36 protein-coding genes and 5 pseudogenes (1 of these 41 only partly in view) are annotated in these 57671 nt (G+C 63.2%); 20 read left to right on the top strand and 21 right to left on the bottom strand.

Annotation, left to right across the window (positions count from 1 at the left end; genetic code table 11):
- A protein-coding gene (locus tag LGM71_RS23610) for a M20 aminoacylase family protein (protein ID WP_226116647.1) crosses the window boundary here: on the top strand, nt 1-665 show its 3' portion. 523 nt of this gene lie to the left of the window's left edge; only the last 665 of its 1188 coding nucleotides appear in the window; the start codon falls outside the window, past its left edge; the stop codon is at nt 663-665.
- A gap of 76 nt (nt 666-741) precedes the next feature.
- Here the strand turns inward: LGM71_RS23610 and LGM71_RS23605 are convergent, their stop codons facing one another.
- The gene (locus tag LGM71_RS23605; RefSeq protein WP_226116644.1) at nt 742-858 is read right to left on the bottom strand and encodes a LamG domain-containing protein; all 117 of its coding nucleotides are present in this window, start codon (nt 856-858) and stop codon (nt 742-744) included.
- A gap of 174 nt (nt 859-1032) precedes the next feature.
- The gene (locus LGM71_RS23600; protein ID WP_226116642.1) at nt 1033-2151 is read right to left on the bottom strand and encodes a helix-turn-helix transcriptional regulator; all 1119 of its coding nucleotides are present in this window, start codon (nt 2149-2151) and stop codon (nt 1033-1035) included.
- A gap of 233 nt (nt 2152-2384) precedes the next feature.
- Between LGM71_RS23600 and LGM71_RS23595 the strand changes: the two genes are divergently transcribed.
- The 3 genes from LGM71_RS23595 (at nt 2385) to LGM71_RS23585 (ending at nt 8556) form a co-directional block, all read left to right on the top strand.
- Entirely contained in the window at nt 2385-4463 is a 2079-nt protein-coding gene (locus LGM71_RS23595; protein WP_226116640.1) for a hypothetical protein, read from the top strand.
- 691 nt (nt 4464-5154) lie between these two features.
- Nucleotides 5155-7287 carry a polysaccharide deacetylase family protein gene (locus LGM71_RS23590; RefSeq protein WP_226116638.1) on the top strand — a complete coding sequence of 711 codons (2133 nt, stop codon included), beginning with the start codon at nt 5155-5157 and terminating at the stop codon, nt 7285-7287.
- A gap of 33 nt (nt 7288-7320) precedes the next feature.
- A complete protein-coding gene (locus LGM71_RS23585) occupies nt 7321-8556 on the top strand; it encodes a S53 family peptidase (protein ID WP_174909565.1) in 1236 nt (411 codons plus the stop codon).
- A gap of 103 nt (nt 8557-8659) precedes the next feature.
- Here LGM71_RS23585 and LGM71_RS23580 read toward each other — a convergent pair whose 3' ends face one another.
- Complete coding sequence (locus LGM71_RS23580) at nt 8660-8935, bottom strand: hypothetical protein (protein WP_226116637.1); 276 nt, start codon at nt 8933-8935, stop codon at nt 8660-8662.
- 631 nt (nt 8936-9566) lie between these two features.
- Nucleotides 9567-9713, bottom strand: a complete 147-nt coding sequence (locus LGM71_RS23575) for a DUF3096 domain-containing protein (protein WP_124627542.1) — start codon at nt 9711-9713, stop codon at nt 9567-9569.
- A 230-nt stretch (nt 9714-9943) separates the two neighbouring features.
- Between LGM71_RS23575 and LGM71_RS23570 the strand changes: the two genes are divergently transcribed.
- A complete protein-coding gene (locus LGM71_RS23570; protein WP_124627544.1) occupies nt 9944-10120 on the top strand; it encodes a CsbD family protein in 177 nt (58 codons plus the stop codon).
- 904 nt (nt 10121-11024) lie between these two features.
- Here the strand turns inward: LGM71_RS23570 and LGM71_RS23560 are convergent.
- Both LGM71_RS23560 and LGM71_RS23555 read right to left on the bottom strand, forming a co-directional pair.
- Nucleotides 11025-11276, bottom strand: a complete 252-nt coding sequence (locus LGM71_RS23560; RefSeq protein ID WP_226116634.1) for a hypothetical protein — start codon at nt 11274-11276, stop codon at nt 11025-11027.
- Nucleotides 11277-11781: 505 nt separating this feature from the next.
- Nucleotides 11782-13416 (bottom strand): hypothetical protein, encoded by a 1635-nt coding sequence (locus LGM71_RS23555; RefSeq protein ID WP_226116633.1) that lies wholly within the window; start codon nt 13414-13416, stop codon nt 11782-11784.
- Between the two features lie 1079 nt (nt 13417-14495).
- Between LGM71_RS23555 and LGM71_RS23550 the strand changes: the two genes are divergently transcribed.
- From LGM71_RS23550 to LGM71_RS23535, 4 genes are all read left to right on the top strand, one after another.
- Nucleotides 14496-15149: a common pilus major fimbrillin subunit EcpA gene (locus LGM71_RS23550; RefSeq protein ID WP_059599572.1), complete on the top strand. Its 654-nt coding sequence runs from the start codon at nt 14496-14498 to the stop codon at nt 15147-15149.
- Between the two features lie 113 nt (nt 15150-15262).
- A complete protein-coding gene (locus tag LGM71_RS23545; protein WP_226116632.1) occupies nt 15263-15970 on the top strand; it encodes a fimbria/pilus periplasmic chaperone in 708 nt (235 codons plus the stop codon).
- A 52-nt stretch (nt 15971-16022) separates the two neighbouring features.
- Nucleotides 16023-18698 (top strand): TcfC E-set like domain-containing protein, encoded by a 2676-nt coding sequence (locus LGM71_RS23540; protein WP_226116631.1) that lies wholly within the window; start codon nt 16023-16025, stop codon nt 18696-18698.
- A gap of 224 nt (nt 18699-18922) precedes the next feature.
- A complete protein-coding gene (locus LGM71_RS23535) occupies nt 18923-19507 on the top strand; it encodes a hypothetical protein (protein WP_226116629.1) in 585 nt (194 codons plus the stop codon).
- A 477-nt stretch (nt 19508-19984) separates the two neighbouring features.
- On the opposite strand, the gene LGM71_RS23530 is transcribed toward LGM71_RS23535, so the two are convergent.
- Nucleotides 19985-20254 carry a hypothetical protein gene (locus LGM71_RS23530; protein ID WP_226116627.1) on the bottom strand — a complete coding sequence of 90 codons (270 nt, stop codon included), beginning with the start codon at nt 20252-20254 and terminating at the stop codon, nt 19985-19987.
- 37 nt (nt 20255-20291) lie between these two features.
- Here LGM71_RS23530 and LGM71_RS23525 point away from each other — a divergent pair, with 37 nt between their 5' ends.
- Nucleotides 20292-22448 carry an ATP-binding protein gene (locus LGM71_RS23525; protein ID WP_226116625.1) on the top strand — a complete coding sequence of 719 codons (2157 nt, stop codon included), beginning with the start codon at nt 20292-20294 and terminating at the stop codon, nt 22446-22448.
- Nucleotides 22449-22450: 2 nt separating this feature from the next.
- Here LGM71_RS23525 and LGM71_RS23520 read toward each other — a convergent pair whose 3' ends face one another.
- Nucleotides 22451-24874, bottom strand: coding sequence for an ATP-binding protein (locus LGM71_RS23520; RefSeq protein ID WP_226116623.1), 2424 nt, complete (start codon nt 24872-24874; stop codon nt 22451-22453).
- Between the two features lie 349 nt (nt 24875-25223).
- On the opposite strand from LGM71_RS23520, the gene LGM71_RS23515 reads away from it, so the two are divergent.
- Both LGM71_RS23515 and LGM71_RS23510 read left to right on the top strand, forming a co-directional pair.
- A complete protein-coding gene (locus LGM71_RS23515; RefSeq protein ID WP_319000400.1) occupies nt 25224-25901 on the top strand; it encodes a response regulator transcription factor in 678 nt (225 codons plus the stop codon).
- Between the two features lie 208 nt (nt 25902-26109).
- A pseudogene (locus tag LGM71_RS23510) lies at nt 26110-27002 on the top strand (transposase).
- A 177-nt stretch (nt 27003-27179) separates the two neighbouring features.
- On the opposite strand, the gene LGM71_RS23505 reads toward LGM71_RS23510, so the two are convergent.
- Entirely contained in the window at nt 27180-29525 is a 2346-nt protein-coding gene (locus LGM71_RS23505) for a sensor histidine kinase (RefSeq protein ID WP_226117056.1), read from the bottom strand.
- Nucleotides 29518-30351, bottom strand: coding sequence for a response regulator (locus LGM71_RS23500; RefSeq protein ID WP_124906360.1), 834 nt, complete (start codon nt 30349-30351; stop codon nt 29518-29520). The genes LGM71_RS23505 and LGM71_RS23500 overlap by 8 nt, the downstream gene beginning before the upstream one ends.
- Nucleotides 30352-31830: 1479 nt before the next feature.
- Here LGM71_RS23500 and LGM71_RS23495 point away from each other — a divergent pair.
- From LGM71_RS23495 to LGM71_RS23485, 3 genes and pseudogenes are all read left to right on the top strand, one after another.
- Entirely contained in the window at nt 31831-36144 is a 4314-nt protein-coding gene (locus tag LGM71_RS23495; RefSeq protein ID WP_226116622.1) for a YadA-like family protein, read from the top strand.
- A gap of 122 nt (nt 36145-36266) precedes the next feature.
- Nucleotides 36267-36929, top strand: coding sequence for an OmpA family protein (locus LGM71_RS23490; protein ID WP_124629150.1), 663 nt, complete (start codon nt 36267-36269; stop codon nt 36927-36929).
- Nucleotides 36930-37183: 254 nt separating this feature from the next.
- Nucleotides 37184-37636 (top strand): annotated as a pseudogene (locus LGM71_RS23485) (ATP-binding cassette domain-containing protein); the annotation flags it as partial.
- Here the strand turns inward: LGM71_RS23485 and LGM71_RS23480 are convergent.
- Nucleotides 37632-38213: pseudogene (locus LGM71_RS23480) on the bottom strand (autotransporter-associated beta strand repeat-containing protein); the annotation flags it as partial. The pseudogenes LGM71_RS23485 and LGM71_RS23480 overlap by 5 nt on opposite strands.
- 112 nt (nt 38214-38325) lie before the next feature.
- Entirely contained in the window at nt 38326-38691 is a 366-nt protein-coding gene (locus LGM71_RS23475) for a hypothetical protein (RefSeq protein ID WP_226116621.1), read from the bottom strand.
- Nucleotides 38692-39214: 523 nt separating this feature from the next.
- On the opposite strand from LGM71_RS23475, the gene LGM71_RS23470 reads away from it, so the two are divergent.
- Complete coding sequence (locus tag LGM71_RS23470) at nt 39215-41389, top strand: TonB-dependent siderophore receptor (protein WP_226116620.1); 2175 nt, start codon at nt 39215-39217, stop codon at nt 41387-41389.
- 29 nt (nt 41390-41418) lie between these two features.
- Here LGM71_RS23470 and LGM71_RS23465 read toward each other — a convergent pair whose 3' ends face one another.
- Nucleotides 41419-42225, bottom strand: coding sequence for a response regulator (locus LGM71_RS23465; RefSeq protein WP_059605273.1), 807 nt, complete (start codon nt 42223-42225; stop codon nt 41419-41421).
- A 1035-nt stretch (nt 42226-43260) separates the two neighbouring features.
- Here LGM71_RS23465 and LGM71_RS33200 point away from each other — a divergent pair.
- From LGM71_RS33200 to LGM71_RS23450, 4 genes and pseudogenes are all read left to right on the top strand, one after another.
- Entirely contained in the window at nt 43261-43386 is a 126-nt protein-coding gene (locus tag LGM71_RS33200) for a hypothetical protein (protein ID WP_264160588.1), read from the top strand.
- A 41-nt stretch (nt 43387-43427) separates the two neighbouring features.
- Nucleotides 43428-47021, top strand: a complete 3594-nt coding sequence (locus LGM71_RS23460) for a YadA family autotransporter adhesin (RefSeq protein WP_226116619.1) — start codon at nt 43428-43430, stop codon at nt 47019-47021.
- Nucleotides 47022-47450: 429 nt separating this feature from the next.
- Nucleotides 47451-47684, top strand: a pseudogene (locus tag LGM71_RS23455) (IS6 family transposase); the annotation flags it as partial.
- A gap of 327 nt (nt 47685-48011) precedes the next feature.
- Nucleotides 48012-48236, top strand: a pseudogene (locus LGM71_RS23450) (zinc-binding alcohol dehydrogenase family protein); the annotation flags it as partial.
- A 5-nt stretch (nt 48237-48241) separates the two neighbouring features.
- Here LGM71_RS23450 and LGM71_RS23445 read toward each other — a convergent pair.
- The 8 genes from LGM71_RS23445 to dapA all read right to left on the bottom strand — a co-directional run bounded on the left by LGM71_RS23445 (nt 48242) and on the right by dapA (nt 56996).
- Nucleotides 48242-48946, bottom strand: coding sequence for an SDR family NAD(P)-dependent oxidoreductase (locus tag LGM71_RS23445; RefSeq protein ID WP_226116618.1), 705 nt, complete (start codon nt 48944-48946; stop codon nt 48242-48244).
- Between the two features lie 22 nt (nt 48947-48968).
- On the bottom strand, nt 48969-49763 hold the full coding sequence (locus LGM71_RS23440; protein WP_124906004.1) for a DeoR/GlpR family DNA-binding transcription regulator: 795 nt from the start codon (nt 49761-49763) through the stop codon (nt 48969-48971).
- 104 nt (nt 49764-49867) lie between these two features.
- Nucleotides 49868-51055, bottom strand: a complete 1188-nt coding sequence (locus LGM71_RS23435; protein WP_151047957.1) for a sialidase family protein — start codon at nt 51053-51055, stop codon at nt 49868-49870.
- A gap of 23 nt (nt 51056-51078) precedes the next feature.
- Entirely contained in the window at nt 51079-52497 is a 1419-nt protein-coding gene (locus LGM71_RS23430; RefSeq protein WP_226116617.1) for a sodium:solute symporter family protein, read from the bottom strand.
- A 110-nt stretch (nt 52498-52607) separates the two neighbouring features.
- Nucleotides 52608-53633, bottom strand: a complete 1026-nt coding sequence (pdxA, locus tag LGM71_RS23425) for a 4-hydroxythreonine-4-phosphate dehydrogenase PdxA (protein WP_226116616.1) — start codon at nt 53631-53633, stop codon at nt 52608-52610.
- A gap of 11 nt (nt 53634-53644) precedes the next feature.
- Entirely contained in the window at nt 53645-54922 is a 1278-nt protein-coding gene (locus LGM71_RS23420; RefSeq protein WP_226117054.1) for a four-carbon acid sugar kinase family protein, read from the bottom strand.
- Nucleotides 54919-56085: an iron-containing alcohol dehydrogenase gene (locus tag LGM71_RS23415; protein WP_226116615.1), complete on the bottom strand. Its 1167-nt coding sequence runs from the start codon at nt 56083-56085 to the stop codon at nt 54919-54921. Before LGM71_RS23415 ends, LGM71_RS23420 begins: the two co-directional genes overlap by 4 nt.
- Nucleotides 56086-56099: 14 nt before the next feature.
- Nucleotides 56100-56996: a 4-hydroxy-tetrahydrodipicolinate synthase gene (dapA, locus tag LGM71_RS23410; protein ID WP_124629173.1), complete on the bottom strand. Its 897-nt coding sequence runs from the start codon at nt 56994-56996 to the stop codon at nt 56100-56102.
- Nucleotides 56997-57671: the final 675 nt, after the last annotated feature.

The following is a 57671-nucleotide window of genomic DNA, read 5'->3' as shown; positions in this document are numbered from 1 at the left end:
ATTTCGGGTTGCGCACGGGCCCCATCATGGCCGCGGGCTGCCGGTTCAGGATCACGGTGACCGGCAAGGGCGCGCATGCGGCGCAGCCGCACCTGGGCATCGATCCCGTCCCGCTCGCCTGTTCGATGGTGCTGCAGTGTCAGACCATCGCCGCGCGCCACAAGGATCCCGTGGATCCCGCGGTCATTTCCGTCTGCATGTTCCATGCGGGAACGACGGACAACGTCATTCCGGACACCGCCGAGCTGCGGGGGACGATTCGCACGCTGTCGTCGGCATTGCAGCAACAGTTGCAGCGCGACGTCCGGCTCATGTGCGAGGCGCTCGCCCGCGCTCATGGCGCGCAAGCCGACGTCGAGTTCTTTCAGTACTATCCGGCGACGGTCAACACGCCGGCCGAGACCGCGCTCTGCGAAGCGGTGATTCGCGACACCTTCGGCGACGCACGCGTTGACGCCAACGTGCCGCCGAACATGACGTCCGAAGATTTCGGCTTCATGCTCGAGGAGCGCCCCGGCGCTTATGTGCTGATCGGCAACGCGCCGGCCGGAACGGCTGCGCCGGCGCTGCATCACCCGAAATACGATTTCAACGACGACATCATTCCGGCCGGGGTACGGTATTGGGTCGCGTTGGCGCAGCATTACTTCAGGCGATCGCCGTGAGTGCGTGCGCGATGTCCGAGCAGCGGGCAGTGGAGGCGCAGCCCGCCGCGACACGCATTCGGAGCCCCGGCACGCATCACGCGCCCTGAGCGAGCGCCCTCACCTGAGCGGCCGACATCGCGCCGCGATGGATGCGGAATTCGTCGATCACGCCGTTGAAGAACGGGTCGCAATGCACTATCAGCTGCATCACTGGCGGCTTGCGTCGAATGTTGCGAACCTGTTGGCCCGCTGCTACGTCAGCGGCCGCAAATCGTGCGCAGTATGCGTGTTCTGCAACGAGCGAACGGTGCTGGCGAGCGCGAAATACAACCGGCAGCTGCGGCTGCCGTGTTTCGATACGGCGGTGGTTGCCGATTTCGAGAGATCACGCATCGCGCGCGTGCTGCGGGAGCACCCAGAGCATCCGGCCAACCGCCTCGGCCTGATTCCGCGAATGCGTCTTCTCGTAGATCGCGCGCAACTGGGTGCGAACGGTCGAAAGCGACACGCCAGCAATGGCCGCGCATTCCTCCGGCGTCTTGCCGCCGACCAGTGCTTCGGCGACAGCGGCTTCGGCGCTCGTCAAGCCGAATGCCTGCCGAAGTTGCTGAGCGACGACGAGCGGAGCGGCGCTGCGGCGCCTGGCGGTGATCAGTATCGCAGCGTCGCCGAGTGCGCCATCGCGTGCTTGTCCGGATAACGAAGCGATTCCGATAAAGATTTCGTGCGCGGCGCTCACGGTGCCGGCCAGCGCAAGGTTCTCGCTTTTGCGGGTCTTCGCGACACGTGCCACGGCCGCCTTGAGTGCATCGTTCTGCGGTGCGCTCGCCGCGCTCAGATGCCCGTGCTCGAGCTTGAGGCAAGTGGTGGCGCGCAACATCGACTCTGCCGCCCGGTTGACGAATATGACGCGCGAATGCCGGTCGAGCGTGAAGACGGACAAGCCCAGTTCCTCCATCAGTTCGCGGCCGAGCGCAGCGTCCCGACGCAGCACGCTTGCATCCTGCCAGAGGTTGATCGCGCGTTGCAGATGCCCGGCCATGCCCGTCAGGTTCGCGCGTTCCTCTGACGAATAGGGCGGTCGGCCGTGCGCTCTCAGCAAGCCGAGCAGGATGTCGTCGCTGCCCGGGCGCGCGAAGCGCATTCCCATCAGGTAGCGAATGCCCGACGGAATCTGATAGTCCTGAAAGAATTCGCTGCGCTCGACATCGCGTTCGGTCAGATGATCCTGGCAGCAAACGAATTCGCCGAGCGGTGCATTCTCGACGAAGCCGCGGCGCGGATCGAGCGCGCCGTAATACTGGTCGTAGAGTGCTACGATCGTGTCGAATTCCGCACGCGGCGAATAGATCGAGAATTTCGGTGCATTGCGCGCGGCGTCCCAACTGAACATATGAAAGACGTTTGCGCCGAGCGATTCGGATACCCGATGGAAGACTTCGAGAAAACCATCCGGGCATAGGGCGGCCTCGTAGAGGTCCCCGATGAGCTGGTCCCGTTGCATGTTCCACCCCGCCGCGTAATGATTTTGTATGCGGATTTTGTCTGACGATATTGATTCGAATACCGAATTTGTTTCAGGCTAACACAGGCTGTTTGCCTTCCGTACCGCATTGTTTCTGGATTTTCATTCACTTGAATGATGATCGCAAAAATCGCCTTTGCGAGAATTCCGGTCAGCGTGCATGCGCGTTGCGTATCGCACCTGACAACCAGAAGACTCGCGGGGGAAAAACAATGAAACTCAAACCTGTCGTGTGGGGTATCGCAGCGCTCGTGGTGTCTGCTTGTGGAGGCGGCGGTTCATCTTCGTCCCCATCCGAACCGGCTGCACAGACGGTCAGCGGCGTCGCGGCCGCCGGCGCGGCCATGCAGGCCGCGGCGGTCAAACTGATGGATGCGACCGGCAAATCGGTCGACTGTCCCGCCGACGCCACGACCGGCGCGTTTCATTGCGCCGTGACCGGACTGACCGCGCCTTTCGCGTTGTCCGCTTACGGCAACGTCGCGGATTCTCAGGCCACGCTGATCGCACTCAGTGCCGCGGGCGGCACGCAGACGATCAACATCACGCCGATCACGAATGCGATCGCCGCCACGATCATCGGCGACAACCCGACGAAGCTGCTGGCCGACACCGGATTGCTGCAGAGCAAGGTCACCGCCCAGGCGGTGGCCAGCACGGTGCAGGCCTATTCGTCGGCACTGGCCGACCTGCTGACCGCAACCGGCAATACGGGCGTCGACCTGATTTCCGGCCCGCTGACGGCCGGCGGGCCGGGCCTCGACCGGCTGCTCGACCAGGTGAAGATCAACGTGTTGCCGGACGGCGGCGTTCAGATCAGCTCGGTGGCGGGCGTGTCCAGCGATACGCCGGTGCAGCTTCAGCTCGCGCCCGGTGTCGCGCCGCAGCCTAGCGACAAGGCCAGCCTGCCGGCCGCCGCGACCATCAACGGCACGGTGGTGTTGAACCTGCCGAGCGCGAGCGACCTGGCGGGATTGCAGAGTGCGCTCAATCAGTGTTTCGCCGGTTCGACCGGCGCGGCGCGCGCGGGCGGCAACGTATCGGCGTGCGGCCGGATCTTTGTCGACGGCGTCGCGCCTGGCGCGCTGAACGCAGGCGTGCCCGCTGCCTATCTCAACAACGGCATGTCGGCCGACCAGGAATTCGGCGCGCATGCCGGCGGCGCGCCGGGCATCGTGGCCGACGATGCGATGAACAATACCAGCTTCAGCTTGCCGGAAGTCATCCGCGTTATCGCCAGCGACACGATGTGGGTCAAGCTCGCGTGGACGCGCACCGACGGCATTCGCGACGGCATGCAGCAGCATGTGCAACTCGCGGTGCAGGCGAGCAGCCTCGCGAGCGGCGATACCGGCTGGCGCGTGGTCGGCAATCAGCGAGCCGTGCTGAGCAAGGTGAACGCGAATGCGCAGAAATGGGACTGGCTGAATCCGGCCAATCCGTCGACGGGGACCAATGCGTTCGTCGATTCGCTCAACCTGCAGGTCGGCACCGTCGATGCATCGGGCACCGCGGTGGATTTCGCGATCGTCAATGGCCCGGGATTGCGAAACGGCCTGTTCCTCCAGCCGTCGAGCGGTACGTGCGACACGCTGAACATCCGCGCGCAGATCGCGAGCGGGCAGACGCCGGCCCAGCTCGCCGCGCTGACGAAGAATGCGCAGTGCCGCAACAATTTCCGCCTGGCCGGCGTCGCGCAGGACCCGGCCAGCCAGAGCCTGTTCACGTGGCCCGGCGATGCGCCGCGCAACAACACCGCGTGGGCGAAGCCGCAACTGAGCGCCGCCGAGCTGGCCGACATCAAGCCCTTCAGTGCCTATACGATTGACGTCTACCAGAACGGCGACACGTCGGCGCCGGCCAGGCACTATACGGTCAGGCTGCGTACACCTTCGCCGTTGCCCGACGCGCTGCGCCAGTATGCGTGGCACGATCTGGCGCAGTCCACGCGCGATAGCCTGACGCCCGGCACCGCCAGCACGTTCGCGGGCGGCGCGACATTCCCGCTGAGCTGGACGTCGAAGGCAGGGCTGCCGTTCGTCAAGCGCGGCAACGTGCAGATTCGCGCGACCGTGTCGGGGCAGCCCGCGCCGACGTTCGTCAACGGTTCGGCACAGGCGTCGCCGGTTCTGCCGGGAGCGGCGGTGACTCTCAACGTGCCGGGCGACCAGGGCGTCGCGTTCCCGTCGGTGGCCGGTTGGACGGGCAGCACCGACTTCTCGTTCGTGAACCTGAGCTGGTCCGACACGGCCGACACGCTCTTTACCGAGTCCTTCGAGTACGACCGGTGACCTAGGCCGGGCAGATATGCCCGGTGAGAATGGGGCTGGCGGGGTGATTTTTTATCCCGCCGGCCCTTTTTGCGTCATGGCGTGGCGAGACGATGCGCGCCATGTCCTGAACGGCCTTCGAGCATGAATATTTTTATTGTCAATTCATCAGGCATGACTCGGGAGACGGCCACGCAGTCCACACGCGTGCAGCGCCGGCGTTACTCGGCAGAATCATTCTCCGTCGATTCCCGGCGCTTGCGGATGCCCAGCAAAGGGCGTTGGCGATCCCGAGACCCAGGCGCCGCCCCGCCAGACAACCTCACATCGTCCATCGCGACGCTTCCCGTCGGCTCGTCACATCGCGCCACCAGGCCCGCCGTATCGAAGCTGTAACGTTTTCGGTGCGATTTTCCCTGTTCCGCGCGCTTTCCATGGCAGGTGGCTGTCGCGGCTGCGTGGTTGCGAGACTGGCACGTTGTTAGCTTCATGGATTGCGGTGGGAACGATAGTTGCCGCGCGTTCGTGATCGTCCGACGAATCGATGCACTTGCATGACCGGACGTGTCCGCAACGCGGCACGTTCGCTCTCCCCCCTCAGCCGATGGCGCCACACGGCCCGGCCGCCGCCCGCTCGATCACGATGGGCGGAACGCGTCGGCCGCAACGTGTCGGGCATCGGCAGTTATCCCCCCTCCGACGGGAGAGCATAATGTTGGCCAACTCAATTCGGGCCCTACGAGCCTTTCTGATCGTCTTTTCCGTTTGCCTGTTGACGTTCGCAGCCGGGCCGGCGAACGCACTGTCGAATCAGTTGCTGTTGCTGCTGCCGGACAACTTTACGCTGCCGGACCCGCGTGTGTCCGCGTGGCTCGATTCGGCGGCGGAGGAGGGGTTGCAGATTTCGCTCATCAGCGACACGCAATTCAAGCAGGGCGGCACGTCGCTGCAGCAGTATCAGGGGCTCATCCTGCCGGACCAGGTGCATACGGTCGCCGACGATACGCTCGTGACCGCCATCCAGAACTACGCGCTGAACGGCGGGCGCGTGATGCTCGTCTATGATTTCGGTGTGCTGAACGCAACTGGATTCTATCCGGCCGGGCAATCGCGATTCAGCTCGATGGCCGGCGTCAACTACGTGCTCTACGATACGCTCGGCGGAAGCATGATCGGCCTCGGCCCTGTGACCGGGATGGGCAGCACGTTGCGCGCCCTTCAGATTCCGCCCGGGAAGTCGATGACATGGTCCGGCTCGACGACGACCGCGACGGCGTTGGCCGCAACCACGTCAACTTCTTCGACCGGCTCGACGACGAATCAGCTGCTCTTCCTGCAGCCGAGCACGTCGAACCCGGGCGGGCTTGCCGGGTACAACCATCAGGCGTATTTCACGTACAAGATGGATAACGGCCGCATGACCAGCGTGCCGCTGAATCTCGGGCGCGTGTCGACGGGTGGCAAGGTCAGATCCGGATCGTATTCGCCGACATCGACGACGCTGTCATCGGTATCCACGGCGGTGAGTGGCGCGACGTCGCTCGCGACTGCGACACCGTCGGCGACGACGGACGTGCTCGAAGGAATTTCCGGCTACGTATACGGCTTCCTCACATATCCGAGCTACGTCACACAGGGCACGTATACAGGCACGACGCTGCTGACGTCGCCGAACTTCGGCCTCGTCTCGGGCTATCAGGCGTATGGAAACGGCGGCGTGATGTTCGTCAACCTGCCGCTCGCGTATCTCGACGGACAAACCGACAGCATGCCGATTCACGGCTTTCTGCGTTACTTCACGACGAACATCCTGTCGATGCCGCACCTGTCGCTGCAGCCGCGCGCGCAGGCCGGGATGGTCCTGAACTGGCACTTCTGCGCGGAAGACCAGATCCAGCCGGCGCAGTACCTGAAGAACTACGGTGTCTGGAACAGCGGCCCGTACTCGATCGTGATGACCGCCGGCCCGGACGACGTGACGATCGGCGACGGTCTCGGGATCAACCTGACGAACAATACGCAGGCGAAGCAACTTGTCGCGTTCCTGCTCAAGCGCGGGCACAAAGTCGGCAGCCACGGCGGCTGGGCGCACGACTACTGGGGGGCGAACGCCAGCGAAACGAACGCGAGCACGTTCACGCAATATCTGGTGCTGAACCACAATGCGGTCCAGTCGGTGACGGGCAAGCCGGACGTCGAATGGGCGGCGCCGGAAGGCAACACGCCGACATGGGCGGTGACCTGGCTCGAGTCGAACGGCTATTCCGGTTACTACTTCACCGGCCATACCGGCAATGCACAAACGCGGGCGTATCGCAACGGTTCGCTGCTGAATCCGGGCATCTGGGCGTTTCCGGTGATGCCGTTCGGCAAGTACGCGACGTTCGAGGAGTTCCAGGAGTTCGCGGTACCGACGACAGACGTTCAGAACTGGTATCTGTCGCTGATGGACTTCGTCGTTGCGAACCGCACGAGCCGGTTGATCTACATGCACCCGCTGGGCGCGTCATGGTATCCGAACGTCGTTACGACGTTTCTCAGCTACGCGGCGTCGCTCGCGACGACGGGCCAGTTCAAGTGGTTCACGATGGACCAGCTCACGCAATTCGACCGGCGCCGTCTGCTGGTGAACTGGACGGCGACAGATACCGGTACCAGCTGGACATTCAGTGCAACGCATCCGACGAACCTCCAGGACATGACCTGGCTGTTGCCGAAGCGCACGTACCAGATGCCGAGCGTGAAAAGCGGAAGCGCGACGGTCGTCAGTACCGATCAGAACAACTGGCTGGTCATCGCGGGCACGGGAAAATCGCTGTCGTTCACGAGCGCGAAGGTGCAGTGACGCACCTCAGCTCGTTTGCCAAGGGGGAACACCATGAACCGAGCCTCGTTTGCGCGTGGGCTGTGCATGTTGGTCGTATCGGCGAGCGTCGCGCTTGTGACCGGCGTGGCGTTCGCGCAATCCTCGTCGCGAGCGCTGCATGGGTTTGCGAGGCCGCCGCTCCATCTGCACGGATCCGCGAAACGGAATCCGGTCGGCCTGTCGCCGCAGCAGATCCGCCATTTCTACGGGTTCGATCTATTGCCGGCGCGCGGCTATGGCGGCGACGATCAGGTCATCGCGATTGTCGATGCCTATGACAATCCGAACGTCGAGGCTGATCTGCGATTGTTCAGCAGCACGTTCGGTTTGCCGCCGTGCGCGTCCCCGCGCTGCTTCACGAAGGTGTACGCGACGCCGGACAAGCGGCCGCCGCCGCCCGATGCGCTGTGGGCGCTCGAAAGTTCGCTGGACGTGCAGTGGGCACACGCGATCGCACCGAATGCGCGGATCGTGCTGGTCGAAGCCGCATCGAGTTCGCTGGACGACCTGATGAGCGCGATCGCGCTCGCGACGAGTCCGGCACCGGGCGGGGTCGGCGCCAAGGTCGTGTCGATGAGCTGGGGGAGCGCCGAATTTCTGGCCGAAACGCAATACGACGGGCAATTCGCCAGCGCGAACGGCGTGTCGTTCGTCGCTGCGTCCGGCGACGGCGGCAATGGCGTCGACTACCCGGCCGCGTCGCCGTACGTGCTGAGCGTCGGCGGCACGTCGATCGCGACCGACGCAAGTGGCGCTTATGCCGGCGAAACGGCGTGGGCCGGCAGCGGCGGCGGACAGAGCGCCGTCGAGTCGGAACCGACGTATCAGTCGAACTTCGGGACGCCATCGGACAGCCTCGGGCTGCGCGGCGTGCCCGACGTCGCTTACGACGGCGACCCGGCGTCCGGCTTCGCGGTCTACGATTCGTACGGCTATGCGGGGCAGCGCGGCTGGTTCGTCGTCGGCGGCACGAGCGCGGGCGCACCGCAATGGTCCGCTTTGGTCGCGATCGTCAACAGCTTGCGCATCGCGCGCGGCAAGACGACGCTGAACGCGGTGAATGCGATCCAGAGCGTGCTGTACGGTCTCGCGTCGAGCGCTTACGCGGCGAACTTCCGCGACATTGTCAGCGGATCGAACGGCACATGCGGCACGCTTTGTACCGCAGCGGTCGGATACGACTACGTGACCGGCCTCGGGCGCCCGATGGCCGCCAATCTGATCCAGGCACTGATGGCCGCACCTTGACGTGGATATGTTGGCGGCTCGAGAAAATCAGGCGGGTCCGCGCGCCACATACGAGAATGTTGGTCGGTAGGCGTGTCACCTCGTATCTGGCGGCGGGTCTGCGCTATTCACGATATTCGTGTCCGTGCATGCGCTCGCGCTCGTCCTCACGCCACGGATCATGTTCACGCGGATGACGATGCATCCACTCGTCGTGCTCCCAGTAGCGGTGGCCGTGCATGCCGATTGTGATCGACACACCCGGCGCCGGAGCGGGCTCTTCGTACCTCGGTTGCGGTGCAACGTAGACTTGCGCGAAGGCCGTGGTGGCCGCGACGAGTGCGCTGCCTGCCACGAGTGTCGCCAGAATTCTGCGGTTTGAAATTGTCTTGGGCTTCATCGTGCTTTCCTCCATTCAGTACCTGACAACGAGCATGAATCGTTCTCGTACGAAGCGGCAGGCGCTTCGCTCGCTATTTCAACGACGCGTTCCGCATCTCTTCGCAGCAATGCCGATCCGATGGCCGAACCCACGATGTCACTATCGCCTCAGGCCGGATATGCAATCGCTTCGAGGCACGGCGTGTGAATAATGTGAAGGAATGCAGAGCATGATGGCGCAACGCGAAAGCGCACGCGGACAAGGTCCACAATGCAATCGGGATTTGCGTTCAGATCAAACAAAGCAACACTTACATTGAATTGAAATGAAGTGGAGGGAACCGACCCATTCCCGCAGTGCCGATGTCGGGTCGAATACCGCTTCGCATCCGAAGGAAGGGCCCCTGCTCTGCCTTGCGAGAGGGTGCGCACTGTTGGCATCACTGTTCTCCGCCCGGTGGCCAGTGCAGGGGCGGCGAGTCATTTCATCGACGAAGACGCACGATGTCGTTGTTCGATCATTCGCTCACATGCAGCGGGTATATGTGTTGCTCATTGCGCTGGCGGTGTTCGCCGGCACCGGACCCCCGCATGGCACCACGATGTAACTGATGCGCGTTCGTAACAGGCTATCTCGTGGTCATATCAATTCAATGGAGACGTCCTCCGAACAGACCGAGCAGCCCGATGATGATCAAGTAGAGCGCAACGATGTAATTCAGGAGGCGGGGTACCACGAGGATGAGAATGCCGGCGATCAGCGAAACCAGCGGGCCGGCGCTAGTGAGCGTGTTCATGCTTCCTCCGCAAGATTGAGAACGAGTGGCCACCGCCTGCCTTGCCTCCGGCACCCGGTACAGAGACGCGAGCCTGGCGAGCGTCAAGCTTGCGGCCGTCAACTCATTGTCCACAAGCGCGAACGCTTCGACCGGCGCAATCGCCGTACCTGCAGCGACGTCTCATCGCGATTGGGATCGGCGTGCCGGACCGCAGTTCGAGCATTCGTCAAATTTCAAGGAGCAATGTCATGAACAAAGATCAGGTAAAAGGCCGCCTTACGGAAGCAAAGGGCAAGCTGAAGGAAATGGTTGGCAAGGTCGTGGGAAATCGAACAAGCAGATTGACGGGCAAGGCCGAACAGATCGTCGGCAAGACACAAGCATCATTCGGCGACGCAAAGGAGCGATTCAAGAAGCGGCATTAGAGCCTGACGTGGAAGACACCGAACTGGCTTCTCGTCAGACCGAAGCGGACGGTGTGCATTGGAGTCGCTCTTCTGTGGCTTCGCGAAACGTGCGTTGAAAGCGGCCACGACGGGAAGCGTGTAAACATCGGCGTCTGCTGCCGTGTTGGTCCATCACAATCGCAACGCCTTGAGCGGCCGATCGCGCATCGTCATCGTTATCCGGTCCGTTGTTGCCATCGCAGCCTTTGGCGCCGGACACCCACGCCTGTACTGCTTACACGGCCCGAAAGCGGAAATTTCAATCTGGATGCTACACACCAAAAAACGTTGAATAGCATCATGTAGAGCATGATTTGATATCCGAATTGAGTGACTCGCCGAGAAGAGACCCAACTTGAATCAGCACTGGTCACCAGGTCATCACCACGGTCGCCGTGCACGCTGCTGGAGCGGTCGTATTAGCTAAAGCTGCTTTTCGGGCGGCGCCGTACCGTTGTGACGAACACGAGTGCACCGATCGCGCCGAAGTATCGTGATCGAAAGAGTGGTGCACCATGCAATGGGCATGGCAGGAAGCCTCAATGGATTGAGGAAGTGAAGGGCCGCGATCGTTTTTTGAGCAAGCACTGAGTCGAACTGACGGTCTAGCACAAAGCCACTAACGGTAACCAACGGGAAATTGGGCGCTGTGTCGCGAGCGGACGGGCTTCCTTCAAGTGTGACGGCGTCGAAGTGTGGAACTGCCTGCTGTTGCGCACTTCGACGTTCAGAGTGCGTGGAGAAATCCGCAGATGAGCGAACTTGTTCAGATTGCGCCCGGCGTTGCGTTCTGTAAGCGCTGGGCCCTTGATCGAGGGCCTGCCTGCTTTCACGTGCGGACGGCGCGCGTTTCCTGACACCGCGCGCCTACGCCTACGGCAAATTAGTGATATTGGTACGGGATGTGGTTTTCAGCCGCTCCGCCAATGGTGTGCGTCAACTGGCAACGGGACATCAAATACTGGCGCTTCTCCCGGAGCTTCTGCGCCTTGATCCTGTCGCCATACCGGCTCGCGGCTTCGGCTTTGACTTCAAGTTTTCGCAGCTTCTTTTGATAGCCGTAGCTATTGCATTGGCCTGCGAAGGCGGGCAGGGCGAGCGCCATCAAGAGAAGAGTCAGGGTTATTTTTTTCATTGTTCAGAACGATCCCAAAAAATCTGAGTGAATGATTTGCAGGGAAGGAATCGCGTTATCAGGACGACGCCTCCCACGCGAACCTATCGTCGCGAAATCGACTCATCGGAACAATCAGATACGTCTGAAAGAAAGTCAAAGATGGACAAGGACAGTCTCGAGTGCTGGTGTAAGCGCGCGACGAGTCCTGATTTTTCACGAAAAGAACGACTGCACTCGATTAGACGGATTCCAATCCGACAAAGTCTTGTCGTGTGGCACCAAATCAGGACTTCTACAAAAATCCTACGCAGAATCTAATTCCGAGGTGCCACCGACGGCGATCGGGTGTGGGGATCGAAAGCCGCTTAAGCGGCTGCAGTCCCGTATGTCGATCGCCGCTGGGAGCCTGAGACAGTCGCAGACGGAACCGGCGCTCACGATGCTGGCGAAGCGGTGCGGTATCGAAGGCTGTATTCGCCGAATGTCTAATGTCAGCGCGGAGCACCGCCAAGGCCGCAGTCGCTTAGAGCCAGTCAGCGCGTACGCGGACTTCGCCGCTGGCCGAAACGGTACCAAACCAGGGCGCGCCTGACGTGTCGGTCGCTAGTTGCTTTGGATCGAGCGGGAAGCGCAGGTCCATATCGAGGGCCCCCTCGTACGCGAATGCGCCGCCGAGGGTCTCGCGCCACCTTAGCGTGGCGACGTCATACACGGTGCCGGCGCAATTGTCCGGGCGATCGTCGAGCCCAGTGCCGTCATAAAAGCGGACGATTGACGGCACTGCAACCACTGTTGCACCACTCTTGTCGACGAATTTGCAACGTAGCCCGTCGGCGGTTTGCACACTGGGCGCGAGCACGTCTACCGACACCTTGGTCGCCTTCGACGCGCCATACTGGCGGATTGTGAGCGGCACGACGATCTCCGCATCCTGGCCGATCGAACCGGAATATTTGCCCATCGCGGCGGGGTCGCGCTCGTCGATCGCGACGCCGAATGTGAGACGTTTCAGTTCCGTATCTTCGAAAAAAGACACCTGCATGTCGACGGCCGTTCCACCCGTAGATTGCACGATCGCGCCGATGGTTTCGCCGAGCGGCTTCGCTTCGGCGTCGCCCAGCAGCGAATCCAGCAGATTCGACGTGACCACCAGTTTCGTTGTGCCTAAGGCAGTTGCAGAGACCTTCGACAACTTCTGCCCGCCAGCCGTCTTGAACCATACATCGGATTGCTGAGAAGGCGGTACGATGAACGAAATGTTATCCATCGTGGCCGTGGAGTTGGCGGATATCGGGCATTCCATGTTGCCGTCCGTGATACGGCATACGGGCGGAACGGATACGAGCATTTTTCCGTTCGACACGCTGATGGTGCCGCTGATCGGTGACAGCGTGAGCGTCCGGGAGGCGGTTGGCGTCACCGTCGTTCTGTAAAGGAACTGGCTGGAGTATCCGCAAAGGCCCATGTTCGAGAAGTTTCCATTCAACCACCAATCCGAAAGCTGCTGACCGCGGTCTCCAAGTATGATAGAGGAGTAAAACATATGCGCACCGAACGTCATCGGTGACTGGTTCAGGAAGGCGTCCGCCGCCATCTTTCTGGCGGTCTGATCTTGCACTTGAGTACCCGGCCCGCGAACGAACTGCCCCAGCGAGTTGCTGGTTTGCTGCGTAAATTGAGCAATTGACGCGATTTGCATGCCGTTGATGATGTAGTCCGCGCTGAGACGATTCAGTGTGGTCTTGCTCGAATAGGGAAGATTGGGGAAGCGCACATCCTGGCTATTCGGAACAACGATCGAGCGCAAGCCGCCGCTCGCCGACAGCCATGCGCCGACAGCGACGTCCGGGAAATCGTCCCAGGTGGTCACTTCCTTGAAGATGATTGCCAGCTGCGTCAGTTGGGGATTCGTTTTGTGAATACGCCCGACGAGTGCACCCGTCGTACCAGCGGGAATGTCAGGCAAGTAAAGATAATCGCCCACCTCAATCACTAACGGCGCATAAGAGTGGTCCGAAATCGTCGGCGAACGGCTGCACGGAACGCTGAATGGGTCATCGGCCGCGGCATTGGCAGAGACAGCATGACCGAGCGCCAGCGCGCCGCTCAAGCAAAAGCGAATCGCAGCGCGTAGAAAAAGTGGTTTGAGATTTGACATTTCAATGCAATGGCGAGGAGAGGAGTAGACACATTCGGTGGAGCGCACATGATTTATTGCCGCCATCCGGATTCAGGTCGACACGCAACGCACGTTCGACCACGAGCGGTTGAGCGGAGGGGGCTGCGATGAGGACCGGATAACCGAGTCGTCCCGCTAATCACACGCAAAATGGCTTTCGTATGCTAACGGAGGGGCGCGCGATCAGAATATGAGAACCGTCCTAAATGCATTCCGCAGAGATCCGCGCCATGCCCGCTCGGCCTGCCGGCGGAGTCGGGGAAGGTCTCGACGATAGTTGCTGAATCGTTGCGAGAGTACGCACGGAGCGTACGCCTTCCGCGCTCGCGCTACTCGAGCGTCGATCAGATGTATTAGTCTGCGATTGAGCGCGAGGCCGTGTGAATGTTCTTGCGCGGACTACCGCGACGCGTTCGTTCGCGCCCGGATGCGTGCAGACCGGCCGTTGTGCAATGGCACCTGCAGGCGTCGGGCATGTCTTCTGGCTTGACGATCCGTAGAGACCGCGCACACGGCGCGGCACTCACGTTGCATACCGGCATCTTGTCCGCCCTCGAGCGACGCACGCCGGGAACCGGCCAAGGCGTATCGCACCCGTCGCCGTGTGGCGCCATTCAGCGCAGGTGAAAACACACGCGGACGTGTTTCGGCAGCGCGTTGCGGGTGCGCCGCGAAATGCACCGACCATCGTGGTCGTGATGCGTGTTGTCTTCGGTTCCGGCGCACCTGCCGGTTTCGCACGTCCAAATCATCGCGTCCTCGGCAAACCTTTTTCTGTTGGCTTACTTGCCGGAGAGGGATGCGCTCGGGTGTAACTGTCATCCATCAGCACGGGCGCCGGGCCGCATGAGTGTGTGCCGTTCGAAGCGGGTCAAGGATTTTTTAGGCCCATTCTTATATTACATTGGCCTTTCAATTGAAATAATTCGTTTCGCCGCCGTGATCTGGCAAACCCATTGAACCGGCAGTTGGTAGGACGGGCGGTCCAGAAGCATCCCCGGGTATGGGATGTCGTCTGGTCATCCAAGTTAATTGATGAACACCTTTGAGAGATCGATATGAAGAAAACTGCATTCCGCCTCGCAGTGGCATCCGCACTCGCAGTCGCGTTCGCTGTTCCGGCCATCGCCGCAACCGTGGGCCCGGAAGAAGCACGCGTGAAGTGGACGGCATCCGTTGTCAAGAAGTCCGACGTGACGCTGAGCGTCTTCGCGGAAGGTAGCACGACGCTCGATTTCGAGTGGAACCCGTCGAGCGAAGCATTCTCGACGCAGGACCGCACGCTGACCGTTCTCGCGGCGGGTTACGAAGGCGGCACGGGCTACAAGATCCAGGCGCAAGTCACGAAGAACACGCTGAATGCCGTTGCAGGTGGCGTGAAGGATTCGCTGAAGGTCGGCGTCGATCTCGGTGGCGTCGAGCTGAGCGAAACCCTCACCGACATCCTGTCGGGCACCGGCGGTGACGCGGCGCCGTCGATCGCGGCAAATGGCCTGCAGAACATGAATCTGTCGAAGGTCGGCCCGAACAAGACGCCGAACGGCTCGTACCACCAGGCGAATGGCGTGCCGGTGAAGTTCTCGATCGCAGAAGGCACCGACAAGGACGGAAACGCGCTGACTGGCACAGGTCTGTCTGGCGTCTCCGACGGCCGTTACAACGGCGACGTCGAAGTGCGTTTCGTCGCGAGCTGGGAAACGCCGACCGCGTAAGTTGCGCCGAATGCCTGCGTAGATTCGGTCGAAGCAGGCATTGACTCCGGTAATGCCGGACCTCGCGGTCTAGGGGTTCGGCATTTTCTTTTTCTTTTCTTTCGGAGGACACGATGAAGCCACTCAAACTCTTGGCTCTGGCGGCCGCGCTGATGGGCGCGCAGCATGCATCGGCCATTGGCATCGGATCGTTGACGACCGAAATGCAGGAAAACAAGTTCTACGTCGTCAAGCAGATCAAGAACGACGACTCGATAGCCAAATTCGTGTCGACGGAAGTCCAGGAGATTACCAATCCGCGGCAATTGAAGGTGCTGCATGAGCAGAAAAAGGATGTGCTGATCTCGCCCGCAACGGTGTTTCTGCCGCCGCATCGAACGGCGGACGTCAAGATCTACTACCAGGGCAAGCGGGACGACAAGGAGCGCTACTACCAGTTGTCGTTCATTGAACAGGCCGTGTCGTCGCAATCGAACATCAGTGATGGCGTCAGCTTGTCCGCGAAGCAGCGCATTCGATTGAGTTCGATCCTTGTCGTGCGCCCACGAACGATCCACTTCAAATTCGAACACGACGGCAACGGGCGTGTGAAGAACATCGGAAATACCTTCGTCCATGTCACGGCCACGGGGAAGTGCGAAGAAAAGGCAGCGACTGAACCGAAGGCGTGCAGCCGATCCACTTTCCTGCTCCCGGGCGAGTCGGGAGACATGCGAAAGGAAAAGGGCTTGGTATCCCTTCAAGGCATTGGCGTCTGGAAAGGCAGCGACTACCAGTATTTCCCGATGAATGCCGCACCGTCGAAGGTCGTAGCGAAGTAAGCGAATCACGGTTATGTGACTTGGATAAACAGAGATTCAATTTGGACTGCGAATGAAAAAGTCGACAATGACAGCAATTAACGTCGCCGTATCCCTTGCGGGAGGATGGGTGTCGTCGGCTGTGCTTGCGGCGGATCATTCGGTGATGTTCGATCGGGGGGCGCGGGCAGTCGAGACGCCCGAAGCTGACAGGGGGCGCGACGAGTCCGCATACGCCGTCGATGTCGACGCGATCACGGCCTCGGAATACGCATCGGTATCCGTGCCAGCGTCGGACATGGAACCAGGCCGCGATGCTCGCTCGCTGCATCCGGAAATTGCCGATCGCGCGCCCGATCCTGCGGAGGGTGCACATGCCGATGGCACATTGGCTGCTGGTCAGTACGCCTTTCCTGACAACCTGCTCGGTGCACTCGAGCAGGGTGTCGACGTGCCCGTGCGGCTCAAGATCGATAGCGGTTCGGAGGAAGCGGGCCGGGCGACCGTCAAGTACGATGGTCGCACGCTGACGCTGGTGGACTTCAGCCTCGCGAAGATCGCCATCACGGATGCCGCGAAGCAAAGGATTGCGGATCGCTACGGCAAGCCGCTGCGCATGGTCGCGGAAACGTCGAGCGCACGCGAGGACGTATCTGACGTCCAACTGGAATTCAATCTCCGGACGTTCGAACTGGTTGCACAACTGCCGAGGGATGCCTATGCAAGCGAAGGCGCGCCGCGCTTGCATATGCTGCCCGACAGTACCGAGAAGCATCCGAGCGGTGTGCTGAATTACGACATGTCGGTCGTGAAGAACGCCAGAGCCGATGCGAACGGCTACCTCCACATGCAGTCGGTCAGCGCAATTGGTGTCAATCACGCGTATGTTGAAGGCGACATTCGCAGCGGCGACGATTTCAACCTGTATGAAGCGCGGCTGGAACGTGACTACCGCGGCGTATCGATCACGGCCGGCTATCTGAGCACCTGGTCGATGAATGCGCTGGGGCAGACAACGTTCCTTCCGGGCGGGCGCTTTCTTGGCGTCAGCGCAGGCACCGCGAGCCGCTCGGAGTTGAACGACGGCTCGCTGGCGCGCACGCCAATCTTCGCGTTCATGCCTGCATCGGGTGAAGTGCAGATTCATCGCGACGGCAAGCTGATCAACGTTCAGCATCTTCCCCTCGGCAACCAGGAAATCGATACGCGCCAGTTGCCAGTCGGGACTTACCCGATTCGCGTGGACGTCGTTGTCAACGGTCGTGTGGTGTCGTCCCGCAATGAGCAAGTGTACAAGCCGAGTAACGGCGGAACCGGTGCGGACACGCAGTATCAGTTCTATGTCGGCCAGTATGTTGCGAACAACGTTGGGGGACGTGGTGCGATCAGCCGACAGCTCGTCGGCGCGAGCGGCAAGATGGCGACTCGGTTCGGCACGTTTAACGGAAGTGCATATTATTTTGACGGTCTGGCCGCCGCCGAACTGCGGTATCAACGGGGTTTTAAGCACGGTAACGTAGGCATCGACACGGGAGCGACGAGCGACGGCGGTTTTCGCGTGAATGCGAATGGCGCGGCGAACATCGGGCCTATCGGCGCGTGGGCGAACTACATGCTGACGACGGGCAGCACCGCGAAGAACGGCGTATACAATCAGCGCACACTGAGCTTCGGTTCGAACGTGAACGTTGCGCGTATGTTCGGCTGGGCCAACAACGCGACGCTCAACGTGAGCGGCAGCGTATACGGCGGCGGTGGTCAGGACTACCGCATCGACTGGAGCCAGGACATTTACTCGAACAAATGGGTGCGCGTGATGCTCAATGGCGGCCAGATGTTCAGCCGGAATAGCGGCGGCATGGGCCGTAAGTGGAACAATGCGTTCTACGTCGGCCTGAATGCGACGTTCTCGTTCGGCGACGCGGGCATCGACTATTCGCGTTCGCTCGATACCGAGCAGATCGGCGCGCACGTCGGCTGGCGGCCGGAGCGTATCCCGGGCGTCGACTATCTGTCGGCAGGGGTCAACCGCTCGCGTTCGCTGTCGAGCGACTATGGCAATCCGTCGAGCACCCAAGCGAACCTTGGCGCGCAGGGCCACAACCGCTGGTTCGGCTGGCAAGGTAACGTGAACATCGACGATACCGGCGACGCCAGCGGCACCGCCGCGATGCAGGGCAGTGTCGGGTGGAACACGCGCGGCATCGGGTTCAACAGCAAGAAGGGCGAAAGCGGCGTGATCGTCGGCGTGGACAAGTCGGCGCGTGGCAACCTCGAGATGGTGTCCACGAATGGGGCGTTGGCGCTCGATTCGCGTTCCACGTTCGTTCCGCTTACGGGATACCGCGAACACCGCGTGACGATCCGCACGCGTCGTGACACGCCGGAAAACTTCGATATCCAGGAAGGCGACGCCAAGCTCGTGCTGTATCCGGGCAACGTCGCGTCGATGATGCCGAAGGTCCGCCGGCTGGTAACGGTGTTCGGCGTGCTGACCGAGAACGGTTTGGTGAAGCCGAACACCGAGATTCGCAACCACATCGGCAAGGCTACGACTGCGGCCGACGGCGGTTTCGTGATCGACGTCGATACCGCCTATCCGGTCATTCAATATGAGACGGGCACCGGCGGAACGTGCGAGATCGACTTTGACCTCAGCAAAGCGCAAGGCGCGCTGTGGGTTGATCAGATCGAATGCAAACCGAAAAGCGTGGCCGATGCGCGCCCGGTTCGGCGTCGCGAAGGTTGATACCAAACCAAAATGGAGGAGACGTATCCATATGCGCGGCCGACGCAGTCGGTCGCGTGTCTATTTTTGTCGGGTAACGCGCGATGCCGGGCCGACTGGCTGAGTTGTAGCGGGTGAGATGCGTATGCGCGGACCAGTAACCAGTGAGGAATCGATTGAGGCAATTCGCAGCGTTCGTGATGTTGGTCTGGTCTTGCACAGCGCAGGCATTGTCCGTTGGCGACATGACCTATTTCATGGGGTCCGGGAAAGACTATCTCGTTCGCGAGGTCGTGAACGACAGCGACCAGACGCGCGTATACGGCGTGTCAGTGGAGGAGAGCGCTCCGCCGTATGGCGACGTCGCGACCTGGAAGCCGAAAGGCGGCGATCTGATGTACGCACCGAAGCAGCTCGTGTTACGCCCGAACAAGAGTGGGTGGTTGCGTCTCTATTTCAAAGGTGTAAGTGACGACTCGCCACGCTATTTTCGCGTGACGTTCCGGGAGGAGCGCGCGGTTTCGATCGATACAAATGCGGTCAAGGTGAAACCGCGTCTCGAGTTGCAGACAATCCTGGTCGTGCAGCCGAGGTCACCACGGCAGGCTTATCGGGTCGATGGGACGCTATTCGTTAATACGGGGAACACGGTCATGCTGGCAACCGCGCATGGCGAATGTGCGCTTTTGATTGACTGCATGCGAGACCGCTATTTGTCGCCTGGTGAATCACTCGATCTGGCCGGGCTGAATCCAGTGGGCGGCCCGGTCAGGGTCGTCTTGGCAAACGGGACCGACACGCATGAAGTGAAAGTGGTGCCGGTGAATTAATTTTCCCTGTGGCGCGATGTATTCGAACCCATCGGCGCGGGTGCGATAGGCGCGCCTGTTCACGCGCTCGGTTCTTCAGGGTTGAAGAAGCATTCCATTGCGGCGTTGTCCCCAGGAATCGCCTCGACGGCTCATGCCAAAAGCAATGCTCTCTTGCCTGAGTAGCGATCTTGAAAGCAGATCGGCACCGGTATCAAGAATCAGGTGCCGGCGCCGGCGAGCTTGTGTCTGGAAAAACGGGGTAAGGCCAAAAACCGACCACTAAGGCTCGGCACTCTCCGGGAAATCCAAGCGGTTCAGCCTGCGTCGCACTAGCACTAGCTCTAGAACTAACTTGTACGCCGGATTTTTAGAGCAGGTCAGAGTTGCGCCCTGATTGCTAACGGCCCTTCGTGAAGCCGTGGCGCGGATGACGTCGCCTTTTATTTTTAGGACAAGTCTTATGTTGCGGCGTCACTTTGTAATACAGAATCCCCATCAAACAACGCGCACAACAATGCGCAATACCGTTGACAAGTTCGCGCGCGATGTACCTTTCAAACCTTCTTCAAGCCTTCTATATGTGGGTGTTGCATTCTCAGGGTCTCCCATACGTAACACCTGAACCGGCAGCAGCGTGGTGATCCGACGTGCATCCTGCGGGATTCTGAAGGCGACACCTGAACGAGAAGCAAATTGTTGGGCTTTGTGCGATGTGTCGCCTGAGTCAAGGTCCCGCCCGCGACGCGGCGGCTCCTCGCGATTCATTCCATCAGCATCGTCATATTTCTAAGCTGCATCGATCATGAAAAATATACGCGCTTCGCGCTGGACCCAATGGTGTTCGCTCTGTCGTGTATTGCTTCCGGTTGTCTGCGTGGTCCTGCTGCCTGGCGCGGTTGCGTCAACGCTTTGGCAGGAACCGATCTTCACCGATGAAGAGCTGCGATGGATCGACGCACACCCGATCGTTCATATAGCAGTCGAGGCGAACTGGAGTCCAATCGAATATGTACGCAACGGAAAGCATGCTGGTCTTGTCGCCGGGTACCTGAACGCGGTTTCGAAAATGACCGGACTCACGTTCGACACGGTGCCTGGGACGGAATGGGGCCGTGCGTACGACGCGCTCGCTACCGGCAAGGTGGATTTGCTGCCGGGTGTGTGGCGAGAGTTGGTATCTGACCGTGTCGGCAGCGACGCACTAGTCAGTACACCTTATCTGGTCGGGCGGCTGACTGCCGTGACACGTGACAATTCCGCGATGGTTTTCAGTCTGAAGCGGCTCGAAGGCCGGCGCGTCGCGATCAAGGGGCGAGGCGCAGTCGAATACTTCACCCGTCATAGCGGCGTCGCGCTCGACGTGCTGACGTTCGACACCGAGGAACTCGCACTTGCTGCGGTGGCCAATGGCGAAGCCGACGCCGCGCTTGGCATCGACTTCACGATCCTGCCGATCGTTCGCCGGCAATTCCCGGGGCAGCTTTACATGTCCGGCATGCTGGCGGATCGCCCCGTGTCGTTGGCCATGCTCACGCGCGCCGATCTGCCGATTCTGGCGTCGATCATCGACAAGTCGCTCGCAGCGATTCCGGTGAGCGAAACCGCTGCGATCATGCAGGACTGGGTTGAACTCGGCGACAACGGCAAGCCGACACTACGCTCAATCCTGCATGATCGCGCGCCGCAGGTGGTCGCGATTGCTGCAACGTTGCTGATATTCGCGTTGTTCGCCTATCTCTACTGGAAATCCCGCGCGGCGGCGATTCGCAGCAAGCTGGACAAGGCGATGTTCCTCGCGTTCGTGAGCCACGAGATCCGCACGCCGATGCAGACTGTTCTGTCGTCGCTTGATTTTCTGCGTCGCTCGCATTTGCCGCCACGACAGGCCGATCGCGCGGATGCTGCCGTGTCCGCGTCAGAAACGCTCTTGGCGCTGCTGGACGACATCCTGGAATACACCCGCCTCGAGTCGAGCAAGGTGACGTTTGCCGCGCAGGCAGTGGAGCTCGAGTCCTGGGCCCGAGAAACCGTCGATATGGTGCGCTGGCGTGCCGAATCCAAGGGGATCTCGATGACGCTAGACATCGAGATCCCTCCGGCGCTGCATGTCGAGATCGATCCGGTTCGCGTGCGCCAGATCGTGCTGAACCTGTTAGTCAATGCAATCAACTTCACGGATGACGGCACCGTTACGTTGCGTGTTCGCATTTCCGCGACCCGCCGACGGCGAAACAGGACGCTGCTTCTGGAAGTCGGCCACACGGGAGTTGGCATTGCTGCGGATCAATTCAAGCATCTGTTCGATGCGTATTGGCAAGATGATCGTGCTTCACGTTCCGGCGGAGTCGGCAGCGGGCTCGGCCTCGCGATCTGCCGTAAGCTCGTCGAGTTAATGCGTGGAACGATTACGGTCAGCAGCACACCGCGTGTCGAGACCGTCTTCTCGGTCAAGCTGCCGGTTGCAGTCACGGATAACGCGTCGTCGGCACAGTCAACCGCGTGGGCGCCGGTGAGCCCACCAGCACCCGCGGCCCAATCATGCCGGAAAGTACCGTACATCCTGATCGTCGATGATAACGAAGCCGTACGGGATTCGCTGCAGGATCAATGCGAGGCGCTGGGCTGCGTCGGCATCATCGCTGACTCGGGGGAGGCCGCGTTGCAGCAGCTCGCACGCACGCATGTCGACATGGTGCTGCTGGATTGCAATCTCCCAGACGTAGATGGCTGCGCGCTCGTACGCGCGATCCGTCAACGCGAGTCTGCAAGAAAGGGGCGATACGTTCCGATCATCGTCATATCGGCAAATACCGGCGACGCGCACAAGGTGCGTTGCTTCGAGAGCGGCATGGATGGGGTGCTCGGCAAGCCGCTGCGACTCGAAGCGTTGCGGCAGATGATCGCGATGTGGTGCCCCGCGTATGCGGGTGTTGCACCGGATCAGGCGGCAGCCACATAGGCTTATGTGCGCGTGCTGCAGGGCCTGGATTGGCCTGAATCCGGCGTAGCCGTCTCGATGCGATGCTGGCGTAACAAATCATCATGAAGCGGACCGACATTGCCAGGAATCGCGTCGGACACGGCCTCCAGCATGCGCTCGAGCTCGGCTGCCAGGTTACTCGTCCCCGCATGCCCGGCAATCGCGGCTGCCCCTTTGATTCTATGCGCCATATAGCGCGCCTTGTCAGCATCGCCGGCCGAGAGCGCGGTGCTCAGAGCCACCAGATCCGCGTCGATACTTCGACGGTAGATCTCTGAGAATTCCCGACCTGCTATTGGTGTTGGTTCGACAGGCGGCTGGTGCCTGTCAAGCTTGCTTGCCGGGCACCAAAGATCGATCATCTGCCGCAACGCTTCGAGCCGCAGCGGCTTGCCGAGCACCCCATCCATTCCACTGTCGAAGCAGCGCTCACGATGCGCATCTTCCGTCGACGCCGAGATCGCGATAATCGGTGTGCGCGCCTGTCCGCGTTGCTGCTCGCTGGCGCGCATGCGCTGTGCGACCGTGTAGCCGTCGACGTCCGGCAGGTCGCAATCGAGCAGCACCATGTCGTACTGAGTGCGCTCGAACCGATCGAGCGCTTGCGCGCCGTTGCCGGCGATGGCCGAACGGCACGCGAGCGCATCAAGTTGATGCTGGATCGCATGTTGAACCGCTTCGTGATCGTCGACGATGAGGACCATCGGACCTTCGTCGACTCGCTGGGAAGCCGGCGTATCGGTCGTGTCGGGTTCACGTGAAGGCGCCTCCGGCACGACCGCATTCCGGCCGGCTACCCATCGGGTACGTTGCGCAGGCAGGATCACGGTGAAGATTGTGCCTTTGTCTGGGCTACTGCTGACGGTAATCACTCCGTTCATGAGCTCAACCAGTTCGCGGCAGATCGACAGGCCCAGGCCGCTGCCGTTCACGCGACGGCTGCCCGGCTCCTCGACGCGCTGATAGGGCTCGAAGATGTGGCTCTGACGCGCGGGCGGAATGCCGATCCCGGTATCGCGGACTTCGATCACAAGTGAACCGGGAGTGTTCGGCTTACCTTCCAGATAGTCGACACGCAGCGAGACTGATCCCTCCGACGTAAACTTGATTGCATTGACGAGCAGATTCAACACGATCTGCCGCGTGCGGACCGGATCGATCAGCAGGGTCAAATCGGCTGGGCAGGCGAGTTCGAGCGCAAGGTCCAGCCCTTTCTCGTCGACCCTCCAGCGCACCATGTCGGCGCTGCGGCGCAACCACGCCTCAATTTGCGTTGGTTCGGGCGCGAGTGTGACGTTGTGCGATTCGAGTCGCGAGTATTCGAGCACGTCATCGAGCAGCGTCAGCAGCGATTCCGAGGCGGCAACGGCTGCATCCGCTCGACCTGCCTGTTTCGGCGTGAGCTGCGACTGCTGCAGCAGCTCGAGCGACGAAAGGATCGTGTGCATCGGCGTGCGGATCTCGTGGCTCACGAACGCGAGGAACATTGCCTTTTCGCGCTCGCTGCGAACCGCAGCGGCGCGTGCGCGCCACGAAAGGAACGCGATTGCTGCTAGCGCGAACACGGTGGCGCCGGCTGCTGTAACCTGCCAGCGTCGGTAGTAAAGGATTGAGCGCAGAGTCGGCTCGCCGTAGTCAGTCGACTCCATCCATTGGCGTGAAATCTCCTCGCCCGTGCGAGCGGGAATCGCAGCCAACGATTTATCGAGAATGGATGCGAGCAGGGGCATGTCGCTGCGGGTTGCCAGGGCCAGCGCATATGGCCGGTCCGGCAGGCCGCCCGCCAGGAACAGCCGACCCAGGAACTGTCGGCGTAGCAGCGGCATGATTGATATGTCCGTGCCGAGGGCGACATCCGCATTTCCGTCGACGACGGCAGTGAGCGCATCCTGTTCGTCGTCATAGGTCAGCAGCGTCACGGGCAGGCCGCTCTGGCGAATCGCATATTCCAGCCCGCCGTTGCCCTTGATCGCGATTCGTTTGCCGGCCAGATTGCGGGAATCGACGAACAGATTCAGGTGTTCCGGCGCAACCACGAACATCGTGCCGACGAAGTACGGTTGGCTGACAGTGACGCCGGCGCGATACATCGACACATCTGCGCTTTTCGATACGTCGGGCACCACATCGATCTTTCCGGAGATCAGGGCGTCATGCGAGTCCGCCCATGACAGGCCGTCGACGTACTCAAAGCGCAATCCGCTCACGCGCGAAATCGCATCGAGGTACGACGGCACGATGCCAACTACTTTCCCGTGGTCGCGAAATTCGAACGGGCGCCAGTGTGGATCGATTGTGGTGCGCACCACCGGATGCGCGGCAATCCACGCCTTCTCTTCAGCTGTGAATTGCGGCGAATTGTTTGCCCATCCGAACGTGGGCGTCAGCCAGACGATTGCGCTCATTAGCACGGCACATCGTTTCAAACTCAGCTTGCTCACGTTGTTCAACCAGATTGTTGGCCGGTCTGCCGTGGACGGTCCTCAGACGAGTATCGGACGCCGAGATGGCCGCAGGTAAAACCGAAAAACGAGACCGACATCATAGGTCGCGCGATGCGGAAACGCAATGCGGCACTGCGATCGCAGGACCTGCACATTGAGTCACCAGGGTTAAAAATTGCCCCAAAAGCCGGTAAGCTACTCGAAATAATCATGAATGGCATCCCGCGACAATATCGGGGCTAGCCGTTTCGCGCCGTATACAACAACGATAGGGGTAACTATGAGGCCTGGGCACCAGCCGATCCGCGTCGTGATTCTGGACGACCATGCCATCGTCCAACTCGGGATTGCAAATTACTTGACCGAGATGAGCTCCATCAAACTGGTAGCGAGCTTCGGCAAGTCGCGCGACCTGATTCGCTGGCTCGAAGCGAACCGCGCCGATGTGGTGCTACTCGACTACACGCTTGGTCCCGACGAGATCGACGGCCTCGATCTCGTCAAGCTCATCAATACGCGATTCCCCGATTGTCGGATGCTGATGATGTCGAGCAACGACACGTCGGCAACCGTCAACATGACGATGCGCGCAGGTGCGCTCGGTTTTTTCGGCAAGAGCGAGGATCTCGGTGAGCTCGCACGCGCGATCCGCGTCGTGGCAAGTGGTCACTCATTTCTAAGCGCCGAACTCTCGAACCGGATCAGGTGGGGCATGACGACAGATTCGCGTGGGGCCGAACCGAGGGACGCTAGCGGTGACGATAAACCGTCGCCCGATTCTTGTTCGGCGGCGGACTTGCTGCTCAGCCCGCGCGAGCATGAAGTGTTGCGGTGCTTTCTTGCTGGTATGTCCGTTTCGGAGATCGCGTCGAAATTCTTCCGAAGCCCCAAGACGATCAGCGCGCAAAAGCAATCCGCATATCGCAAACTCGGTATCCGCAACGATGCCGAATTGTTCGCGTCCCGCAAGTTGATCGAGAAACACTGAATCAACTCCGGTCATCCCCGTGGTCGAATATCGTTGCACACATGCGCGTGGTGGAGGAGTTGGACAGGTGACTGCGCTGCACACCTCAATGCCTGTTCTGGCGACACTATCCGGTTGCTTCCATAAATTTTCTTCGACATGACCTGAGCCGTTTCTTGTAACCATCAGCAAGTGAGTTCTCTTTTATCGTAGACGCAATGAGAACTCGATGAAGAAGCGATTTACTGACGAGCAGATCATCCGAATCTTGCGCGAGTCCGAGAGCCGGGACGAGCCGGTGGAGGATCTGTGCAAGCGCCACAACATCTGGGAACAGATGTTCTATTGTTGGCGCAACAAGTTCGGCGGCATGGATGTGGCCGACGCCCGTCGGCTCAAGGATCTGGAATCGGAGAACGAGCGGCTCAAGCGCCTGATTGCCGAGCAATTGCTGGTCATCGACGGCCTGAAGGAATTCAGCCGAAAAAAAATGAGCACCCCAACGGGCCGGCGCGAAGCGCTGGAAGTCCTGACTCGGCGGGGCCTCTCGTAACGCAAGGCATGTGGTTATCTGGGGTTGAGCCGCCGGGTGGCCACCTATACGCTCAAGCAACCGGAGAAAGATCGGAGCTAGGGCGAGCAACTGATGGCGGCCGCGCAGGAAGCGCCGCGCTTCGGCTACCGGCGCATGTCGGCTTGGCTGGCGCTGGGAGAGTCGCGCGTGCGGCGAATGTGGCGAGCCTTGCAGCTCAACATTCCGCGGCGGCGGCCTCGCCGTCGTCGTTGTGGCAACGATATTCGCCTGCCCGGTGCGACACAACCGAATTCGGTCTGGAGCTACGACTTCGTGCACCGACCAACTGGTCGATGGGCGAGCGTTGAAGATGCTTTGCGTGATCGATGAATATACCCGCGAGTGCCTGGCGATCGAAGTCGGTGCCAGCCTGCGGTCGCAGGATGTCATCCTGACGCAGCCGTGCCGCTGCAAAGGTGCTCGTCGAACGCTGGCGACAGTTCTACAACGAGCGCCGGCCGCATAGTGTGCATCGCTACCAACCGCCCGCCACGGTCCGTCGAGCCTGGCTGGATTCCGATCATATCGACGCGAGACTCACTGCCTGATTGGTCACAAAATTCCGCCTCAGGTCATGGCGCCGCCGCGTCGAATCCGTGGCGCGAGCTCGACTGACCGGCGATGCCGGGCCAATTCGGGCACGCGCGGTTCGGGCCGATCGTCGGCGGCGTCGAACGGCGGTCGAACGGTGGCCCCGCCGGACCCGGAGCGGGCGCATTGCCGCGCTACCGGGTCGGCCCGGCCGTATCCGTCTCGGCGTCGAACGATGCCTCCGCGATACGCGCGCGTTTCAGCGAGCCGGCGAGCTTCTCGATCGCATGCAGATCGAGTGCGTCGAGGTGCTCGCGCGTCGCCTGCGCGAAGGCCGCATGGTCCGGCTCGTCCGCAAACCGGCCGAGCCATTCCTCGATATCGGTGAGCCGGCCCTCGCCGGCGAGCCGGATCAGTTCGTCGAGCGCATCGTCGGACGGGCCGCGCAGGACGGGGGCGGCGGTCTCGGGTCCGGCATCGCTCGCCGGCCGAAACCGCCGGACGAGCCACGACACCGGCACGAGCGCGTGCCCGACGGCCGGCGCGACGACCGGGAACGAGAACGACGTGCCGACGCCGGGCTGGCTGGTAACGGCCAGCTCGCCGCCCATCGCGCCGACGATACGCTGTGCGATGAACAGCCCGAGCCCCGTGCCGCCGTTCACGGCCTGCACCTGCTGGTACGCGCGGAAGATGTCGCGCATCCCGGCGATGTCGATTCCGATCCCCGTATCGGCGACCTCGAACACGAGGCGCCATGTATCGCCTTCCCGCGACGCGCGAACCGACAGCGTGACCGTGCCGTCGCGCGTGAACTTCGATGCGTTGGACAGCAGGTTGAGCAGCACCTGCTGCAGCCGGATGCCGTCGATCGACAGCTTGCGCGGCAGCGGCGTCAGCGGCCGATAGTCGAACCGGTTGCCCTGTTGCGAACACAGCGCGACCGCATAGTCGCCGATATCGTTCAGCAGGCCGGGCAGGTCGGTCACGTCGGGGGAAATGCCGAGCGGCTGCAGTTCGGCCTTCGTGAACGTGAGCAATTCGTCGATCAGCGCGAGCTGGTAGCGGATGCTGCGGTCGATCGACCGGATCAGCCGCGCCTGGCTGCGCGTCGCGCTTTGCAGCAACAGCTTCGCGTAGCCGTTGATCGTGGACAGTGGCGCGCGCAGGTCGTGACTGACATAGCCGAGCGTCTCGATCTTCTGCTGCATGTGCGTTCTCGCCTGCTGCAGCGCGTCGTTGAGCGCGACCGTGCGTTTCGCCACTTCATCGCGCAGTCGATCCTGTTCGGTGAGTTGCCAGTGCTCGAGCCGCTTGCGCGCGTCGGTGCGCTGGCGGCCCACGTGGTCGATCCATGCGGCCAGCACCAGCAGATGCGTGGCGAGCCCGATGATCGCGATGACGGGGTTCGGATAGAGGTCGGATTTCAGCCAGAACAGCCAGGCCGGCATCGCGTTCATGCCGTCGAGCATCCGGAGCAGGATGTTGAAGGTGGCGAACGTGACGGCGATCAGCATCACGCGGCTCGTCGGCGTGCGGCGGATCACGAGCATCAGCGCGAGGCTGATGTTCACGATCCCCATCGCCGTGTTCAGCCGCAGGCAGAACCACGTGAACGTCAGCAGGTCGCCGAACGCCGCGCCGGCCATGCCGACGCATTCGAGCGCGAGGAACGCAACGTAGACCGCGCGCATCGGCATGCCGGCCTTCTCGCGGTGCGCGACCATCAGGATGAAGACGATGAAGCACGCGACCGACAGATACGCGAAGATCACCTCGCCCCGCGCCGACCACGCGTAGGCGCCGGGCCACAGATACATCGCGGTATAGCCGCGGTACGTCGCTTCGAACAGCGTCGTGCCCAGGGCCAGCACCGCCAGCACGACGAACATGCCGCTGCGCGAAAAGAAACCGATCAGCAGTGCACACCATACGAGTGCGAGCAGCCCGCCGAAGAAGCCGAAGTTCCACATTGCGGCGTGAAGTTCCTGCGCGTCCCACGCGTCGCGGGTGAACGCGGCCGGCGCGAGCCTCATTTCCTTGCGCGACGTGACGCGGATCAACACGGGCAGTCGTTCGCCCGCGCGCAGCGTCATGTCGAGCACCGGATATCGGGAAGCCGCACGGTTCGCGTTGCCGTTATCCGCCGGGAATCGGGCGGCGAGCGTCCACGCGCCGTCGCGATCGACATAAAAGTCTGCTTGGTCGACGCGTGCGTCGCGAATCGCGAGCACCAGCGCGCGCTCGACGCTGTCGCGATTGGCCAGCGTTGCGCCCACCCACCACGCCGAGCGGGAAAACTCGATGTTGAAAGATGGTTGCGCTGCCGCGGGCGCGCCGCGTGCCGAACCTTCGAGCCGCGCGGCCACCTCGCCGACGGACATCGCCGCGCCCGCATCCTCGACTATCGATACCGCTTCCAGGCGCGCGGTCTGGCCGGATGGTTCTGTCGCGTCGGCGCGGGGCGCCGCGCACGCGGCCACCAGCGCCACCAGGAGCGGCAGGACGGCGAGCCAGCCGGACGCGCGGCGCCTATGCATCGCGCTGGTGTTCATGCGACGGCGGCGGCGCGTCGACCGTCGGTCGCTGGCGCCGCCAGTCGGACGGCGTGATGCCGAAGCGTTCGCGAAACGCCGTGGCGAAATTGCCTGGCGTCGAAAAGCCGATCTCCTCGGCGATGTCGCCGATCCCCATCGACGTCTCCGCGAGAAAGTGCTTCGCCGCGCGCAGTCGCGTATCGCGCAGATATTCGAACACGGTCTGGCCAAGGTGATCGCGGAACACGCGAGACAGGCGCTTTTCGTGCGTGCCGACCTGCCGAGCGAGTTCGTCGAGCGCCGGCGGATTGCGCAGTTCGCGCAGCAGGATCTCGCTCGCCGCGCGCACCAGCGCGGCGTCGGGGTGATCGGGCAGTTCGGGCAGGTGCGCAAACGGCTGGCTGCGCCGCGTGCGCTTCAGGTGATTGCGGATTCGGGCGATCACCTCGGCCGGTTCGAACGGTTTCACGATGTAGTCGAGCGCGCCGGTTTCGAGCCCGGCGATCCGATCCTCGAGATCGCCCGCGGCGGTCAGGATGATGACGGGAATGTTCTGCGTCGATGGCGTGGACCCCAGCAGCCGGCATGCGGCGAAACCGTCCATGCGCGGCATCCGCACATCCATCAGGATCAGGTCGGGTGCGATGGCCTGCGCGCGGTGATAGGCCTGCAGGCCGTCGAATGCGACGCTGATCCGGCACCGCGCGGCGCGCAGGATTTCCGTCAGGAGCCGCAGGTCGTTCGGGCGGTCGTCTACGACGAGAATGTGTGCGCCAACGAGATCCGGCGTGGCGCGGGGCGACGCCGAACTGGACGAGCGGGATGACATGGTTGCTAAAGCTTAGGGGTAGGCCGGGGCGGACTCGCTGCATCTGTGTGCGCGATTGTTGCGAAAAATTATATGCCGACAAAGATGCCGGCGGTGGGGATTCCGTCCACCGCGTGTGGGCATGTTTGACAGCGCGACGGTCTGTCGTGATCGCCGCAGCCGGGGGCGGAAAATCGGATGGAAAAAAATTCCGATTTCGATATTAAATACTGGATTTTATTACCGATTGAATGGCATGAACATCGAATTGGCCCAGTAGATGAATTGGTGCTCTTTCTGTCGAGAAGATGGCCGGAACGGTGGTGGATCGAGTTCATCAATTCATAGTCTCCGTGATTAAGGTTTTATTTGTGGCTGATTAAAAATACTTTCACATATATCCGTTTGGCTGCATCGGATCGTATGAATGTAAATAACGTCAGCTCCAGAAAACAATTTGTCCGCTGCGGAAAAGGTTTGATCCAAGGAAGCCCTGCACACTTGGCAGTACGCGGCTGGAATCGGTTCTTCTGCATGACCCGGTTCTGCGCGAAATTTTCTGCTACTGCCATTTTTCCGGGAATGCTGCATTCAATGTGACATTGAATGCTGGCAATCCCAGTTTTCGGGACGACGGCGGTGCAACGAAGGTCGGCACGAGGGTAATGCGGGCTTCATCGTTCATCGAATGCGCCGATATGAAAAATGATCGATGAATCATGAAGCAGATGCGAGTTTGGCACATCAGGCGACAAAAAATCGTCAAAGAAAGTCAGTAAGTTAATTCAGTGCAGGGGTCATCCGGCAGTCATCTTCCATTCTGGAAATCCGGAATGGAAGATGCGCGCCAGGATGGAAAGTGTGGGTGGGTTCGCGTCGATCGCCGGGTGGTTCGATCCTCCGGGAGGCGGTTGCGCGAAACCCACTCTCGAATCAGGCGGGCGCGAAAAAACATGAACATCAAAAGCATGGCAGATCAAAGCACCGGTTCTCGCGAACCGTTGTCGGCTGTCAGCGGCCGCGGGCCGGCGGCGCATGCATCTGCTCCGGGGGCCACGTGGGGGCATCCTCCCCCCGAATGACACTGCGCGGGCCGCGCGCCGGTTCGGCGCGGCATCCGTCCATCCGGCGTCTGAACGACGCCCTCTCATGAGATTCGAGGTCGCCTGAGGTCCGGCGCGACGGCGTGCGCACGCGTTCTTTCGCGGTGTGGCGCGCCGCGCGCCGCCGCGCGCCGCCCCGGTCCGGTGGCCCGGTTTCCATGATTCGATAAACCGCGAGCGTTGTCGTGCCTCGTGTCGTCCGGACACGGGCCGCGTACGGTCGCGTGCTCGCGACGTGCGTCGCGTGTGTCGTGCAGAGCCATCCGGCATTGAAGTTAGAAGTCCGAAGTAGGTTGCGGCGCGTCGCGAGGCGGGTGAAAACGGAGACGGAGACAGTCTTCGCCCGGCCGCGTTCGCTGTTGCGTCATCCAGCACATGTGAACCGAGGGAAAACAAGATGAACAAGTCGTTCAAGTCGATCTGGAACGAAGCACTGGGCGCCTGGGTCGCGGCGTCGGAGCTCGACCGCGCGCGCGGCAAGCGGGTTGCGTCGTCGAGAAGCGCGTGCACGCATGCGGCGGACGCGGGCACCGTCGCGGGCATCGCGACGAAGCCGGTGCTCTCGCCCAGGCGGCTCGTCGTGATGATGGCGGCCGCGTATCTCGGGCTGTTCCAGACCGGTGCGCATGCGCAGTATTCGGCGGGCGGCGGCTCCGCGACCGGCGGTGCCAGTTCGATCGCGATCGGTAACGGCTCGGTCGCGTCGCAGGTGAATTCGACCGCATACGGCAACCTGTCGACGGCGGCGGGCGTGTCGTCCACGGCGATCGGGCCGGGCGCACACGCGATGGGCAGCGGATCGACGGCCATCGGCATCAATGCGCAGGCAACCGGCGTCAACAGCGCGTCGATGGGCGTGCAGGCGATCGGATCCGGCGACTATTCGGTCGCGATCGGCAATCTCTCGAGCGCGACCCAAAGCGGCGGGGTGGCGATCGGCAGCGGCGCGGCCGCGACCGGCGTGGCGGCGGTCGGGCTCGGCAACAATGCGCTGGCGTCCGGCCAGTATGCGGCCGCGCTCGGTCTCGGGGCGAGCGCGGCGGGGGCGCAAAGCGTCTCGCTCGGCTATGCGTCGAATGCAACCAATACGGGCTCGGTTGCGCTCGGCAATCAGTCGACGAGTTCGGGCGCGGCCGGTGTTGCGGTGGGCAGCGGCGCGATGGCTTCCGGAAACTCGGCCGTGGCGATGGGCGTCAACAGTGGCGCGAAGGGCGGCTCGTCGATCGCGATCGGCTGGGGCGGCACTGCCGGCGTGCCCGGCTCGGGCACGCAGTCGCTCGGCACCAGTTCGATCGCAATGGGCTCGAAAACGACGGCCGGCGCCGACAACGCGATTGCGTTCGGCCTGAGCGCCAATGCGTCGGGCCTCAGTTCGGTCGCGATGGGCGTTCAGTCGAGCGCGACGCAGCAATTCGGCGTGGCGCTGGGCAATCTCGCGCTCGCAACCGGCATATCGGCGACGGCGCTGGGCCCCGGCGCGACGGCATCGGCCGTCAATGCGACGGCGATCGGCATCAACAGTGTCGCGGCGGCGGGTTCCACCCTGGCCCTGGGCGACAGCAATTCGGTTGCCGCCGCGGCGGGTGCGGGCTCGATCGCCGGCGGGAACAACTCGAAGGTGCTGGGCGGTATCGGTGCGGTGGCACTCGGGTTGGGCCAGACCGTGAGCGGCAACGGCGCGGTGGCAATCGGCGATCCGAGCTCCGCGATCGGCACCGGCGCGGTCACGATGGGGTCGAACAACACCGCGAACGGCGACGGCGCGGTGGCGATCGGCAATACGAACAATGCGCAGGGCACCGGCTCGATCGCGCTCGGCAATACGTCGACCGCGGCGGCAGCGGGCGCGGTGGCGTTCGGCGCGTCGGCGGTGGCGAACAATACGAACGACGTCGCGCTCGGCTCCGGGTCGGTGACGGCCGCGCCGAATCCCACCTCGACCGGCACCATCGGCGGCGTCACGTATACCTTCAACGGCGTCAATCCGACCAGCGTGGTCAGCGTCGGCGCGGTGGGCAGCGAGCGCCAGATCACCAACGTCGCCGCGGGGCGGATCAGTTCGACGAGCACCGACGCGATCAACGGCTCGCAGCTCGCCGCGACGAACGAGGCGGTGACGTCGCTGTCGACGTCGACGCTGTCCAGCATCACGTCGTTATCGACCGGGGTGTCGTCGCTATCGACGGGGCTGTCGTCGGCGAACAGTTCGATCACGTCGCTGTCCACGTCCACGTCGACGGGGATCAGTTCGCTGTCTACGGGCCTGAGCTCAACCAACAGCTCGGTGACGTCGTTGTCGACGTCCACGTCCACCGGCCTGTCGTCGGCCAATAGCGCGATCACGTCACTGTCGACGTCGACGTCGACGGGGATCAGCTCGTTGTCTACGGGCCTGAGCTCGACCAACAGCGCCGTGATGTCGTTGTCGACGTCCACCTCTACCGGCCTGTCATCGGCCAATAGCGCGATCACGTCGCTGTCGACGTCGACGTCGACGGGGATCAGCTCGTTGTCTACGGGCCTGAGCTCGACCAACAGCGCCGTGACGTCGTTGTCGACGTCCACCTCTACCGGCCTGTCGTCGGCCAATAGCGCGATCACGTCGTTGTCCACGTCGACGTCGACGGGGATCAGCTCGTTGTCGACGGGCCTGAGTTCGACGAACAGCACGGTGACGTCGCTGTCTACCTCAACGTCGACGGGGATCAGCTCGCTGTCGACCGGCCTGAGCTCGACGAACAGCACGGTGACGTCGCTGTCTACCTCAACGTCGACGGGCATCAGCTCGTTGTCGACCGGCCTGAGCTCGACGAACAGCACGATCACGTCGTTGTCGACGTCCGCGTCGACCGCCGTCGGCTCGCTGTCGACCGGCCTGTCCAGCACCAACAGCAACCTGACGTCGCTGTCGACCGCGACGTCGACGGGCATCAGTTCGCTGTCGACCGGCCTCAGTTCGATCGCATCGAACAACGGCAACCTCGGCAACAGCACGGCTGGCGCGCTCGGCGGCGGCGCGACCTACAACCCCACGACCGGCACGATCTCGGCGCCTTCCTACGTGACCTACAACAGTGACGGCTCGACGACGGTCAACAACAACGTCGGCTCGGCGATCGACAACATCAACGCGAACGGCATCAAGTATTTCCACGCGAACTCGACCGCACCGGACAGCCAGGCGCTCGGCGTCGACAGCGTGGCGATCGGGCCGAATGCGATCTCGCGGGTGGACGGCGGCATCGCGCTCGGCTCGGGTTCGGTGTCCGATCGTCCGATCGTGCAGTCGTCCGGGTTCCTGCGCAACGGCAGCGCGTCGATTCCGTTCGATACGACCGACGAGAAGCTGCTCGGCGCGGTGTCGCTCGGCGATGCGACGGGCAAGTCCTATCGCCAGATCACCAATGTCGCGGACGGCACGGGGCAACACGATGCAGTAACGGTGCGGCAACTGACCGGCGCGTTGCAGTCGTTCGCGGTCACGCCCCAGAAGTACTTCCACGCGAATTCGACTGCGGCGGATTCGCTCGCGGTCGGCGCGGAATCGGTCGCGGTGGGGCCGACGACGGTCGTGAACGGCGATAACGGCGTGGGCATCGGCAACGGCGCGATCGTCGACCAGACGGCTCCCGGTGGCATCGCGATCGGGCAGGCCGCGAGTTCCGCGCAAGCCGACGCGATCGCGCTCGGCAGCGGCGCGACGGCGACCGGCGCACAGTCCGTCGCGCAGGGCGCCAATGCGGTCGCGGTCAGCGTGGGCAGCGTCGCGCTCGGTTCCGGCGCGCGCAGCACCGCGACCGATGCGCTCGCGCTCGGGGCCGGCGCGTCGTCGACGTTCGCGAACAGCGTCGCGCTCGGCGCGGGTTCGCTGACGACGGTCGGCGCACTGACGAACTACATCGCGTACGGCCTGACCAGCCCGCAATCGTCGGCAGGCGAAGTGAACGTCGGCAACCGGCAGATCACCGGCCTTGCGGCAGGCAAGAACGGCACGGACGCGGTGAACGTGTCGCAGCTCGACTCGGTCGCGAATCAGCTGACGACGCTGATCGACCAGCGCACGGCGAACGGCTCGTATTCGACGAATCCGACCGGCACGAAGATCGATCCGGTGACGGTCGGCTCGAATTCGTCGGCGGGCGGCTCGGGCTCGGTGGCATCGGGCTCGAACAGCACGGCGGTCGGCAACGCGTCGACGGCGTCCGGCAACGGTTCGACCGCGCTCGGTGTCGGCGCGACCTCGTCGGGCAACAACTCGGCCGCGATCGGCGCCGGCAGCAACGACGGCGGCCGGTCGAACGTGGTCGCGGTCGGCTCGGCGGATTCGCCGCGGCAGGTCGCCAACGTCGCGGCGGGCACGCAGGGCACCGACGCGGTGAACGTCAATCAGCTGAATGCCGTGTCGAACCAGTTCACGCAGTCGCTGAACACGGTCAACAACCAACTCACACAGATGCAGCAGCAGATCCAGCAGACCGACTCGATGGCGCGCGAGGGGATCGCCGCAACGGCCGCGATGGCGTCGATCCCGCACATGGACCGCGATTCGAACTTCGCGATGGGGGTCGGCACGGCGACGTTCCAGGGCCAGAAGGCCATGGCGGTCGGCATGCAGGCGCGCATCACGGAGAACCTGAAGGCGACGCTGAACGGCGGTTTCGCCGGCAGCCAGCGCGTCGTCGGCGCCGGCATGTTGTATCAGTGGAAGTGATCGAGCGCGCATCGGTTCGCTCCGGCACGCGCTGCCGGAGCGAATCACACGGAACGCATGCGAATGCGGCTGCGCCGAGCGCATCGCATTCGCTGCGCCCATCGCATTTTCGGAGTTATCAAGTGAAAAAACACCATCTTGCATTGCTGGCATCCGTCGTTTCCCTGGCCGCGTGTTCGAGCGCATCGGGGCCGACGTACAACGCATACGAACTGCAGCCGCGCGACGGCGTTAGGACCTTCCGCGTCGACTGCCACGGCATCCTGTCGAGCGAGAAGACCTGCATGAAAGTCGCGACGCGCATGTGCGGCAGCGACGCAGTGCGCACGATCGATTCCACGGCGCCGTTCCGCGAAGGCGCGGACCCGCGCTCGCTCGTGTTCCAGTGCGGCGCTCCCGCCGCGCCGGCCCCGGCAGCCGCACCGGCCGCGCCCGTGGCCGCCGAGAAAGTCAGCCTGACGGGCGATGCGTACTTCGCGACCGACTCCGCCACGCTGACGCCCACTGCGCAGGCCGCGCTCGACACGTTGCTGAATCGTCAGGGCGACAAGCAATTCTCGCGGGTGGACGTGACCGGCTATACCGACTCGACCGGCTCGGATACACACAATCTGTCGCTGTCGCGGCGTCGCGCCGAGGCCGTCGCATCGTATTTGCGCGAACATGGGCTGAAGGCGGATTCGTTTGCGGCGACCGGGCGAGGAGAAGCCGATCCGGCGGCGTCAAACGATACCGCGGAAGGGCGGGCGCGCAACCGCCGCGTGGAAATCCTGCTGCAGAAGTAGCAGGGGCGACATGGCGATCACACGCGCGGCCGTCGAAACCGGACGGCCCGCGTGTCGCTCCGCGCGTTGCCGGCCTGCCCGGTGGCGGGGTGGCGATCCCGTCATGGAAAACTGTATGAATATGCAGCAGAGTATCCGTCGAACCGGAGCCGCCCGGGCATGACCCGTGCGGCACGTGCGCCGCGCGTGCGGGCATCCGCCGCAGCGTTTCGGCACCGTGAATTCCGGCTAATTCATCCAGACGGGCAGGCAAATTGTCATCCAGCAATCTGATTCGCATTCGCGGAGCACGTCAATACAACCTCAAGAACCTCGATCTCGACCTGCGCACCGGCGAGATGACGGTCGTCACCGGCCCGTCGGGCTCCGGCAAGTCGAGCCTCGTGTTCGACACGACGGAAGCGGAAAACGTGCTCGCCGAGCCGCAGGTGTGGCGTTTCTCCACCGGGCTGCACGACCTTGACAGCGACCTGCGCTACGCGGAGCCGCAGGCGGCACTGTTCTCGTTCAACTCGGCCTACGGCGCATGCGCGACCTGCCGGGGCTTCGGCTGTGTGATCGGTGTCGATCTTGGCCTCGTGATTCCCGACGCGCGCAAGACACTGCGCGGCGGCGAGATCAAGCCGATGCAGACGCCCGCCTGGAAGGAGTGCCAGGACGACCTGATGCGCTATGCGGCGAAGGCGGACATCCGCCGCGACACGCCGCCGACAGCGTGATCGACACGCCCGTCGCCGTGTAGACGGGCGCTGCCTCGAACCCGTCGACCGTCACCGTCGAGAACTGCGTGGATCCGGCCGCGCCGTCGACCAGCGCGATGGTGTCGCCGGCTTTGGGCGTGTAGCCGTTCACGAACTTCACGTGCAGCGTGCCGCCCGCGACGGTGAACGTGCCACCCACGCGCAGGCGTCCGCCGCCGTTGCCGTCGATGTCGAGTTCGAGCGTCGTGTTGTCGAGCTGCGTATAGCGGGCGGCGATCGTCACGGGCGCGCTGGCCGCGATCCGGATGCCGCCGCCGGAGCCGACGTACACGTCGCCGTTGCCGAACGCCGTCGGGGACGCGGCGGCGAGCGTGCCGCCGCCGACCTGCGTGCCGCCCGTATAGCTGTTGTTGCCGGCCAGCGTCAGCGTGCCGCTGCCTTGCAGCGTGAGCTTGCCGGTACTCGCGATGTCGTTGCGCCACAGGTCGGCGGCGTTGAGGCCGCCCTTCGACGCATCCATCGCGACGGTTACGTTGCCGTTGACCGCGCCGTAGCCGTCGGTGGCGGCGAACAGGGTTCTGCGTGCCGGTGCTCCCGCGCGTCACGACGGCCTGCGATCGCGGCGACCACGGCAATTGCGCGTGACCGTTCTCGATCAGCCTGTTCCAGCCGTCAAGCCAGGGCGACGCGGCGGCCTATATCTTGCGCGCGATCCGGTCGAAATCGGCTTGCGTATGCAGCAAGCCCGGATGCGCGAACGCTTCATGCGTCGCGACGGTGGCGGTATCCGTCGCAACGCGTGCGAGTGCCCGGTTACCCGCCGCGGCAGTTGCGATACCGCCGGCGTTCCCGGTCGATTCCGTGCTGCCGCACGCCGACAGCGCGAGCGCGCCGATGTTGTAAAGAAAGGTGCGCCGGGAAATGCCTGCACCGGATCCGGGCCGAAATTGCCTGTCGTTCATGGTTGCGTCGTTCGTTGGCGAGACCCGCTCGCGGGCACCGCGGGCGAGCGGGGCGACGCCTCGCCGGGTGCAATCTTGAGCACCATTGAAATCAGTCATCGCATGACGGCGCGAAGTGTAACGGAAGCATCACCGCGACGAAATAAAAAGTTGTCACGAAACAACTTGTCGATCCGATAGCGATTGTCACGAATCGATTGATTAACATGCTATTGAAATTGAAATAAATGGTGATTGATGTGCTTGCGAGATATTATCGTCGCCGGCCTGCGCGAAGGACACGCATCATGTGTGTCGACCGATATCGGATCGTTTTTTCCGTGTTGTCATACAACCGATAACATTATGTGGTTCTACACACCGTATGTCGGCTCGCGGGCCGGTACAACCCTATCCAGGCGCGGCTATGCCGGCGTCGTCCGACGGATGAACAACCACCGCGCGACGTTCGGCCGGTATGATCGCTGCGCTCGCGAACGACGCAATCGGCCAGTGCATGCCGACGCGTGCGTGACCGACGTCACCGGCACGGCACTCGCGGCAGCGCAGGACGGACGCCGGCGACTCACCGGGCCTCGATCGGGCCGAACGGGCCAGGACAGCACGACGGAGTATTGAAACGATGTTGATGGAGACAGGTGCGGCGCGACGCGCGTGGGCGATCGCTGCCGGGGGAACATTGTGCATGGCGGCCGCAGGCGGCGCGCATGCGCAGGCGCCGAACGCCGGCGCCACGACGGCCGTGCTGCCGCCCATCGACGTGACCGGCAACGCCGGCGGATCGTCGGTCGGGCTCGTCGGGCTGCGCACCGCCGCCGGCACGAAGACCGACACGCCGGTGGCCGAGATTCCGCAGACGACCAACATCGTGACCGCGCAGCAGATCGAGATGACCGGCGCGGCCGACCTGAACCAGGCGCTGCGTTATGTGCCGGGCTTCGCGACGTTCGGCGCCGACAGCCGGACCGACTGGTATGCGGCGCTGCGCGGCTTCACGCCGACGCTGTACGTCGACGGCGTGCCGGCGCCGAATACGGCCGTCATCGCGAACTGGCGTGTCGACCCATACACGATCGACTCGATCGCGGTGCTGCGCGGGCCGACGTCGGTGCTGTACGGCGCGGGCGAGCCCGGCGCGATCGTCGACGCGCACACGAAACTCGCCGACGGCGAGCGCGTGCGCGAAGCCGGCGTGCAGATCGGCAACCATGCGCGCAAGCAATTCATGGTCGATGTCGGCGACCAGCTCGACCCGGACGGCCGGTATGCGTATCGCTTCGTCGGCATCGCACGCGACGGCAACGCATGGACCGGCCCGAATGCCGACCGGCGCGTCGCGCTCGCGCCGTCGTTTCGCTGGCGGCCGACCGCCGACACGTCGCTGACATTCTCCGCATCGTTCCTGCAGGACAGCGGCGACATCTCGTCGAACTTCCTGCCCGCGTCCGGGACGGTGCTGCCGAACCCGAACGGCCGCCTGTCGCAGGACATCTACATGGGCGACCCGTCGTTCAACGACTACCGGAAGAAGCAATGGTCGCTCGGCTACGCGCTGGAGCACCGCGTGGATGCGATATGGACGCTGCACCAGGACGTACGCTGGTCGCACCTGTCGCTCGACGACGCGACGGTGTTCGGCACGGGCCTGGTGCCCCGCAGCACGACGAACATGATGCGTTTCGCGGGGCTGTTCCAGCTCAACTACAGCCGGCTCGATATCGACAACCACGCGCAGGCGCGCTTCGGCACGGGGCCGCTCGAACACACGCTGCTGCTCGGCGTGCAGTTCGACCGGCAGACGACGACCAACAGCGTATGGCTCGCGCTGGCGCCGTCGCTGAACCTGTACCACCCCGTCTATCGGCCGGTCACGGCCGCGATCTTTACCGGCCCGACGTCGCTCGGCCATGTCGACCAGTACACGGCGATGAACGCGGTCGGCGTGTACGCGCAGGACCAGATCCGCTGGCAGCGCTGGACGATGACGCTCGGCGGCCGCGAGGATCGTGTGAATGCACGGTTCGACGGCCGGACGGTCGGTACGCATTCGCGGCAGGACGACAGCGCGTTTTCCGGGCGCGTCGGGCTCGCCTATCAGGGCGATGCGGGGCTGTCGCCGTATGTGAGTTATTCGACGTCGTTCGATCCGGTCATCGGCGTGCGGATTTATGGTGGCGGCCTGCCGAAGCCGACGCGCGGCACGCAGACGGAAGCCGGGCTGCGCTGGCAACCGCCGGGCAAGAATCTGATGCTGAGCGCGGCCGTTTATCGGATCGACCAGACCAACGTCGTGACGCCGGCGCCGGCGAATCTCGACCCCACCGGCACGACGTCCGTGCAGACCGGCAAGGTGCGCTCGCGCGGCATCGAGCTGAGCGCGCTCGGCAAGGTGACCCGCGAGCTGTCGATCGTCGCGTCGTATATGTATCAGGACGTCAAGAACGTGCAGGCGAACGACGCGTCGCTGAACAACTGGCCGGTGTCCGTGCCGCTGCCGCGGCAGATGGCGTCGATGTGGGCCGACTGGACCTGGCATGCGGGCGCGCTGTCGGGCCTCGGGATCGGCGCCGGCGTGCGCTATCAGAGCGCGTCGGCCGGCGCGCCCGACAATTCGCTGACGGTATCCAGCTTTACGCTGTACGACCTGGCGATGCACTACGAGATGCGCCACTGGCGGTTCGCGTTCAACGTCGCGAACCTGTTCGACCGGCGTTACGTCAGCGGCTGCCAGTCGTACGCGGTGTGCGTGTTCGGCAACGAGCGGACGGTGCTGGCCAGCGCGAGATACAACTGGTAGCGCAGCATCGCGGGCACGCCGAACGCGGCTTACGCGCCGCGTTGCGGTTCACGGGTCGCGGTGCGCCGGCTCGCGCGGCGCTGGCGCCGCCACTCGGTCGGCGTGATGCCGAAACGTTCGCGGAAGGCGGTCGCGAAGTTCGCCGGCGTGGAAAAGCCGATTTCCTTCGCGATGCTGGCGATGCTGAGCGACGTCGAATCCAGGAGATCCTGCGCGATCCGAAGCCGCTCGTGCCGCAGATACTCGAACACGGTCTGGCCGAGATTGTCGCGAAACGCGCGCGACAACCGCTTTTCATGCGTGCCGACCGCACGCGCCAGTTGCTCGACCGTCGGCGGATCGTTCAGCGTCCGCGACAGGTGGCGAATGGCCGCGCGCACGATGATGTCGTCGTCCATGCCGGCCGCGAACGGGCTTGCCGTGTCCGACGGCCGGTCGCGCTTCGCCCGCGCGAGCTGCACGCGAATCCGCGCGAGCACCTCGACCGGTTCGAACGGCTTCACCACATAGTCGACGCCGCCGATTTCCAGCCCCTCGAGGCGTTCGTGCAATTCGCCGGCCACGGTCAGGAAGATGACCGGAATCGCGCTCGTCAGCGGATCGGCGGCAAGCCGCCGGCACGCGGTGAAACCGTCCATGCGCGGCATGCGGACATCCATCAGGATCACATCGGGCATGAGCGCCTGCGCGCGCTGGCACGCCTGCACCCCGTCGGATGCGATGCTGATCCGGCAGCCCGTACCGCGCAGGATGTCGATCAGCAAACGCAGCTGGTCGGGCTGATCGTCGACGATCAGGACATGGGCGTCGCTCAATGCGGAGATCGATGGGGGCATCGTGCACCTGTTCTGGAAAGGCGGCTGGCCGAGATCCCGCGGGCGGCCTGCCCGGTGTGGGGAATCGTCGGACGCCGCTCTATGACGACGCGCAAATGCGTCGCACGCTCGTATCGATATTCGGATTGCGCCGGACTGCGCGGCCGGCAACCGGCCGGCGCAATACCGGGCGTTCGTAGTTTTGATCACTGAACCGGTAATGACACGGACGATTGCGGTGGTGGCGTCGTGAGTGATCGCGGCTGCCGGTATCGATGCGAGCGGAATTGTAGGAGCATATTTCGATTCCCGCCAGATGGTCTGTCGATAATCGAGTCATGGCGTTTTACATATTTTCAATTATGCGGCGGTTCGTGCCTGCGGTGCCGGGCGTCGATATTCGTCAAAAACCCGCGGATTCCATGTGTGTCCGGGATGCAATCATGCAATTTTCTGGCTCTCCGGCGGAGAGTTGTCCGATGCTGTTTTATTTGAATGCGCTCGAGCAAAGTATTTATCCGCTTCTAAAAACATTCCGATTGAATGCGGTATATAGCAATCGTTTGCGAGATGATGGAATTATAGGTAACTCATTGAATATATTGAATTTTACAATCTATAAACAATGTCACCTTTAATAATTATCGATCGTGTCTCATAATTCGTCCGAACTTTGAGCGACGGATGGCGCCGGACACCGGGAGACGAGGCGAACAGCGGCGGATGTTGCGCAATTGGAGTCCGAGGCATCAGTTGATGCATGCGTGGGCGAATGTCCTGCGCATGCGAACAGAAATCCGTTTGCCGGAGATGAAATAAAAGAAACGGGGTTGGTCGCGCTCGGCGCGTCATCAGATTCGGTGTGTTTATAAAGACGGGTTGAATCTCGCGATTCAACGGGGATGAGCTCGTCCATAAATAGCGATACGCATTCCTGATGATGTGGCGATTTAACGGAATGGGTCGTAAAGAGACGGCGTGCCCGTGCCATCGAATGCCCTGGCGATTTGCTCGGTGTCGATGCATGTCGCGCTCGCCATGGCGAGGCTGGGCATCGTGGCCAGATTCCGCACCGAAGTCGTATTCGTAATCGCAGTCGAAGTCGAAGTCGAAGTCGAAGTCGAAGTCGAAGTCGAAGTCGAAGTCGAAGTCGAAGTCGAAGCTGTCAAGAAAATTAAGTAGTCCGTATTTAAACCAGACGCTACAAAACGGAGCAGAACAGCATGAAGAGGAACCAGATTTCGGCGCTTGCCGCCGCCATGTTCACGGGTGCAGGTGTGCTGATCGCGGGGGTCGCGCACGCGGACAATTTCGTCGACCGTGGCAACCCGGACAACGCGCTGAATGGCCAATGCATCGACGGGACCAACCCGCTTTGCGTGGCGACGAAAAGCGGGAGTTTCGTCGCGGTGAGTACCACGAACGTTACGCAGGGCACGAATGCGAAGGCCGGTTCCAGCGGTATCGCGATCGGCGACCAGTCGAATGCGAGCAGCAAGGGCGGCAGCAGCAGCGGCGGTGCGATTGCGATCGGGGTCGGCTCGCAGGCATTGGCGAACTCGGCAACGGCGATCGGTACGGTGGCGGTCGCGCAAGGCAATACGGCGCTCGCGATCGGTCGCCAGTCGGCTGCAATCGGCGATTTCTCGATGGCGCTCGGCAACGTCGCCGATGCGCACGGCACGAGCTCGATCGCGCTCGGCCACTCTGCGCTGGCCAGCGGCGATCGCTCGATCGCGATCGGCGGCGCGAACCCGACGTCGAGCGACGGCGTATCGAACGGCGCCGCGTACGACGCAGCGACGCAGACGCGCGCCGGCGGCACGCAATCGGTGGCGATCGGTGCGGGCGCGCAGACAAACGACAACAATCAGGTGGCGATCGGCTCGGGCAGCGTCGGCGCGAACAACGGCGGCACGCCGGTGTTCGGCGGCACGGCAGCGCCGGTCGGCGGCGCGGTATCGTTCGGTGCGCTCGGCAGCGAACGCCAGCTCAAGAACGTCGCGGCCGGCGCGGCCGATACGGATGCCGTCAACGTCCAGCAGCTGAAGAACGTGAACAGCGCGCTCAGCACGAGCATCGGCAACGTCGACGCACACGTGACGTCGGTCGGCAATTCGCTGTCGACTTCGATCACGAACGTCGACCAGCGCGTGACCAGCGTCGGCAACAGCCTCAGCACGAGCATCGTGTCGGCAACGCAGAACGTGGTGAAATACACCGACGATTCGCATGCGGCGATCACGCTCGACGGCAGCAACGGCACCACGATCAGTGGCGTCGCGGCCGGTGTTGCAGACACCGATGCGGTGAACGTCGGCCAGTTGAGGGGCAGCGTCGCGCCGCTGCAAACGTCCATGTCGACGTCGGCCTCGAACATCACGAACCTGCAGAACAGCGTCTCCGGCATCAACACGTCGCTGAGCACGGCCGCGTCGAACATCGGCAACCTGCAGGCGGCCGATACGCGCAACGTGAAGTACGACGGCGCGAGCGGGTTCGATTCGGTGACGTTCGCCGGCACGAACGGCACGACCCTGCACAACATCGCGGACGGCAAGGACGTGCACGACGCGGTCAACGTCGGCCAACTGAACGGCGGCCTCGCATCGCTCAGCACGAGCGTGACGAACAACCTCAGCACGACGCTCGGCAACCTGAGCACGTCGATCACCAGCCAGATCGGCAACGCGACTAAGAACGCGGTGCAGTACGACGACGACGCGCACGGCGGCGTCACGCTCGGCGGCAAGGGCGCGCAGGCACCCGTCGGCCTGCACAATGTCGCGGACGGCGTAGCCGCGGGCGATGCGGTGAACGTCGGCCAGCTCGGCAATGTGACCGACACGCTCAATCAGTCGATCACGACAGTCGGCAACCAGGTGACGACGAATACGGGCAACATCGCCGCGCTGCAGCAGGATGCGCTCCAGTGGAACGCGAGCCTCGGCGCGTACGATGCAAGCCACGGCGGCAACGGCCCGCAACTGATCAGCAACGTCGCGGCCGGTAAGAATGGAACCGACGCGGTCAACGTCGACCAGTTGAACGCGGCGATTCAAAGCGGCACGAGCCAGCTCGATGCGCTGGCCGTGAAGTACGACGATGCGAGCAAGCGGCAGGTTTCGCTCGGGGCGGGCAATGGCGGGAGCCCGGTGCGTGTGACCAATGTCGCGGAAGGCAACGTGGCGTCCGGCAGCACCGACGCGGTGAACGGCGCGCAGCTGCGCCGCGCGACCGACGGCACCGCGGCTGCGCTCGGCGGCGGCGCCACGGCGAACCCGGACGGCTCGATCACCGCGCCGGCCTACAAGGTTGGCGGCGGCTCGTTCAACAATGTCGGCGACGCACTCACGAACCTCGACGGCCGCGTCGGCAGCAACACGACGACGCTCGAGAATCAAGAAACGCGCCTCGGCAACGCCGAAACGAACATCGCCGGCAATACCGCCGCGATCGCCGGGCTGCAGCAGGACGCGCTGCAGTTCGACCCGAAACTCGGTGCCTATAGTGCGGCGCGCGGCGGTGCTCCGACCAAGCTGACGAACGTGGCCGACGGCAACGTCGCCGCGGGCAGTACCGACGCGGTGAACGGTGGACAGCTGTCGGGCGTGAAATCCGATCTCGAACAGCAGATCACGCAGGTGTCCAATCAGACCGGCGAGGCCGTGAAGAACGTCGTCAAATACGATGTCGATACGAACGGCAACCGGCTGAATTCGGTCTCGCTCGTCGGCGGCGACGCCAATTCGGCGGTCGTGCTGAAGAACGTCGCGGCGGGCACCAACGATACCGACGCGGTGAACGTGAAGCAACTGAAGGACGTGCAGTCGAATCTCAACCAGCTCGGCGCACTCGCGGTGCAGTACGACGACAGCTCGAAGAGCACGATCACGCTCGGCGGCGCCGGCGGCACGCGCATCACGAATGTGCAGGCCGGCACGCTCGGCGCAACCAGCACGGACGCGGTAAACGGCTCGCAGCTCTACGCGACCAACCAGCAGGTGTCGAAGAACACGACCGACATCTCGAACCTGCAGGGCAGCGTGACCAACATCGCGAACGGCAAGGCCGGCCTCGTGCAGCAACAGGATCCGAACGGCGCGATCACGGTCGGGAAGGACACGGGCGGCACCAACGTGAACTTCTCGGGCACGGCCGGCGACCGCGTGCTGACCGGCGTCGCGGCGGGCGTGAACGCGAACGATGCGGTCAACGTCGGCCAGTTCAACGCCGCGCTGCAGAACGTGGCGGCCAACGACAAGATCCACACGGCGGCAACCGATGCGAATACGACGTGGATCGCGCGCGCCGATGCGGGATCGATCGGGTCGACGGCGACCGCAACCGGCAAGAACGCGGTGGCGGTGGGCCAGGGTTCCGTCGCCGATCGCGACAATTCGTTCTCGGTCGGCGCGCAGGGCAGCGAGCGCCAGATCACGAATGTCGCGGCCGGGACGGCGCCGACCGACGCGGTGAACGTGCAGCAACTGAACGACAACCTCTCGACCGCTTCGACGCAGGCGAAGAGCTACACCGACCAGCGCATCGGGCAGGTGTACAACTCGTTCAACGACCTGAAGAAGGACATGTACGGCGGCGTCGCGTCGGCGATGGCGGTGGCCGGCTTGCCGCAACCGACGGGCGCGGGCCGCTCGATGGTATCGGCAGCGACCGCGAACTATCACGGCCAGCAAGGGTTTGCCGCCGGTTACTCGTATGTGACGGAAAGCAACCGCTGGGTCGTCAAGGCGTCGGTGACGGGCAACGCCCGCTCGGACTTCGGCGCGGTGGTGGGCGCGGGTTATCAGTTCTGATGTCGGCCGTAACGCATTGAACGCTCGGACGTGCCGGCAATGCGCGTGATACCCGGTGCTTGCGACAAGTCCATGGCCCGGGGTCGATTTCTCGACCTCGGGCTGTGATTTGCCGTCGAAAAGGTGAAGTCATCGAGTCCGCCAGGCGTCGCATGAACTTCCAAGTGCAATGCTGGGTGGGTGCATCCGCTCCTTCGGACAATGTCGCCGCGGTGTCACGTTCGACAGTGTCGTCACGCTATGCTTCGCATCAAGGCCAATCTGCCCTGCGGGCAGTCGCTTCGGAGCGTGGTGATCAACGTCGACCCTGATCAGTTGCGCGTCACGCCATCGATCTACGGCGGCCGAACATAAAGAGCCTGAGCCTGAACCTGAACCGAGTTCGGGCATCAGCTTGGGAGTGCGTGCCTTGATATGCTGGATCAGTGAGCTGCTGTCCGACATGTGTTCGTCAGGGCAGCCGCCCGCGTGAACAATCGCGCCGAGAACAGCCACCAACCGACTCGGGAACGCGAGCGTCGTATGCGAGGGTTTCGCAACCCGCGACGCACGCAACACTTCCTGTCGTGCTTTGGTCCGATCCGCCAACATTTCGCGCTGAAGAGGCACCTATTACACGCGGCGCTCCATCGCAAACAACTCGCTGCGCGCTTCGACGCCTAGCGCGAGTTCACCAGCGTGGCCCGGAATCCGTCTCCGACAAACTGACATTGTCGTCCGTTGCATTTTCATGCTCGATGGTCGTTAAGTTGACAATGTCGCGTGAACTAACGCAGCGAGCGCGCCACGATCATCGCGTTGGCCCGCACTACCGGAACCCTGACACGGACATCGCCGGTCGATCCCGACCGTCGCGATGCGGCTATGCTCGCCCGTCGGTTGCAATGATTCTCCATTCGGTATGCTGAGTTTACCGCTTGCACATGATCGACGCCCACGGCGGGCTTGTGCAGTGGCGCAGGTTCCGGCAGGTGCGCGCGCGCCTCGTACAAGCGGATTGCTAGCAGCCGCCCGACGGCACTGGGCGCTGCCAAGGCCGCCGCACTACCTTTGACTGCCATTACCGCGTGGGAACTACTGTTCGAACGGCTGAAGATTGTCGAGCGCGGCGGCGTCGGGCAGTGCATGCTGGTGATCGGCGCGGGTGGCGGCGTCGGGTCCATTCTCGTGCAACTCGCGCGCCAATTGACCGCCCTGACGGTGAGCGGCACCGCGCTGCTTTAAAGCGACGCACCGCCGCACATGACGATCTGCTGCCCGGTGATGGCGCTCGCGTCAGTGCTCAGCAGAAAGCCGATGAGCGCGGCGACTTCCCCGGGCGTGATGAACCGCCCGATCGGCGGCAGGCGGGGAGGCGTTGCCGCGCGTGCCGGATCCCGCAGGAACGGCGTGTCCGTGGCGCCGGGCGCGACGACGTTGACGGTGATGCCCTTCGGCGCGAGTTCCGCCGCCCAGGACCGCGCGAGGCCCACCAGCGCGGATTTGGTCGCCGCATACTGGCTGCGCGTGGCCGCGCCGTTGGCGGTGCGGCTGCCCAGCAGCACGATGCGTCCGCCGGGGGGCATCCGGGGCACCAGGCGATCGGCCAGAAAGCTCACAGACTCGACGTGCAGGCGCCACATTGCCGCTCCGTCGTCGTGCGAAAGCTGGCCGAGCGGCGCGGTACGCATGAAACCGGCCGCATGCACCAGCGCGTCCGCCGTACCCAGTTCATCGCACACGGGCCCGAGTGCGGCGAAGTCGGTGACGTCCACGGGCACGATTTTCAGCGAATCACAGGGCGTTTCAATGTGTGAGCGGCACAGGCCGGTGACGCGCCAGCCGTCCGACAGCAGACGCTCGACGATCGCCTGTCCGATTCCCGACGACGCGCCCGTGACGACTGCATGGCGCAAACCCGAACCCGACTGCTCCAATTGACCCACGATCGCTCCTGCTGCGTTTGAACTACGATGAACCGGCGGATGTCGGCGCTGTCTTTGTGCTGACCGCATGCACCGTGATCCGCACTTGCGAATGGAACGGATCGAGCTGCTCGGGCAGCGCTGCGTCGTCCGTCACGAGCGTCCAGTCGCGCTCGAGCGGCGTCCAGTGCTGCTGGCTTGCGCGTCCGAGCTTGTCGGCGGTGACGAGCACGAAGACCTCCGCTGCCTGTCGCATCACGCACTCCTTCAGGTACGACTGCTCGCTGCTCGCCTCGCACAAGCCCAGTTCGGCGACCACGCCGTCCGCGCCGAGGAACGCCTTGTCGACGCTCAGGCGACTCAGCGCGATCTGCGCGAGCGGCCCGAGCGTGCTCATGCTGGACGACCGGACGTCGCCGCCGATCACCGTCACCTGAACGCCCGACGCGACGAGCGGGCTCACGACCAGCAGGTTGTTGGTGACGACGTGAACGGCTGTCCGGCCGGCAAGCAGGCGCGCCAGCGCCGCAGTCGTGGTGCCGCCGTCGAGGAACACGGTGTCGCCGTCCTCGACGTACGCGCTCGCCGCGTGCGCGATCGCTTCCTTCTGCTCCTGCGAACTGACGCGCCGCTCCTCGAGCGAGGGCTCGGGCTCATGGCCGCCGACCGCGGCGGCGCCGCCGTAAGTGCGCAGAATGCGGCGGTCGCTCGCGAGCGCACGCAGATCCCGGCGAACCGTGGCTTCCGACATCCCGAAGTGCTCGCACAACGTCGCAACGTCCGTCATGCCCCCGAGCACGGCCTGCAGCATCGCCTCCCGGCGCCTGGTCACTTTCATGTGCGTGAATTCCTGGTCTGATCCAATGGGCGCGCTGGTCTGCGCCTCGAGACCGACAAGTTTATCCAATTGCCGCAGTGACCGGCTGGTTGCACCGGAGGGTGTCATCGGCCGCGAATCCACGCCTCGTCGACGCGCACGTACTTGATCTTCTGGCGGAACCAGGTGAATGCGATGTGCAGCGCGCCATCTTGCGACTGCACGATCGACGGATACGAGTATTCCCGGTTGCGCTGGTCTGCCGAGTTGTTCGTCATGCAGTAGCCGTCACCGATTTCCAGGTTGCGGCGGCGCCGCCACGTCTTGCCGCCGTCTTCGGAGATGGCCAGCGACATCGGCGCGCGTGGCGCGCCCCAGAACGCGGTGCCACGCGCGGACGCCTTCTGGTCGCGCAACTCGCCGTTGTCCTCGGAGTCTTCGATGTCGTCGTACAGCGATGCGCGGCGCTCCGTGCTGTGCGACGCATCGCTTTCGTTGAACACGAGCGCGAGGTGACCGTTCTGCAGCACCGTGAACTGGATAGACGAATTGTTGTTCGGCACCTCGGTCGGCTCGGGCGCGCTCCATGTGCGGCCGTCCGTCGAGCGGCTCGCGTAGACGAAGTCCGCCCAGCGGCTGCGATAGAGTGCCAGCAGCGAGCCGTCGTGCAGGACGTGAACGTTCATGTGCACGCACCCGACGCTGTTGGGCACTTCATGCAGGGTCCACGACGCGCCCTGGTCGTCGGAAACCATGACCGCGCTGACGTCGTCATTGCCGACCCAGCGCTCGCCGGGCTCCGTGCGGCACAGAAATACGGGGCAAATCCACGTGCCGCTATCCAGGGTGATGATCGGCTGGCGGACGAACGTCCCCGGGCGATCGAACAGGGTTTCGACGGGGCCCCAGGTGATGCCGCCGTCCGTCGACACGCGGCGGCGCACGATCGCGGTGTTCTGATGCCCTGACAATTGCGCGGTGTAGATCAGCCACAGGCGGCCGTCCGGTGCGGTGAACAGCACCGGGTTCTGTTCCGAGCGTGTCGGGTCGTCCGACAGCTTGTGGGGCGACGACCACGCGTTCGTCCCGGCCGCGAGACGCGACATGTAGATGGAGACGTCGGGAATGCCTTCCTGGGTACCGCCGAACCAGACGCACAGAAGGTCGCCGTTGTCGAGGCAGTGCAGATTGGCCGCGTGGTTCTGCACGCAGGCGGTCGGCAGAAACGCTTCTTGCCGTTGCGCGTCGGCATACGCCGTGCGAACGCAATGATCCGAAGCGGCGCTTGCCGCGTCAAGCAGGTTCGTGCTCATGAAATGTTTCTCGAGTTGCGAGGTTAGTGCGATTCGCGATGCGTGAGCTGCTTGTCGCGAAGGTTCGAGCCTTCGCCATGAAACAACAGCTTGGCGACGACCAGCACGATCGCGGGGGTGACGAGTGCGACGTACATGTTGTCGATGCCGAACGGATTGCCGAGCAGGTACCAGACCGTTGTGGCGATCGTCGCGAAGATGAGCGCCGAGACGGCGCCGCGCTTGCCGCTGAAGAACGGCAGGTAGATCCCGATCAGCGCAATGATCGAAACGGACAGGCGCAGCGCGCGGCTGAAGAACGATAGCGCGAGAATCTGCGGGACGAACAGCACGAAGAGCAGCGGGAGGAAGCCTACGATCAGCGAGATCCAGCGCGTCATTCTCAGCTCGACATCGGGCGTCGGCTTGAAGCGCGGCACATAGAAGTCCTTGACGATCAGCGAAGCGATCGCCAGCGCGACGGTGCATACGCTGACGAAGATGGATGCCACGAGCGAAATCGTGACGACGCCGGCAAGGATGGGATTCATGTGCTGCAGGAACACCGGCAGCGCGTACAGGCTCTTGATGTCCGGATACAGGTACTTGGCGGTCACGCCGATGAAGCCGAGCGCGAGGGCGATCGGCACGCACAGGAACGCGGCGATCAGCGCAGATGCACGCGCGCCCTCGGGGCTACGGGTCGACGAGATGGCCTGGATGATGAATTGTGTCGAGAAGATCGCGCCGGCCGTGCCGATGATCCATGCGCCGATCGTGCCGCCGGACAGCGCCCCCGTCCACGTGAAATAGTGTGCGGGCATGTGTTGAGCCATCGGCTTGATGCCGCCCGACAGCTTCCATGCGACGCCGACCAGGATGGCGATGCCGAGCAGCTTCACGGCGCTGTGAACGACGGTCAGATATGCGATGCTCTTGAGGCCGCCCCAGACGAAATAGATGGTGCTGACGATGGCAGTGATGAAGGCGGCCGTCGGCAGGTCGATGCGCATGACTGTCGAGATCGCCGCCGCCCCGCTCACGTAGTTGCCCACGTTCACCACGAATAGCGCATAGATCATGATCGCGGAGACGGCTAGCTTCGCGCCATGGCCGTACCGCTGGGCGATGAATCCGGAAATGGTGAACTCGCCGGACGCATACAGGCGCTTGGCCATGAACAGGCCGAAGAACAGAAAGCCGATGGCTGCCGCCAGGACCGACCACGAGGCGGCGAAGCCGGCCGAGAAGGCTTCCTGCGAAGTCCCGACGGTCGATTTGGCGCCGATGAATTCCGACATCAGCAGGATGGCGACCACCAGCGCGGGCATCGAGCGCCCGGCCACCATGAACTGTTCGGAATTACGGCTGCGCAGGCGAATGCTGATCACGCTCGTAATCACGATGTAGACGACCACCATGCCGATGATGGTGGCTGTGTCCCAATAACTGAAGGTGGCCATCTCTTGTCTCCACGTTACCTTCGGTTGATGTGTGTTCGGGTGTGTCGGGCGATCCGGCATGTTCCTGCCGGTATCGCCCGTTGGCCGATGCGCGTCGTTGCGGGCGCTGCTTACGCGGCGCTTGCGACGGGCGACGGCTCGTTGCGTCGCGTCGCGAGGTCCACGGCCTGGCGGAAGGCTTCCAGCAGGCTGCGTTCGTCGGCGATGCCCTTGCCGGCGATGTCGAAGGCGGTGCCGTGGTCGACCGACGTGCGGATGACCGGCAGGCCGACCGTCACGTTCACGCCGGCTTCGAGGCCCATCACCTTCACCGGCCCGTGACCCTGGTCGTGATACATCGCGACGACCACGTCGAAATCACCGCGGCCCGCGCGGAAGAACAGCGTATCCGCCGGCAGTGGGCCTTCTACGTCCCAGCCGCGTGCCCGCAGGACCTGAACCGCGGGCACGATCTTCTCTTCCTCCTCGCCATAGCCGAACAGGCCGTTCTCGCCGGCGTGCGGATTGATGCCGCATACGCCGATGCGGGGATTCGCGATACCGGCACGAACCAGCGTGTCGTGTGCACGCTCAATCGTGCGTTGCACGAGGCCCGGCTCGATCTTGCGAATCGCGTCGAGCAGGCCGATGTGCGTCGTCACGTGAATCACGCGGAGATTGGGCGCGACCAGCATCATCGACACTTCGTCGATGCCCGTCAGGTGCGCCAGCATTTCGGTGTGACCCGGGAAAATATGGCCGCCCGCATGCAACGCTTCCTTGTTGAGCGGTGCCGTGCAGATCGCGTCGAGCTCGCCGTTCGACGTCAGCTCCACGGTGCGCGCGATGTATTGATACGCGGCGTCTCCGGCGATCGCAGAAAGCTTGCCATAGGGCAGGTCGGCCGGAATCAACGCCATGTCGATACAATCGACCACGCCCACGCGGAACGCGCCTTCGGACGGCCGGCTGACGGCACACACCTCGAGGTCGACGCCCGTCCGGCGGCCGGCGTCCCGCAGGCGTGCGGCGTCGCCGATGACCACGGGGCGGCATTGCTCATACACGGAGGCGTGCGCAAGGCTCTTCATGATGATTTCCGGTCCGACGCCGGCTGCGTCGCCCATGGTGATACCGATGATGGGACGGTTGTCCATGGCAGTTTCCTTCACAAATTGGTTTGAGCTGTATTGGTCGTCTTGCCTTCATTCGCAAGCCGGTGCCACGCGTGATGGATCGACGCGGGCTGGCCGAAACCGCCCGCCTTGGTCACGACGGGGAGTGTCTTTCCTTGCAGTCGGCATTCGAGGAGCGGCATGCCGTCCTCGATTTCGTCGACGACCCGCAAGGCGCTCGCGCCGGCTGCGGTGAGCAGCGCGCGCGCTGTTTCGCCGCCCGTCGCGATGATCCCGCCTGCGTGGCGCACGGCGGGCGCCAGCAACGCGGCAAGACGGTTGCAGAACAGCAGGCCGTCCTGCACATCACCGCGCTGCGTCTGGCTCAACGAGACCACCACATGCTGGCCGCGACGCAGGGCGTCGCATACGACAGTCGTCACGTCGTTGCGCGGGTCATCCAGCGCTGCGACAGCGACCTCGAGCGCTACGAGGCTGGCGCCGGCGTTGACCTTGAGGCACTCCAGCTGCGCATGCGAGATGCTCGACATGCTGCCGACGACCGTGAGCACAGGGCCTTGCGGATCCTCGCGATCGGCCGCCGGGCCGGTCGTGCTTCGGATTGGCGCCAGCGCTTCGATGACGGCGGGCGCCAGACCTGCCGAGCCAACCCAGAATACGTCGTCGAGCATGGCCGATGCGCGGGCGATGCGTTGCAGATCATCGTCGGACTCCGCATCGCATACGACGGCTTGCGCGCCGTCGGTTTGCCACTGGCGCAGGTATGCCGCGAGCGTGTCCGGTTCGCCGCGGACCGCGCCGATTGTCGCGTATGCGACGCGCAGATCCTCGGCTGAAAGCAGCGCAACCAGGTCGGCCTTGCCAGGGATGTTTTCGTTGCGCCAGTATTCGCTCGCTTCGACCGGCACGCCGCGAACCCATTGGCGGCCGTCTCGCGTCGTGCGTCCGGATGCCGGGTAGGCGGGGCAGACGATCGCCATGCCGAGGACTGACGCCAGTGCGGCGACTTCGGCTGCGACATTGCCTCGCAGCGTGGAATCCACCTTCTTGTAGACGCGCGTGCCTGCACGCGACAGCGACTCGACGGCGGCGACGTTGCGTCGGCCGGCCACGTCCTTCGATGCGCGGCGCGAGTCCACGTCGACCGACAGGATGTCGATGCCGCTCATCGGCGCCGGCGCATGCTGCGTGTCGAGCACGACCATCGCCGTCAATCCGTGACGCAAGCCGGCCACCGCGCAATCGGCCGCGCCCGACAGGTCGTCGGCGACGATCAGCAGCCGCGGTGCGTCCTGTGTGACCGTGTTCATGGCAGCAGGCGACGGTAGATCGACTTCATGTCGTCGAGCGTCAGCGCCTTCGGATTGTTGCCGAGCAGGCGCTTGACCTTCGATGCCGCAATCGCCAGCGCGTCGAGATGTTCTTCCGACACGCCGAATTTGCGCAAGTCCTGCGGGATGTCGACGGCGGCCGTCCATTCCACCATCTTGTCGATCAGCTTGCGTGCCGCTACCGGGTCCGAATCCGTTGTCGCAGCCAGGTCGAGTGCGCGCGCAACGTTCGACAGTCGGCCTTCGATCGCATCGAGGTTGAAGGCCATCACGTGCGGCAGCAGCATCGCGTTCGCGACGCCGTGCGTGACGTTGAACATCCCGCCGAGCGGGTAGGCCAGCGCATGCACGGCGGCCGTGCCGGCGGCGGTGAGTGCGAGGCCGCCGTACATCGACCCGAGCATCATCGCTTCGCGCGCCTTCAGCGATTGACCGTTTTCGTACGCCTCGACGATGTTCGCGCCGATCAGGCGCATCGACTCCATCGCGTACATGTCGCTGATCGGGTTCGCCTTCGTCGAGATGTACGATTCGAGCGCATGCACGAACGCGTCCATGCCGGTCGCGGCCGTGATCGGCTTCGGCAGGCCGAGCGTCAGTTCCGCATCGAGAATCACGATTTTCGGCAGCAGGTGACGACTGACGATCCCCACCTTCAACGATTCGTCCGGCAGCGTAACGATTGCGTTGGGCGTGACTTCGGAGCCGGTGCCGGCGGTCGTCGGCACCAGGATCATCGGCACGCCGGGGTGCTTGACGAGGTCGATGCCGAGCCAGTTGCGCAGCGGTTCGTCGTTGGTCAGCCGGACCGCGAACAGCTTCGCCGCATCGAGCACGCTGCCGCCGCCGATCGAGAGAATCGCCTGCGGCGCAAAAGGCTCGATCTGCTCCTCGTACACTGTCTCGACGTTGCCGATGGTCGGCTCCGACTCGACGCCGCGAATGATGCGCACGTCGACGTCTTTCGCTTTGAGCGATTCAATCACGCGATCGGCGACACCCAGCGCTTCCATTGCAGGCTGCGTGATCAGCGCGATGCGCTCGACCGGCGTATCGAGCAGCGACAGCTTGTCGGGGAGCGTGGCGAGGCTGCCGGCGCCGTGGACGATGTGCTTGACAGTCTGGAAGTGATAAGTCGTCATGCTGATGACCTGTTTCAGTGGCCGCGTGCGGCGTCGTGGTAAATGGAGAGCGCTTGCGCCAGCCGCTCGCGCGCACTGTCGTCAAGCGGTTGCGCGGGAGACCGCGCGGGCCCCGCGGGCATCCCGAGCATCTGCGCGGCGGTTTTAAGCACGACGGGCATCGTGCCCAGCGCGAACGCGTCGCGTAGCGCGCGCAGCGATTCCTGGGCGGCGCGCGCGCCGGCGATGTCGCCGGCCTGGAACTTGTTCCAGATCGACATGACCACGTGCGGGACGGCATTGGTCGTCGCGGCGACCGCACCGTCGCCACCCGCGATCAGCGTCCAGAGAATCATCGAGTCGGTGCCGGTGAAGACCGCGAAGTCGTCGCGCCGCAGGTTGATCAGCTGCAGCAAGCGATCGAAGTCGCCGCCGCTGTCCTTGATGCCGCGGATGTTCGAAATCTCCGACAGGCGGCGCACGGTATCGACCGTCAGCGTGATGCCCGCTTTCGCGGGGATCGTGTAGAGCATGACCGGCAGCTGCGTTGCTTCTGCGATCTTCTTGTAGTGCGCGTAGAGCTCGGGCTGCGTCGCGCCGTTGAAATACGGCGTGATCACCGATACGGCATCCACGCCGACCTCGGTCATCTTCCGGTTCAGGTCGATCACGTCACGCGTCGCGTAGGCGCCGGTGCCGGCGATGACGGGCACGCGCGAACGGGCCTGACTGACCGTGATGCTCGCGATGCGCAGCTTCTCTGCTTCGCTCAGTGCGATGAATTCGCCGTTGGTACCGAGGACGAAGAGCCCGTGCACGCCCGACTCGATCAGTCGTTCGACCAGTGCGCGCAGACCCTCTTCATCGACGTTCTCGTCTGCCGTCATCGGCGTGATCAGCGCGGGAACGATCCCCTTGAACGACATTGACATGCTTGCTCCATCGAGGACGGGACGGCCGGTGGAATCGCCGTCTCCGGGGTTATGCCGGAATCAGTGGGGCCGAGCGCCGGCGGCAGAGACCGCGTCGCTGAGCACGCCATCCGATGCAATTCGTATGAGGGAACGCGTTGTCCGTCATGTTCTTCGATGGACTTGCGCGGTTCGATCAAAAATTTGCTTGATGTGTGCATTCTAGCGGATATCGTGATCGAATCAGTCAATGAAAACCCTTATATGATCGAATCGATCATTTTGGCCGTTTGCGGAAAGAAATGCGACAGACTTGGCTCCAGACCGCGCGTCGCACCCTGTTGCAATGAGTTGGGCCAGAAGAGCGGCCAGTGGCGGCGAAGGCCTGGACGCACAGCGCTTGATCTGCAGAGGAGTTTGATTCTCGTGAGCGCGAGGTATCTGATCGGAACGAGCAAATCGGCGATTCGCTTTGGTGCGTTTGAATGGCCCCGGGGGCGATGCCGCTGTCATCCGCAGTGGGTTGGTCAGTCCATGGCGAATGCTGACGATCCGAGAATAGCCCGTTGCATCGGTCTTGGAGCTGACCCTGTAATCCCGGACACAGCATCACACCAAGGTTGCTGAATCCATCGCACGTCGGAACGCTCGTGGCGAACGATATTTCAACGCGCTATGGGGAGGCTTCTCGTTGTA

Origin of the sequence: Burkholderia sp. AU33545 (genome assembly GCF_020419685.1) — a bacterium.
GTDB classification, from domain to species: Bacteria; Pseudomonadota; Gammaproteobacteria; order Burkholderiales; family Burkholderiaceae; genus Burkholderia; species Burkholderia diffusa.
Note: the sequence above shows the minus strand (reverse complement) of the source record. Positions and strands in the feature narration are given on the sequence as shown.

Coding starts and splice junctions, on each gene's coding strand:
- LGM71_RS23560 (WP_226116634.1), bottom strand. CDS start 11,276: ATGAAAAAAATAACCCTGACTCTTCTCTTGATGGCGCTCGCCCTGCCC.
- LGM71_RS23465 (WP_059605273.1), bottom strand. CDS start 42,225: ATGCCCCCATCGATCTCCGCATTGAGCGACGCCCATGTCCTGATCGTC.
- LGM71_RS23420 (WP_226117054.1), bottom strand. CDS start 54,922: ATGAACACGGTCACACAGGACGCACCGCGGCTGCTGATCGTCGCCGAC.
- LGM71_RS23575 (WP_124627542.1), bottom strand. CDS start 9,713: ATGAACACGCTCACTAGCGCCGGCCCGCTGGTTTCGCTGATCGCCGGC.
- LGM71_RS23570 (WP_124627544.1), top strand. CDS start 9,944: ATGAACAAAGATCAGGTAAAAGGCCGCCTTACGGAAGCAAAGGGCAAG.
- LGM71_RS23580 (WP_226116637.1), bottom strand. CDS start 8,935: ATGAAGCCCAAGACAATTTCAAACCGCAGAATTCTGGCGACACTCGTG.
- LGM71_RS23540 (WP_226116631.1), top strand. CDS start 16,023: ATGAAAAAGTCGACAATGACAGCAATTAACGTCGCCGTATCCCTTGCG.
- LGM71_RS23600 (WP_226116642.1), bottom strand. CDS start 2,151: ATGCAACGGGACCAGCTCATCGGGGACCTCTACGAGGCCGCCCTATGC.
- LGM71_RS23590 (WP_226116638.1), top strand. CDS start 5,155: ATGTTGGCCAACTCAATTCGGGCCCTACGAGCCTTTCTGATCGTCTTT.
- LGM71_RS23495 (WP_226116622.1), top strand. CDS start 31,831: ATGAACAAGTCGTTCAAGTCGATCTGGAACGAAGCACTGGGCGCCTGG.
- LGM71_RS23555 (WP_226116633.1), bottom strand. CDS start 13,416: ATGTCAAATCTCAAACCACTTTTTCTACGCGCTGCGATTCGCTTTTGC.
- LGM71_RS23500 (WP_124906360.1), bottom strand. CDS start 30,351: ATGTCATCCCGCTCGTCCAGTTCGGCGTCGCCCCGCGCCACGCCGGAT.
- LGM71_RS23595 (WP_226116640.1), top strand. CDS start 2,385: ATGAAACTCAAACCTGTCGTGTGGGGTATCGCAGCGCTCGTGGTGTCT.
- LGM71_RS23430 (WP_226116617.1), bottom strand. CDS start 52,497: ATGGCCACCTTCAGTTATTGGGACACAGCCACCATCATCGGCATGGTG.
- LGM71_RS23585 (WP_174909565.1), top strand. CDS start 7,321: ATGAACCGAGCCTCGTTTGCGCGTGGGCTGTGCATGTTGGTCGTATCG.
- LGM71_RS23545 (WP_226116632.1), top strand. CDS start 15,263: ATGAAGCCACTCAAACTCTTGGCTCTGGCGGCCGCGCTGATGGGCGCG.
- LGM71_RS23535 (WP_226116629.1), top strand. CDS start 18,923: ATGACCTATTTCATGGGGTCCGGGAAAGACTATCTCGTTCGCGAGGTC.
- LGM71_RS23470 (WP_226116620.1), top strand. CDS start 39,215: ATGTTGATGGAGACAGGTGCGGCGCGACGCGCGTGGGCGATCGCTGCC.
- LGM71_RS23505 (WP_226117056.1), bottom strand. CDS start 29,525: ATGCATAGGCGCCGCGCGTCCGGCTGGCTCGCCGTCCTGCCGCTCCTG.
- LGM71_RS23520 (WP_226116623.1), bottom strand. CDS start 24,874: ATGAGCGCAATCGTCTGGCTGACGCCCACGTTCGGATGGGCAAACAAT.
- pdxA (WP_226116616.1), bottom strand. CDS start 53,633: ATGGACAACCGTCCCATCATCGGTATCACCATGGGCGACGCAGCCGGC.
- dapA (WP_124629173.1), bottom strand. CDS start 56,996: ATGTCAATGTCGTTCAAGGGGATCGTTCCCGCGCTGATCACGCCGATG.
- LGM71_RS23435 (WP_151047957.1), bottom strand. CDS start 51,055: ATGAGCACGAACCTGCTTGACGCGGCAAGCGCCGCTTCGGATCATTGC.
- LGM71_RS23460 (WP_226116619.1), top strand. CDS start 43,428: ATGAAGAGGAACCAGATTTCGGCGCTTGCCGCCGCCATGTTCACGGGT.
- LGM71_RS23550 (WP_059599572.1), top strand. CDS start 14,496: ATGAAGAAAACTGCATTCCGCCTCGCAGTGGCATCCGCACTCGCAGTC.
- LGM71_RS23530 (WP_226116627.1), bottom strand. CDS start 20,254: ATGAATCGCGAGGAGCCGCCGCGTCGCGGGCGGGACCTTGACTCAGGC.
- LGM71_RS23415 (WP_226116615.1), bottom strand. CDS start 56,085: ATGACGACTTATCACTTCCAGACTGTCAAGCACATCGTCCACGGCGCC.
- LGM71_RS23525 (WP_226116625.1), top strand. CDS start 20,292: ATGAAAAATATACGCGCTTCGCGCTGGACCCAATGGTGTTCGCTCTGT.
- LGM71_RS23475 (WP_226116621.1), bottom strand. CDS start 38,691: ATGACTGATTTCAATGGTGCTCAAGATTGCACCCGGCGAGGCGTCGCC.
- LGM71_RS23440 (WP_124906004.1), bottom strand. CDS start 49,763: ATGAAAGTGACCAGGCGCCGGGAGGCGATGCTGCAGGCCGTGCTCGGG.